Raw genomic sequence first — 55734 nt, forward strand, 5'->3', positions numbered from 1 at the left:
CATGCGGCGGTGTCCGCAATGGACCGGATTTCCGCGCCGCCCAGCCGGTCCTCCGGCACGGCGAGCTGGATGGCGTCGGTGGTGAGCTGCATCCTGTCCAGCCCGGGATACCGCGGTGCCGCATGGCCGGGGTACTGCTCCGCGATCACCAGGTCGAAATCCCGGGCCCAGGTCTCGTACAGGGCAGTTTCCGGTTCGCGCTGGGTCATTTCGATCCGCACCTCGGGATAATCCCGGCCCAGGATGGTGAGTGCGTCCGGCATCAGGGCCAGTGCCGCGGATTGGAAGACTGCGATCCGCACCGTCCCGGCGACCGTGGTCAGGGACTCGGCGAGATCCGCCTCCGCGCGTTCCATCGAATCCAAAATCTGTGCCGCGTGATCCACCAGAATCTCAGCCTGCGGAGTCAGCGTGACCCGCCGCCCGGTCTTCCGCAGCAGCTCCACCCCCACCTCTTTTTCCAGCAGGGCCAGCTGCTGCGAAACCGAGGACGGGCTGAAGTTCAGGGCCGTCGCCACGGACGCCAGGGTGCCCCGGACCTTCAGCTCGCGCAGCAGCCGGAGACGGCGGATATCAAGCATGTGGAACACCCCTCGATTATTCAGAAAAGCTAACCAGTACCCATTGGAAAAGATCGCTTTATCTAATTGAACTACAAGCGGATGATTGGTCAGTACCCCGGGGGGATAGCCACTTGTTAGACGAAAAGAGCAGCAGGAAAATGACCGATACCTTTGAGGACCGCAGCACCGCCGATGCGCTCCCCGACTCCCGGCTGGCAGAGCAGTCCGTAGCCCTTGTCCGCCGCTGGCTGACCGAGGCGGCAGCAGTGCCCGTAGACGCCTCCGCCGCGCAGCTTGCCGGCGTCCTGAAGGACCCGGACGGCCTCGGCTTCACCGTCGGTTTTGTGGACGGCGTGGTCCGCCCGGAAGACATCCGCGTTGCCGCCCGCAACCTCGCCGCCCTGGCTCCCCGCGTGCCCGGCTTCCTGCCCTGGTACATGCGCGCGGCCGTCCGCGCCGGCGGCATCCTCGGCCCGGTGATGCCGCAGGTGGTGATCCCCGCTGCCCGCAAGGTGCTGCGCGAAATGGTGGGCCACCTGATTGTGGACGCCACCGACGCCAAGCTGGGCAAGGCCATCGCCGGTATCCGCAAGGACAACATCCGGCTGAACATGAACCTGCTGGGCGAGGCCGTCCTCGGCCAGCACGAGGCAGCCCGCCGGCTTGAGGGCACCCATGCCCTGCTGGCCCGCGACGACGTCGACTACGTCTCCATCAAGGTTTCCGCCACCGTGGCCCCGCATTCACCGTGGGCCTTCAACGAGGCAGTGGAGCACGTGATCGAGTCCCTCACCCCGCTCTTCCGCCGTGCCGCGCAGTCCCCGGTGAAGAAGTTCATCAACCTGGACATGGAGGAGTACAAGGACCTGGAGATGACCATGGCGGTCTTCACCGGCATCCTCTCCAACCCCGAATTCAAGGACCTGGAAGCCGGCATCGTGCTGCAGGCCTACCTGCCGGACGCCCTCTCGGCCATGGTGCGGCTGCAGGAATTCGCCGCCAATCGGCGGGCCGACGGCGGTGCCGCCATCAAGGTGCGCGTGGTCAAGGGCGCCAACCTGCCCATGGAACAGGTGGAAGCCTCCCTGCACGGCTGGCCGCTGGCCACCTGGCACACCAAGGCGGACAGTGACACCAACTACAAGCGGGTCATCAACTACGCCCTGCACCCGGACCGGATCGGGAACGTGCGCATCGGCGTCGCCGGCCACAACCTGTTCGACGTCGCCTTCGCCTGGCTGCTGGCCGGGGAACGCGGCGTGCGGGACGGCATCGAATTCGAAATGCTGTTGGGCATGGCCGCCGGCCAGGCCGAAGTGGTGCGCCGCGACGTCGGCAGCCTGCTGCTCTACACCCCGGTAGTGCACCCGGCGGAGTTCGACGTCGCCATCGCCTACCTGATCCGCCGCCTCGAAGAGGGCGCCAGCTCCGAGAACTTCATGTCCGCGGTCTTTGAACTGGCCGAGAACGAGGCACTGTTCGAGCGCGAAAAGCTGCGCTTCCTGGCATCGGTGGAGAACCTGGACACCGCGGTGCCGGCCCCGCACCGCGTGCAGGACCGCAGCCTGCCCGCCGCCGCGGCCGCCACGGACAGCTTCGACAACACTCCGGACAGCGATCCCTCGCTTCCCGCCAACCAGGCCTGGGGCCGCGGCATCCTTGCCCGCGTCCCGGGTTCCGACCTGGGCAAGGCCGCCGTGGCGGCCGCCGCCGTCGGCACCGAAGCCGAACTGGAGACCGTCATCAACACCGCGGTCACCCAGGGCAAGGCCTGGGGTGCGCTCAGCGGCGCGGAGCGCGCCGAGGTGCTGCACCGCGCCGGTGAGGTCCTGGAGGCCCGCCGCGCGGATCTGATGGAGGTCATGGCCGCGGAAACCGGCAAGACCCTGGACCAGTCGGACCCCGAGGTGTCCGAGGCCATCGACTTCGCGCACTACTACGCGGAACTGGCCCGCGAGCTCGACGCCGTCGAAGGCGCCACCTTCGTGCCGTCCCGCCTGACCGTGGTTACCCCGCCGTGGAACTTCCCGGTCGCCATCCCCGCCGGCTCCACCCTGGCCGCACTGGCCGCCGGGTCCGCCGTCGTCATTAAGCCCGCCCGCCAGTCCGCCCGCTGCGGTGCCGTCATGGTGGAAGCGCTCTGGGAGGCCGGTGTGCCCCGCGACGTGCTGCAGATGGTCCAGCTGGGCGAGCAGGAGCTGGGCCGCCAGCTGATCTCCAACCCTGCCGTGGACCGCGTGATCCTCACCGGCGGTTACGAGACGGCCGAACTGTTCCGTTCCTTCCGCCCGGACCTGCCGCTGCTGGCGGAAACGTCCGGCAAAAACACGGTGATTGTCACCCCGAGTGCCGACTTTGACCTCGCTGCCCGCGACGTCGCCGCCTCCGCCTTCGGCCACGCCGGACAGAAGTGCTCGGCCGCCTCGCTGGTGATCCTGGTCGGTTCCGTGGCGAAGTCCCCCCGCTTCCGCAACCAGCTGGTGGATGCCGTGCAGTCGCTGAAGGTCGGCTACCCGGAGGATCCCACCACGCAGATGGGCCCGGTGATCGAACCCGCTGCCGGCAAGCTGCTCAAGGGCCTGACCGAGCTCGGTGCGGGGGAGACCTGGCTGCTGCAGCCCGAACAGCTCGATGACAGCGGCCGGCTGTGGAGCCCGGGCATCCGCACCGGCGTACGCCGCGGCTCCGAGTACCACCTCACAGAGTACTTCGGCCCGATCCTGGGCGTGATGACCGCCGAGACGCTGGAAGAGGCCATCGACATGGCCAACGACATTGACTACGGCCTCACCGCCGGGCTGCACTCATTGGATCCCGCGGAGATGGAGATCTGGCTGAACCGCATCCAGGCGGGCAACCTGTACGTGAACCGCGGCATCACCGGCGCCATTGTCCGCCGCCAGCCCTTCGGCGGCTGGAAGAAGTCCGCCGTGGGCGCCGGCACCAAGGCCGGCGGTCCGAACTACCTGATCGGCCTGGGCAACTGGGAAGCCGCGGAAGGTACCGGTGCCCCCGAGCTGGGCACCGATTCCGCTGCCGCACGCCTGGTTTCAGCCGCGGAATCGGCAGGCTCGGTCTTCGGTGCCGACGACGCCGCGTTCCTCCGCCGCGCGGCACACAGTGACGCCGCTGCCTGGGCCGGGGAGTTCGGCACCGCCAAGGACGTTTCGGCCCTCTCCGCCGAGCGCAACGTGTTCCGCTACGTGCCGGTGCCGGTGACGGTCCGCCTCTCCGAGGGGCAGTCCGCCGCCGCGCTGGTCCGGGTCCTGGCTGCTGCCGTGACCGCGGGATCGGCAGTGACGGTCTCCTCGGCACTCGACCTGCCCGCCGGCGTCCGCGCCGTACTCACGGAACTCGGCATCGGGTTTACCGTGGAGAACGACGCCGCATGGCTGGCCTCCGCCGCCGCGCTGACCTCCGGCCGGGTCCGGCTGATCGGTGGATCTACGCTGGCCCTGGCCGAGGCCACCGGCGGCACCCCGGACCTCGCCGTGTACGCCCAGCCGGTCACCGAAGCCGGCCGCGTGGAGCTGCTGCCGTTCCTGCATGAGCAGGCCGTCAGCATCACCGCTCACCGGTTCGGCACGCCGAACCACCTGTCGGACGCGCTGATCTAGCTCCGCCTGACGCCGGCCGGAAGGCCGGATAAAGGGTCAGGAACGGGACGCCGGGTGGGAAGCACGCAGCAAAAAACGCTGCAGCTTTCCGCTCGGCGTTTTTGGCAGTTCGGTGACAAAGTGCACGGTTCGCGGATAGGCATGCGCGGCGTACTGGGTTTTCACCAACTGCTGCAGTTCCGCGGCCAGCTCCGGCGAACCGGAACCGGAACGCAGCACCACATACGCCTCCAGCCGTTCCCCGCGCAGCTCGTCGGGTACGCCGACCACTGCGCTTTCGGCGACCTCGGGATGGGTGGCCAGGACCGATTCCACCTCAAACGGGCCGATCCGGTAGCCGGCCATAATGATCACGTCATCGTCCCGGGCGGAGAAATAGGTGTAGCCCTGCTCATCCCGGGAACCGGTGTCCCCGGTGAAGTACCAGCGCCCGTCACTGCTGTACCGCTCGGCAGTCTTTTCCGGGTTGTCCGTGTAGCCGCTGAACCACATCAGCGGACTGGCGGGCACATCAATGGCCACCCGGCCCTTTTCACCCGCGGCGGCCGCTTCCTCGCTGTCCAGGGCGAGGACCTCGGTGCGGTAGCCCGGCAGTGCGTGGCCCATGGAGCCGGGCCGGATCTCCCGGTTTACGGACTCTTCCCAACCGTTGACAATGCACATGCCCATTTCGGTTTGCCCGTAGTGGTCCCGGATCACGGTGCCCAGGGTGCGGTTGGCCCAGCCGATGGTCTCGGCGTCCAGCGGTTCGCCGGCACTGGAGGCGCGCTGCAGGGACAGCTGCCCGACGCCGTCGGGCGCCTCGGCGCGCAGCGAACGGAAAATGGTGGGCGCGGCGGCGAAGTTGGTGACCGAAAAGCGGCCCAGGATCTCCCAGCAGAGTTTGGCGTTGAAACCTCCGCGCAGCAGCAGGTTGCGGCGCCCTGCCGCCAAAGGCGCCAGGATCCCGTAGTACAGTCCGTAAGCCCAGCCGGGATCCGCGGCGTTCCAAAACACGTCATCTTCACGTACGTCCAGGCCGTAGCGGAAGTAGGCGGAAAAGGCGTCCAGCGCCTTGAGCGGTACGGGGACGCCCTTGGGCGCCCCGGTGGTGCCGGACGTGAAGATTTCCACCAGCAGATCGGCCGGATCCAGTACCGCCGGTGCCAGCCCCGGCTGTTCGGTGCGCAGCAGTTCCTCCCAGGCCCGCGTATCCGCGGCGCCCGCAGGCGTCTCCTGTGTTTCCCGTCCGCCGCCGTCTCCGGACACCAGCACCGTCAGCCCCAGTTCCGAAACCAGTGGCGTCACCTTGTCCAGCTGGCCGGCGTCGGCAAGCACCACGGCGGCTCCGCTGGCGGCCAGCCGGACCTGGATGGCAGGGGTGGCAAAGGCAGTGAACAGCGGCACGTGAACCGCACCCAGCCGCCACAGGCCCAGCAGGGCAGTGACCAGCTCGGCGCTCTTGCCCATCAGCGTGGCCACGCGGTCTCCCCGGCGCACACCGAGCCGGGCGAAGGCGGCGGCGGCCCGTTCGGAGCCCTCCCGCAGCTCACCGTAGGTCAGGTCCACGGAGGTGAGATCAGGGTCAATAACGGTAAAGGCCACCGCGTCGGCGGGGTGGCGATCGCACAGCAGGACGGCAGGTGCCGCCGGTCCCGGGACAGTGAGGGCGAAAGACATAGATGCAGCTCCGTTCCAGCAGGTGTGCCGTGGATCACTCCACGGCCATGGTGTCCATGCTAGGCGAGGGAGCATCCGGGACGGACATTGTGTTTCCTCCGCTGTCCGGTTCATGATGGCTGGTGCAGGCCAACCCCGGGAGGGTCCCCATGCAGCAGCCCATGCTCATCGGCAGGAACGCGGTAATTTACGGCGGCGGAGGGGCCATTGGCGGTGCCGTGGCGCAGGCCTTCGCCCAGGAAGGGGCCCGGGTGTTCCTCGCCGGCCGCACGGCGGAACCGCTCGAGGCCGTGGCGGAGCGCATCCGCCGGGCCGGGGGAGAGGTTCAGACGGCGTTGCTGGATGCCACCAATGAGGGCGCCGTCAACCGGCATGCCGATGATGTGGCGGCCGCGGCAGGCAGTCTGGACATCTCCGTGAACGTCATCCAGCACGGGGACGTGCAGGGCACTCCCATGGCGGAGATGGCCCTGGCGGATTATCTGCGTCCGGTCTCTACCGCCGTGCAAACCCTGTTTCTGACCGCCCAGGCAGCGGCCCGGCACATGATGCGCCAGCGGTCCGGGGTGATCCTGGTGTTTGGCGGCTCGGGGAACCCGGTGCCCGGGCTGTACCTGGGCGGCCTGCAGACGGCGTTCGAAGCCATGGAATCGATGCGCCGCCAGCTCTCCAGTGAGCTGGGCCCGTTCGGCATCAGGGTGGTGACGCTGCGCTCCGGCGGCATTCCGGAAAGCCTGCCCGAAAACATGGAAGGCGCCGGCGAAATCGCCGACGCCATCACCAACGCCACAATGCTGGGCCGCGCCGCCACCCTGGAAGAGGTCGGCTATGCAGCGGCATTTGCCGCCTCCGACCGGGCTGCCAGCATGACAGCGGCAACACTGAACATTAGTGCCGGAAGCCTCATTGACTGATGCTTTTCCGGCGGGCGGGGACTGGAAGGAACCTAGGCAGGGATCTTCCAGAGGGTGAAATCATCCATGCTGAGTGCGGTCCGCAGGCCGCTGGATTCGTCACGGATCCAGACCGTGGACAGGCCGGGGGCCGTGTCCTGGACCTCACCGTGGAAATAGGTTTCGCCACCGCTGCGGGCTTCTATGGTGTCCCCGCGGCGAAGGGTACGGATGCTGCGCACGCGCTTGGCGCGGGCAGTCGTGGGCGGAGTGGGAGCGTTAGCTACCGGCAAAAGGCGCCTCCTGAGATTGTTGATATTTATGCCAACAGACGTATACCCATAAAATATTCCCGATCACGCATAGGACCCTCTCACTCGGGCACCCCCGGCCGGTAAGCTTCGGCCATGGATATCGTGGATTTCCTGGTCACACGCTTCCAGGAGGACATCTCCGAGGCCCGCAAACTACTCGCATCTTCCAACGTTTCCCTCTCCGACCGCTGGTACGAAGAGCGTCTGTTGAAGGAATGCGAAACCAAGCTCATGCTCATCGAGATCATCGGGGGCGCCCGCCGACATGCCCTCGCCCGCATGGTTCTGGAAGAGGATGACGACGAGGATCCACGGTTCCGCGAGGAACTGGAATGGACCCGGCTGGCACTGTCTGCGCTGGCGGCTGTGCACGAGGACCACCCGGACTTCCAGGACGGCTGGCGGCTGACGCAGGAGAGCCCCTAGCCGGGTTTGAATCCGGTGCCGGCGGAGGCCGTGGATGCGGCGGCCGGGCAGGGGCCATAGATTGGTGGCATGAGTGAAACGCCAAACACCCAGCCCGTTCCGGAAGCCGGCGACCTGCTTCACCGGCTTGCCGGCCTGCACAAAGTTGCCACTACGTTTACCGGCTGGGACGGGACCGAGCGGCAGGTTTCGGAGAAGACCCTGCGCAGTGTCCTCACCGCACTCGGGCTCGCCGTGGACACAGAGGAGGACCTGCTCCGGTCCCTTGCCGAGTCGGAGACGGCCGGCTGGAAGCGTCCGCTGCCGCCCACCGCCGTCGTCCGCCGCGGCCGGCCCGGCGCCGTGTCCGTACACCTGCCCCGGGACACCGCAGCGAAGCTGCGCATCCGGCTGGAGGACGGCAGCGAACTCAGCCTGGACTGGCCTGCGGAGGCCGACGCGGAACTCGACGTGGAGGGCGCGGTGCTGGCCCGCACCCAGGTTCCCCTGCCGAGCGGCCTGCCGCTGGGATGGCACCGGCTGGAGCTGGAAGCCGGCGAGACCCGTGCCGCCTCGACCCTGGTAGTGACCCCGGACCGGCTGGACACCGCGGACGCCCTGCAGGAGCAACCGGCGTGGGGGCCACAGGCCCAGCTGTACTCGCTGCGCTCCCGCCGCTCCTGGGGCATTGGCGATCTGACGGATCTGGCGGACCTCGCCGCCGTCGTCGGCGCCGACTACAACGCCGGGTTTGTGCTGATCAACCCGCTGCACGCCGCGGAACCCGTTCCGCCCATTGAACCCTCCCCCTATCTGCCCACCACCCGCCGGTTCTTCAACCCGCTCTACATCCGGGTGGAGGCGGTACCGGAATTCGCCTACCTCGGTGACGCAGAGCATCAGGCGGCTGAGGAAGCGGCACGGGCCCTCTACCCGGCCAACTCCTCCGCCGGGGAGCTCGACCGAGATGCCAGTTACGCGGCGAAGCTGGCGGTCCTTCGGGACGTGTTCGGCGTGGAACGCACGCCGGGCCGGCAGCGTCAGTTCGAGGCCTTCAAGGCCGACGCCGGTCAGGGCCTGGAGAACTTCGCCCGCTGGTGCGCCCTGGCCGAGGACCTGGCGCCCGGCGCCCCGGAATGGAACGAAGCCACCGGGCCCGAGAGCGACTACGTGCTGGCACAGCTGCCGCGGCTGCAGGAGCGGATCGAATTCTTCAAATGGCTGCAGTGGATCTGCGACGAACAGCTGGAGAACGTGCAGCGGGCCGCCAAAAAGGCCGGCATGGGCATCGGCATCATCCACGACCTGGCCGTGGGCGTGCACCCCGGCGGCGCCGATGCGTGGATGCTGCGCGACGTGCTGACGCAGGGAATCTCCGTAGGCGCTCCGCCGGACATGTTCAACCAGCGCGGCCAGGACTGGAGCCAGCCGCCGTGGCACCCGGGCCGGCTGGCCGAATCCGGCTACGCCGCCTACCGGGACATGATCCGCACAATTCTCCGCCACGCCGGCGGCATCCGGGTGGACCACATCCTGGGGCTGTTCCGGCTTTGGTGGATTCCGCAGGACGCGGAGTCTCCCGGTGAGGGGGCATATGTGTACTACGACCACGAGGCGCTCATCGGCATCCTGGCGCTGGAAGCCCAGCGCGCCGGCGCCGTCGTCATCGGCGAGGACCTGGGTGTCTTCGAACCGTGGGTGCAGGAGTACCTGGCCGAGCGCGGGGTGCTGGGCACCTCCATCCTCTGGTTCGAGCAGACCGAGGACGGACCGCGTGCCCCCGAGGAATACCGGGTGGGCGCGCTGACCAGCGTGAATACCCACGACCTGCCGCCCACCGCCGGGTATCTGGCGGGCGAACACGTGAACCTGCGTGAGTCCCTGGGCCTGCTCAACCGGCCGGTCGAAGAAGAGCGTAAGGCCGACAGCGAGGCGCAGGAAGCCGTGCTGGCCGTGCTGCGTGAGCGCGGGCTGCTGCCTGCTGATTCTTCCGGACAGGTGGCCGGGCAGCTTGAAGGGGAGGAAGTGCAGCGGACCGTGGAGGCGCTGCACCGGTTTGTGCTGCAGACCCCGTCGGCCCTGCTCGGGGTGGCGCTGGCGGATCTGGTGGGCGAGAAAAAGACGCAGAACCAGCCGGGGACCGCCGACGAGTATCCGAACTGGCGGATACCCCTCAGCGGCCCCGACGGTGAAGCGGTGCTGCTCGAGGACCTGGAGGGGAACGAACGGTTCCGTTCCCTGGCGGCCCTGATGCGGGACGGTCTCTAGCCTCCTACTGTTCCAGCTTCATGGCCTTGCGCAGCGTCAGCGAACCGCCGCTCTGCATCACGGCCCGGCGGTAGATCCGCTCGCCGAAGCGCAGCAGGCCGTAGGCGGCCACCAGGGCAATGACCAGGGACGCCAGGGTCTGCCAGAGCGGCACCTCGCCGTTGAGCATCCGCACCGGCATGGCGACGGAGGACACCACCGGCACAAAGGACGCGGCGACGAGCAGCTGCCCCTTGGCGAACATGCCGGCGAACAGGGCCACGATGATCACCGTCAGCACCGGCGCGGAGCTGTTGTTCAGATCCTCGCTGCGGCTGGCCATGGAGCCGATCATGGCCCAGGCCGAGGCGAGGATCAGGAACCCGGCCAGGAAGAAGACCAGGAACCAGCCGGACGCCGGGATGATTGCTCCCACGGTCTCTGCGGTGCCGGTGAGGTTCAGTGCCAGCAGTGCGGCACCGGCGTAGAGGGCCAGCTGGACCATGGCCAGGACCGTGTTGCCGGCCACCTTGCCGTAGAGCAGCTGCCGGATGGGAATGGCGGTGGCCAGGATCTCCACCACCCGGTTCTGCTTCTCCTCCAGCACGGAGGTGGCAATGGCCATGCCGAAGATGATGGCGGCCATGTAGAACAGGAAGGCGAAGACAAAGCCGACAATGGTGGCCAGCAGCTGGTTCTCCGCACTGCCTTCCAGCAGCTCGGATTCCAGTTCGGAGCCGGCCAGCAGTTCCGCGGAGGTGGTGCCGGCGGCAGCCGCATTGCTCTCCAGGGCGTAGCTGCGCAGCGCCTCGGCCAGACCGCCCTGCAGGCCGTTGCCGATTTCGGTGAGCCCGGTGAGGGTCCAGGTGCCGTCCTCACGCACCAGGGCTGCGTCCGCCTCATCCTCCCTGACCAGCTGCAGGGCGGCGTCGGGCGAATCCGCGGTCACGGCTTCGAAGGCGGTGTTGCCGCCGTCGGCCTGGCCTGCCTCATCCGCGAGGGCTACCACCGACTGGCCTTCGGTGCCGGTGACAGCAACGGTGTATTCCTCGCCGCGGGTGCTCATGAAGGCGTTGAACAGCACGGTTCCCACAATGATCAGCACGGTGACCAGGGTGGAGATGAGGTAGCTGCGGTCGCGGGCCTTCACCATCACCTCGCGGAGGGTGACGATGGCCCAGGGGGCGGTGGAACGTTCGGTGCTCATGCTGTGACCTCGCGGTAGATCTCGCTCAGGGACGGACGGATGGGGGCGTACTCTTCCACGGACCCACGGGAGAGGGCGGCGGCCAGCAGCCGCTGCCCGGCGGCGTCGTCCTCCAGTTCGACGACGGCGGTGGGGCCGGCGACGTCGATCACCCGCACGCCGGGCTCTTCCCGGATCCAGCCGGCGTCGGGGAGGACAGTGACCCGGTGCCGGTTGGCGGCCCGGGCACGCAGGTCCTCGCCGGTACCGGAGGCAATCATCCGGCCCTGCTGCAGGACCACCAGGTTGTCGCAGAGCCGGTCCACGAGGTCCAGCTGGTGGCTGGAGAAGAGCACCGGCACGCCCTGCGCGGTGTAGTCGCGCAGCAGCTCCACCATGGAATCCACGGCCACCGGGTCCAGGCCGGAGAACGGCTCGTCCAGGATCAGGGCAGTGGGCCGGTGCATCAGGGACGCGATGATCTGCACGCGCTGCTGGTTGCCCAGGGACAGGGATTCAAGTTTGTCCTTGGTCCGGTCCGCCAGCGTGAACCGTTCCAGCATGTCCAGTGCGGAGCTGCGTGCGTCATTCTGGCTCATGCCGTGCAGCTGGCCGAGGTAGACCAGCTGGTCCAGGATGGGCTGCTTGGGATAGAGGCCGCGCTCTTCGGGCATGTACCCGAAGCGCGAGCGCATCTTGGCGGTCAGCGGCACGTCATCCATCAGGACTTCACCGTCGCTGGGGGTGAGCACCCCCATGATCATCCGCATGGTGGTGGTTTTGCCGGCACCGTTGGCGCCCACGAACCCGGTCATCTTGCCGGAGGGGACGTCGAAGCTGACGTTGTCCACGGCGGTCTTGTCTCCGAAACGCCGGGTGAGGCTGCGTACCTGCAGCATGGTGGCCGCTCCTTTTCCCGGCAGGCCGGGCTCAGTGGGTGATCTTCACCATTAAGCCTAGTGAGGGCACTGCGGCGGAGGATCGGCCACCCGGGGGAGGGCCGTGCGGGTTAGTGCGCTGCGGGTTTGTCCCCCGCGAGGATGAGCCCGGATTCATAAGCGAACACCACGGCCTGCACCCGGTCGCGGACCTGGATCTTGGCGAGCAGGTTGGACACGTGCGTTTTGACGGTTGCCTCCGCCACGAACATGCCCGCGGCAATCTCGGCGTTGCTGCGCCCGGCGGCCACGTTCACCAGGACCTCGCGCTCGCGGGAGGTCAGGGAATCGAGGAGTTTCTGCGTCTCCCTGGCGGCCGGGGACGGGACGGGCGCGGCCGGTCCGGCGGGAGCCGTTCCGGCTGTTCCCTCCCGCTGCTGGCTGGCGAATCGTTCAATAACGCGCACCGTCATCTCCGGCGCCAGCAGGGCATGCCCGCAGGCCACGGCGTGCACGGCCGCCACCAGGTCATCGGGGTCCGCGTTCTTGAGCAGGAACCCGCTGGCACCGGCGCGCAGGGCGTCAAAGAGGTAGTCATCGCGCTCAAAGGTGGTGAGGATGATGACCTTCGCGGTACCGGCAGCCACTACCTGTTCCGTGGCCCGGATGCCGTCCAAAACAGGCATCTGTACGTCCATCAGGATGACGTCCACCGGGTTCCTGGCGGCGAAGTCGACGGCGTCACGGCCGTTGGCCACCTGGCCCACCACCTCGATTTCCTCCTCGACGGAGAGCATCATGGCAAAGCCGGCCCGCACCAGTGCCTGATCATCTGCCAGCAGAACCCGGATCGGTTCCATTTTCTCTATCCTCCCTTTCAACGGGATTACCCCCACACATCGCGGATCATGCCTGCACGGCCCGCGTAACACCACGGTAGCGGCATGGGAGGGCATCCCCGGGGAGGACCGGCGGCCGGTGCTGGGATGTGACGGGACTGTGTCCTCGGGCTGTCCTGCGGGCGGCTGTCCTGCGGGCGGCTGTCCTGGCGTCCGGCTGTTCTGGCGTCGGAGGGCGTGGCGTCGGAGGGCGTGGCGTCGGAGGGCGTGGCGTCGGAGGGCGTGGCGCCGGGGCTCAGGTCGGGGCCCGCTCCGGCGGGGTGGCGGCCGGGGTCAGGAGAGCGGGAAACGGACTCGGACCCGCCAGCCGCCGCCTTCCCGCGGACCGATCTCGCTGTGCCCGCGGTGCAGCGCCGCCCGTTCGCGGATGCCGCGGAGGCCGAACCCGGAGCCTGCGGTACTGCCGCTGCGCGGGCGGCCGTCGTCCACGGTTTCCACCTCTACCCAGGTGGCGGAGCCGGTGGAACCGGTACGCAGGGCGACGACGGCACCTCCGGCCGTGGAATGCCGGCGGACATTGGCCAAGGATTCCTGCACCGTGCGGTAAATGGACAGGGCGAGCGGCGCCGGGATGCGGTCCAATGCACCGGGTTCCTCCTCGGACCGGTGGTAGGCAACCCGCAGTCCCAGCTGCTCATGCTCGGCCACCAGGGCGGGCAGATCGGCGAGGCCGGGTTCCGGAGTGCGCCGCGCACCGCCGTCGGACTCCGCAGCCGGTTGCTCTTCGGCACGCAGCACCCCCAGCAGGGCACGCATTTCGGACACCGCTTCACGGGAGGACGCCTCAATGGTCTGCAGGGCACCGGCCGCGGCATCGGGTTTTTTCTCCAGCACCCGGCGGGCCGCGCCGGCCTGGACGCCGATGACGGCGATGTGGTGCGCTACGACGTCGTGCAGTTCCCGGGCGATGCGCAGGCGTTCATCCAGCACCGCCTGGCGGGCCAGTTCCGCGGATTGCGCTTCAAGCTGGGCGGACTGCTTCAGCAGCAGCTCGCGCTGGTGCGCGCTGCGCCAGGAACTCATGCCGAACATGATCGCCCCGCCGAAGTAGGCGGCGTTGACGGCGGTGTTGTAGATGGCCAGGGAGGTGAGCGGCGGAAGGAAGCCGCGGTAGGTCTCATCACCTTCGTTCAACCGTTCGAGCATGCCGTCATAGGAAGAGGACACGGTGAAGGAGAGCAGCACCCACAGGGCCATAACGGCGATGACCACCGTAATACCCAGCCAGAGCGCCCTCCGGTCCCGGGCCCATGCGACCGCGGTGTACAGCGAGGCGAAATAGGCCGCCTGGAACGCCATCTGCCCGGAGACGCTGGGCACCAGCAGGGACAGGGAGAGGAACGCTGCGCTGCTGGCCAGCATCACCAGGACGGGGAACCGGCGCCGGACCAGCAGGGGCAGGATCATCAGTGCCAGGGCCGCGTGCTGCGCCCAGATCGGGCGGGTTTCACCGGCCGCGGCGCCGATTCCGCGGCTGACCTCCAGGATGAAGGCCGCTACGAGCAGCAGGGCCAGGGTGCCGAGCACATCGTTGCGCTGCTGCTCCTCGGTGGGGCCCGGACGCTCCCAGTCCTCCCCGGTGCGCCAGGGCAGCAGTACCCGTAAGCGGGGGCGCGCGGAGCCGCGCTGCGCAGCCGCCGGGCCGGCCGTCTCGAAGGCCAAAGTCTCCATCATGCTGACCAGTCTAGGATCCGGACCCCTGCCGGAGGCTCCGCCGCAGGGATGAACGTCGGGGGGACTCTGGGGCACCCTGCGGCAGTAGGCAGTAGGCAGTAGCAGGCAGCAGCTGGCAGTAGGCAGCGGTTGGCGGTTGGCGACTGGCGGCTGGCGGCTGGCGGTGGTCTGCTCCGGCGGTCTCCGGCCGGCAGGGTTTCCCGCCCAGTGGTGCTGGTGGGGCTGACGGTTCCCCTTAGGGGTACACCAGTACCACTCGGTGGGATTCTGTGCTGGATTGCCGTCCCGGGACGGTGGCGGACCGTCACCAAGGCTGTGCCGGCAGGAAAGGAGTGATTTACTGCGTAAGGAGCGGCAGCACGGAGATCCCGGCGGCCGGGCATCAGCGCGGATGACAGGACTGAAAGCATGTTTGTAGAAGAAGCACAGGCGATCCTCCCGGAGCTCGTGGCGCTGCGGCGGTCCCTGCACCGCGAGCCGGAGACCGGCCTGGACCTGCCGCTGACGCAGGCCAAGGTGCTGGCGGCGCTGGAGGGCCTGGACCTGGAGATCACGCTGGGTGTGAAGTCGACGTCGGTGATCGCCGTGCTGCGGGGCGCGGAGCCCGGGCCGGTAGTACTGCTGCGCGGGGACATGGATGCGCTGCCCGTGGCCGAGCTGACCGATCTGGAGTACGCCTCCGGCAACGGCAATATGCATGCCTGCGGCCATGACTTGCACGTCGCCGGACTGGTGGGTGCCGCCCGGTTGCTGTGCGCGCAGCAGGAGGACCTTTCCGGCAGCGTCATTTTTATGTTCCAGCCCGGGGAGGAAGGCCATGACGGCGCCAGCCTGATGATTGACGAAGGAGTGCTCGACGCCGCCGGCGAACGTCCCGTTGCGGCCTACGGGATCCACGTCCGGCCCGGTCCGCGGGGCGTCTTCCGCACCAAGCCGGGCACCCTGATGGCCGGGGCGAACGAACTGCGGATCACCGTGAAAGGGTCCGGCGGGCACAGTTCCCAGCCGCAGACCGCCGTTGACCCGGTTCCCGCGCTGACCGAGATTGCCACCGCGCTGCAGACCATGGCCACGCGGCGGTTTTCCGCTTTCGATCCGATCGTGCTGACCGTCACCCAGCTCTCCGCCGGCGAGGCCATCAACGTCATCCCGGATTCCGCGCGGCTGGGTGCCTCGGTGCGGACCTTGTCGGAGGAATCCCTGGACCGCGTCATTGTGGAGTCCAAGGCGCTCGCCGAAGGGATCGCTTCTGCCCACGGATGCAGTGTCGAGGTGGACTTCACCATCCGGTATCCGGTCACCACCAACGACGCCGGCCGGACCCGGGAGGCGATCACGGGGCTGCGGGAGATTTTCGGTGAGGACCGGGTGGTCGAATCACGGGACCCGCTGATGGGCTCGGAGGACTTTTCCCTGATCCTGAACGAGGTGCCCGGAACTTTCCTGTTCCTGGGCGCCACCCCGCCGGAGGTCAATCCCGTGACCGCGGCCTGGAACCACTCGCCGCGGGTGGTGTTCGATGATTCGGTGCTGGGGGACCAGGCTGCCGCGCTGGCGCAGCTGGCCTACAACCGGCTGACCTAGGGGTCGCCGGCGGATGAGCCGGACCGGGCAGGCCGCACCCGCCCGGTCCCTGGCAGTGCTAGCGTCGGGGCATGTCTGCACTTTCCAAGCTCCGTGCCGTTGCTGTCCGCCCGGCCCTGCCGACGTCGAAAGCCCGGCGGGTGGGCGCCGTCGCCCTCGGGGCGTTTCTCGCCTTCGCCGGGACCTCGCACCTGACCTTTGCCCGGCAGGAATTCCAGGCCCAGGTTCCGGGCTGGGTGCCGCTGGAAGAGGACGCGGTGGTGCTGCTCTCCGGCGTCGCCGAACTCAGCCTGGGCGCGTCGCTGATCCTGCTGCGCAAACGCCGGGTGCCCGCGGGGCTGGCGGCGGCCGCGTTCTTCATCGCCATTTTCCCGGGCAATATCTCCCAGTACGTGACGCACACTGACGCCTTCGGACTGGATTCAGACCGCGCCCGGCTGGTCCGGCTCTTCTTCCAGCCGCTGCTGGTCATCTGGGCGCTGTGGTCCACCGGGGCGTGGAAGGCGTTGCGGGAGCAGGATGACCGGCGGCGCTGACGCAATCGGTCCCGGATAGGTCCTGCGTACGCTCAGGGCCTTACGGAAAGTCCAGGCATCCCCGCTTCGCGGCCGTCAGCGGGGAGACGACGCCGCTTTTTCCTGCTTTTTCCTGGATGCGTCTTTTTCCTTCCGGCGTTTCTCCCGGCGGCGTTGGCGCCGGGCCCGGCGTCGTTGATCCTCCCGTTCCTCCCGCTCGAACTGGGCTGCTTCCCATTCCCGGTACCAGCTGGGCAGCAGCAGGGGGCGCAGGAACTTCGGCAGGAAATACTGGTGCATCATGGCGATGGGCAGGCCAACGGACCACGACACCCAGGTGATCACCCGGACCAGGGCCTCGGGTGCGCCCATCAGCCCCAGGCCCATCGCCGCCAGGGCACCGGTGAACATCAGTCCGGCCCAAAAGCACACAAACCCCAGACGGGAATGCTTGGCGGTGGAACCTGTTGCCACCCTCAGGGCCAGCCACGAGGTATAGCGCCCGGTGTAGGCCCGGATGCCCATGATGAGGGCCACCGGTCCTAGAGCCACAAGGCCGACGCCGAAGACGATGTAGGCGATCAGCGGCGGGGAGTCCATGGCGGACACTCTAGGGGACACCGGGGCCTCCGCGGGGATTTACGGGGGGCCTTGTGGCGCCAACCAGTGCTGCGGTCCCGGCACAGCGGGCTTCGCAGCCTTCCCGCTCCGGTTTGTGCGTTTCCCTGCCGATTTGGGAAATCCCTCCAACGCGCAGTGGCAGTTATTTCCCACACCGTCGATTTCCGCCGAGGAGGTTTGCGAACCCGCATGTCACGGCATTCATAGTGCAGCAGATGTAGCCAGCGGTCACTCCAGAGTGCAATAACTGCACTATGGACTACGCGGGGTCCGCCGGAAGGCGCGGATTCCCGGTCGGCAGGTGCTTACGGGCGCTGCCCGGACCCATGAACCCCGAATGTCCAACTAGAGCGCCCGAACCGGAAACCAGACCAAACCGGCTGTACCGGCGCCGGGTTGTTCCGGTTCGGGGTAGATCGGCGCTTAATGGGAAGAAGCAGCGGGCCGGCCGCTGCAGGGAAACCGTTGCTGCAGAACCGGAACGGAGCCCAGGGAGCTTTCCCAGCCAGAGCGAAGAGGTCTTGATGTGTGGGATTTCGTGGCGGACCGGTATCAGCAGATCCTGTTCGCCGGATGGCAGCACTTCAGCTTGGTGGTGCAGTGCCTGATCCTGGCCACCGTGATTGCCGTGGTCATCGGAGCCTTGGTCTACCGCAACAAAACCCTCACTGGGGTGGCCAACGCCGTCTCGGCCATCGGCCTGACACTGCCATCCTTCGCCCTGATCGGCCTGCTGATAGCGCCGGTCGGATTCGGCGCCACACCGGCGGTGATTGTGGTGGCGTTCTACGCGACCCTTCCGATCCTGCGCAACGCGGTGGTGGGCCTGTCCGGCATTTCTCCCGCCGTTGTGGAATCCGCACGCGGGATCGGCATGAGCCGGCTGCGTACCCTGCTGCGGATTGAACTGCCCCTGGCCTGGCCGGTCATTCTGGCGGGGGTGCGCGTTTCCGCGCAGATGGTCATGGGCATTGCCGCCATTGCGGCCTACGCCCTGGGCCCGGGCCTGGGCGGCTTTATCTTCTCAGGCCTCTCCCGGCTGGGAGGTGCCAACTCCCTGCAATCGGTGGTGGTCGGCGTCGTCGGCGTCATCCTGCTGGCTCTGATTCTCGACCTGCTCCTAGTCGGCCTCGGCCGGCTCACAACCCCGCGAGGTATCCGTGTCTGAGACTGAATCCCCTGCAAATGATGCCAAGGCCGCAGGTGCCGGCATCCTTCTCGAAGATGTCACCAAGCAATTCCCGGGGCAGGCGAAACCGGCCGTCGGCGGACTGACCATGGAAATCCCGCAGGGCAGCATTGTCATGCTGGTCGGCCCTTCGGGCTGCGGGAAGACCACCACGCTGAAAATGATCAACCGGCTCATTGAACCCACCAGCGGCCGGATCATTCTCAACGGCGAAGACGTCACGGGGATCGACGGCGACCAGCTGCGCCGCGGCATCGGCTACGTGATTCAGGCCGGCGGGCTGTTTCCGCATCTGACCGTGGCGGCGAACATCGCGGTGGTGCCCAAGATGCTGAACTGGGACAAGGACCGGATCCGGGCGCGGGTGGACGAGCTGCTGGAGCTGGTGTCCCTCGATCCGGCCCTGTACCGGGACCGGTATCCCAAGGAGCTTTCCGGCGGCCAGCAGCAGCGGGTGGGCGTGGCCCGTGCCCTGGCGGCGGACCCGCCGGTGCTGCTGATGGATGAACCGTTCGGCGCCGTGGACCCGATCACCCGTCAGCGGCTGCAGGATGAACTGCTGCACATCCAGTCCGAGCTGCACAAGACAATTGTCTGCGTCACCCATGACTTCGACGAGGCGGTGAAGCTGGGTGACTGGATCGCCATTTTCGACGAGGGCGCCCAACTGGTGCAGTACGATTCCCCGGAACGGATCCTGGCGAATCCGGCCAACGAATTCGTGGAGAATTTCATCGGCTCCGGTGCCGGCCTGAAACAGCTGACCCTCACGCGCGTCAACGAGGTGGATCTGGTGACCCCCGTGACGGCGTCTGTCGGGGACCTCGCCAGCGATACCCTCTCGCGCCTGCAGGGCGCCGGCGAACAGAATGCAGTGGTGCTCGATGAACGCGGCCGGCCCATCCAATGGCTTTCCCGCCGCCAGCTCAGCCGCCTGGACCGGCATACCGACGCCGTTGATCCACGCCTTCCGGTGATCGGCAACCAGGCAACCCTGAATGACGCCCTGGACACCATGCTGGTTTCCAGCACCGGCGCGGCCCTGGTCACCGGCCCGCGCGAGAGTTTCCTGGGCATGGTCACGGTGCAGACCGTGATGGAGGCCATCACTGCAGCGAACGACGCCGCGCAGCAGGGTTCGTCGAGCGCACCCGTGGGCGTCAACAGCGGCATGATTCAGCGTGCCGGGGACCCGGTCCCGGTCCAGGACGCTGCCGGCACGGGAGCGACGTCGTGAGCGCGGCGGCTTCGCAGGCAGCGGCCCAGACCCAGGCGCAGAATGGCGCCGTCCCGGCGTCGTGGCGCCCGCTGCTCCTGCAGCTGGCGGGAATCGCGGTGGCCTTTGCGCTGCTGATGCTCTGGCTGAGTACCGCTGAGCTGAGCGCCACCGAGCGCACCACCCTGGCCCCGGCTGCCCTCTGGGACTACACCGTGCAGCACCTGCTCCTCACCGGTGTCGCCGCGGTGATTGTGCTGGTGATCGCGATCCCGCTGGGCATTGTCCTGACGCGTGGCCGGCTGCACCGGATCACCGGACCAGTGATGGCGCTGGCCAATATCGGACAGGCAGCACCGGCGATCGGGCTGCTGGTGCTGCTGGCCTTCTGGCTGGGGTTCGGGTTCCAGGCCGCCGTCAGCGCCCTGGTCGTTTATGCCCTGCTGCCTGTCATGCGCAACACCATGGTGGGCCTGCAGCAGGTGGACCCCCGCATTGTGGAGGCGGGCCGCGGTGTCGGAATGAGCTCATCGGGGGTCCTGTTCAAACTTGAGCTGCCACTGGCCGTGCCGATCATGCTCTCCGGGGTGCGGACCGCGCTGGTGCTGCTGGTGGGCACCGCCACCCTGGCGACCTTCGTGAACGGCGGCGGGCTGGGCATCCTCATCACCACCGGAGTGAACCTGAACCTCACCACCGTGCTGGTGGCCGGCGCCGTGCTGGTGGCGCTGCTGGCCCTGATCGTGGATTGGATCGGACGCGTCGTGGAGCACGTGGCCCGGCCGAAAGGACTCTGATGAAGACGCCGAAACCGGCCCGTATCCGGTTCGCAGCGGCAGGCGCCGCCGTCGTCGGCCTGCTGCTGGCCGGATGCGGACTGCAGCCGGCCGCCTCCTACGTTCCGGAAGCCGACCCCGGGTCCATCCAGCGCATCGACGGCCTGCCTGAGGACGCGAAACTCACCGTCACGGGGAAGAACTTCACCGAACAGCTCATCCTGGGCAAAATCTCCGTGCTGGCAACCAAGGTTGCCGGGTTTGATGTCACTGACCTCACCAACATCCCCGGCAGCCAGCCGGCCCGCGAACTGATGGTGTCCGGACAGGCGGACGTGACGTGGGAATACACCGGCACCGGTTGGATTGCGTACCTGGGTAAGTCTGAAGGAATTGCGGACAAGCAGAAGCAGTGGCAGGCGGTGCATGACGCGGATCTGGCCAATGGCCTGACCTGGGGAGCGCCCGCCCCCATGAACAACACCTACGCGTTCGCCATCCGCAGTGAAGCCGCCGAGGAACTGGGGGTGGGCAGCATCTCCGATATTGCCGCCCTGCCGGTGGAGGAACGCACGTTCTGCCTGGAGGCGGAATTCAACTCCCGCCCCGACGGGATGAACCCGATGCTGGAACGGTACGGCCTGCCACGCGGTTCGCCGGACGGAGTCCCGGAAGGCAACATCGGCATCTATGACACCGGCGCCGTGTATTCGGCCACCGACGCCGGCGAATGCAACTTCGGGGAGGTCTTTGCCACGGACGGGCGGATCGATTCCCTGGGGCTGACCGTGCTCGAGGATGATCTGGCGTACTTCCCGGCGTACAACGCCGCACCGGTTTTCAACACGGAAGCGTTGGAGGAATATCCGGAACTTGAGGCCGTTTTCGCGCAGATCACTCCGTTGCTGACCGATGAGGAGCTGCGCCGGATGAACCTGGCCGTGGACGTCAACGGTGAGGAACCCGCCGACGTCGCCTATGACTGGATGGTTTCGAAGGGCTTGATTACCGCTCCCGAGTGAGGTGGACACCGTGGACCTGCCAGCAATCCTTGACGCCAACCACATCGACGACGCCGCGGACCTGCTGCACCGCTACTACCGGCAAAAGCTGACCTCGGGGCACGTGCGCACCGGCGCGCGGTTCGACACGTGGGCCGGCGGAGGGGACGCTCCGGAGGTCGCGAACCGCATCACCGCCGATGACGTGCTGGCACTTGCCCTGCTCGGGGAGGAGATTACGGGTCCCGGCGTGGTGGGGCTGCTGGAAACCGGGTCGGCGCAGATTGGTGAACTGCTGGAGCGCATCCCCGTGGACCTCGCGATGGAGGATGTCACCGCCGTCGAATACTTCCATGTGCTGGGCAAGGAAAGCCCGGCCTGGCTGCTCTGGGACCTGCTCCGCGGATACAAGGGCGGGCAGTGGAAGGCGGGGTCCGGCAAGGCCAGCAAGCTGCTGGCCCGGAAGAGGCCGAAACTGATCCCGATCTGGGATGCCACGGTGGCTCGAAGTGCCGGTCTGGGTACCTCGCTCACGCAGTGGGAGGAGTGGTATTCGCTGCTGACGGCAGACGGCCGGGATCTCGCCCGCAGGCTCGCCGACATTCAACACCGGGCGGAGCTGCCAGCCCCCGTCTCCACGCTGCGGGCCATGGATGTCATCCTGTGGATGGACTGCCGGAGGCGCGGCTACAAACGTATGGCCGGTGAAGACTGAGGCCTGGCATGCCGCCGGGTGGCTAGCGCCGGTAGGTGAAAACGGTTACGCCGCCGGTGGCGAAGTTGGGAATGTCGGCGTTGGCAAGCTGGCCTTCAGCGGTGGTCATGGCCTCCTGCATGGCGGGCTCGTCATCGAAATCCGCTTCGAACAGGGCGAAGTACGGGGCCGTGCCCTCCGGAGCGGTGAGGTCCCGGGATTCGCGCAGGGCGCGGATCCCCGGAATGTTCCGCACCAGGGGAAGGTGTACCTGGTTGTAATACGTCCGGAAGGCCTGGGGGTCCAGAGGATGTCCATAGAGGACAACGAGGGTATGCATGCCGGGCAGGTTAGCGTGGCTGGCGGCGCCGGGACAGAGTGGCGGGGCAACCTGTGGGAGGACGGGCGTCGGCGTGAAGCCGCGGCGACTCGGGAGGAAAAGAAGGCGGGCGGTCTACCGGTCTAAGTTACTGAGCGGTAATATAGCGGCCATGCACCTGATTCTGCGCACCATCCTGATCCTCTTCCGTGCCCGCCGCCGCCCGAAGCTCGGGTTCTTCGATTCCTCCTCCGTGCCCATGCGGGTGTTGGTGACGGACATCGACGTTGCCAGGCACCTGAACAACGGCATGTACCTCTCACTCATGGACCTGGGCCGGTTTGACCTGCTGGTGCGCAGCGGGATGTGGGACCAGATGAAGAAGAACCGGTGGAACCCGGTGGTGAACAACGAGACCATCAGCTTCCGCAAGTCGCTGCAGCTGCACCAGCGCTACACCATTGAATCCCGGATTGTCGGCTTTGATGACCGTGCGATCTACCTGGAGCAGCGGATGGTTGCCGACGGCGAGATCTACGCCAGTGCGCACATCGGCTGCCGGTTCCTCTCGAAGAACGGTCCGGTGTCCAACGAGGAGATTTTCAAGAAGGTGGGCGCCGTCCCGCCGTCGGACCTCGTACTGCCCGAATGGATCACTGAGTGGCGCGCCAGCGTCGCGCTGCCGAGCACCCGCCGTCCCGCTCCCCACATCTGGTAGGACGACGGCGGTGCCCCGGCCCGGGCGTTGACACCCGCCCTCCCCGGGCCGACGCTGGAACGAGGTGAGAGGGACAGGGGTGCTCGGTGAAACTGACGGTCAATACGTTCCTGTCGCTGGACGGTGTGATGCAGGGCCCGGGAAGTGCCGATGAGGATACCTCCGGCGGATTCACCCGGGGCGGGTGGATGATCCGGCACATGGATGCCGGTGTTTCCCGGATAGCAACGGAATGGTTCGGGTACGGGGACGCGCTGCTGCTTGGCCGCCGCACCTATGAGCTGCTCCGGCCGTTCTGGGAGGCCGATACCGATCCGTTTGATCCGGTGGCCTCGCACATCAATTCGATGCCCAAGTATCTGGTGTCGGCCACGGTGAAGAACGCGGGGTGGAACAACACACGTGTCATCCGCGGTGACGTACGGGCCGGCGTGGAGAAACTCAAATCCCACGGCGGCAGCGAAATCCAGGTCCACGGGAGCTGGCAACTGGCCCGGTTCCTCTATGCGGCGGACCTCGTGGATGCCTACCGCCTGCTGATTCTGCCCGTCACGGTAGGGGAGGGCAAGAGGCTCTTTGACTCCCCGTCGGAGTTGGGTGCCTACACCCTGACACGCAAGGAAACCACGGACTCCGGGGCGCTGGCCGTCACCCTTGTCCGGCGGCAGGAAAACTCCCACTGACGAGAACTATTTTCCGCGATGCGATAAACTCGGCGATGAGCATCGGGAGGGTCAACTATGGCTGAACGGGCCGCCGGATCCGGCGTGCAGTCGGTGGAACGTGTCTTTGAACTGCTGGAACTAATTGCCGATGCCGGCGGGGCAGTCACGCTGAGCGAACTCGCTGCCTCCGCAGGCCTGCCGCTTCCCACCATTCACCGGCTGCTGCGCACCCTTGTGGGGCTGGGCTACGCCCGGCAGCTTCCCAACCGTCGTTATGCGCTGGGTCCGAAGCTGATCCGGCTGGGGGAGGGCGCAAACCAGCAGCTCGGTTCGGTGGCGCTGCCGCACCTGAAGGACCTCGTGGACGAGTTGGGCGAGACCGCCAACATGGCGGTGCTCGACGCCGACATGGTGGTCTACATTGCCCAGGTCCCCTCGCAGCACTCCATGCGGATGTTCACCGAAGTCGGACGCCGCGCGCACACCCATGACACCGGCGTCGGCAAGGCAATCCTGGCGCAGCTGCCCGACGCGAAGGTGCGCAGCATCGTGGAGCGGGCCGGTATGCCCACCCCCACCAGCTACAGCCTGGGGAACATCGAGGCGCTGCTGGCGGACCTGGCGCTGATCCGGGAGCGCGGTTATTCCGTTGACGAGCAGGAGCAGGAACTTGGCGTGCGGTGCTTCGCGATGGCCGTGCCAAACGCGCCCACACCTGCGGCCGTCTCCGTCTCCGGCCCGGTATCCCGCGTGGACGAAGGGTTTGCGGGCCGTGCCATCCCCGCCCTGCGCAGTGCGGCGGAACGCATCTCCGCGGAGCTGAACCTCGCCGCACGCTAGGCACCACATTTCCGGTTAACGGGGAAGGGCAGGAACCGCGGGTGCGGTTCCTGCCCTTCCTTTAGTGATGCGAGGTGATGCGGTGGCGCTCCGAAACGCTAGTGCTGTGCGTTGCGGCGGGTGCCGGCGACCAGCATACCGATCGGAACCAGCAGCAGCAGCAGCGGGATCAGCACGGCGAGGATCTTCGGGGAGGTGAGGATCTCACCCGGAGTCAGTGCCGTGGTGCTGGCCCGCATGGTGTCGGCGCCGTCGGCGATGTCTCCGTTGCCGTTGGCCAGCGTCTCGCTGCCTTCGGCCAGCTTGGCATTGCCGTCAGCCAGATCCGCTGCACCCTTCTTCAGGTCCTTGGTGCCTGCGGTCAGGGTCTTGCCGCCGTCGTCGAGCTTGGTGACGCCCTCGTCCAGGGACTGGGTGCCGGTGTTGAGGCGGCCGGTGCCGTCAGCCAGGCTGATGGTGCCGTCGTAGATCTTGTAGTTGCCGTCGGCCAGCGTGTACGCACCGGTCTCCAGCGTGCTCAGGCCGGTGGCGAGGGTGCCTGCGCCGGTGGACAGCTTCTGTGCGCCGGCGTTGAGCTCGCCAGCGCCGGAGGCGATCTTGCCTGCACCGGCAGTGAGCTCCGGTGACTTGGAAGCGAGTTCGTTGGCGCCGGCGTCGAGCTGGGTGGCACCTGCGGCAATCTTGCCGTTGCCTGCTTCCAGTGCCTTCGCTCCGGTCTTGAGGATGTCGATGCCGGCAGCCAGCTGGCCGACTCCGGTCTTCACCTTCGCGGTCCCGCCAGCAATCTGCTTGGCGCCTGCCTGCAGGTCCTTGGACCCGGCGGACAGCTTCTGGGTTCCGGCATAGAGGTTGTCGGCACCTTCTGCGAGGCCGGGGTTTGTCCCGTCGCCGACGTTGAATCCGACCTGCAGCTGCATGATGCCGCCGTTGACCGTCGCGGCACCGTCGGCGACGTCCTGGCCACCCTGTTTGAGGACCAGCAGGCCAGTGCTGTAGGCGGTAGCACCTGCAGAGTACTCGCTCGCTCCGGCAACAATCGCGTCCAGATTCGGTTTGAAACTCTCATAGTTATTGCTGAAGCCGGTAGCACCGGCAGAGATCCCGTCCACATTTGCCTTGGCGACCTGTGCCTTTCCGAGGGCCTGTGCCAGCGCGGTGTTCAGTTCCTCTGCGGTCATGGATCCTGCCACGCCCTGGAGAGCAGTCAGCGAGTCAACTACTTCCTGGGAAGCGGTAACTGAGCCTGTATTGGACTGAGCCAGCGTGGAGGCGCCGGCCGCGAGTCCGTCGGCAGCCGGACGGAGCAGTCCCCAACCGACAGCGAGCTTGGCGGAACCCTCGGTAAGTGCGGTGGGGGAACCAATGATCGTGTTGAGCCCGTCGGAAAGCTGGCGGCTGCCGGCAGCAAGCTTGGGTGCAGCCTCCGGAGCTGCAAGCTGGTTGACACCGTTCTGCAGCTTTGCTGCACCGTTCTTGAGGCGGAGCGCGCCGGCTTCTAGGTCCTCGGTGCCCTTGACGGCCTCGTCTGTGCCTGCCGCGAGTTGCTTTGCACCGGCATCCAGGAACGGCACGCCGGTCTTCGGATCATTCAGCTGGGCGGCACCAGCGGCGAGCTGGTCAGCTCCCGCGGCGATGTCTCCGGCGCCGGCCTTGGCGTCTCCGGCCCCCTTCTTCAGTTCACCCGTACCGGCGGCGAGCTGCTTGGTGCCGCCCTCAATACGGAGAGCGCCGTCCTGCAGTGCTGCACCGCCGGCCGAGAGCTCGCCCGCGCCTGCACCCAGTGCGGCGCCGCCCGTGGCCAGCTGCTGGGCACCGCTGTTGGCAGTGGTGGCACCGGCAGCAAGCTTGTTGGCGCCGGTGTTGGCAGCCTCGGCACCGGTGAGGAGCTTCAGTGCACCCTCATCGAGGGTGGTGGCTCCTTCCTTCAGCGTGGTCACGCCGGCCTTGGCGGAGGAGATGCCGTTGGCCAGGGTGTTTGCGCCGTCGTCGACCTTCTTGGAGCCGGCAGCAACTTTGTCTGCACCGTCCTTGGCCTTGGCTGCGCCTTCCTTTAGGTCCCCTGCACCGGTGGAGGCACGCTCAGCGCCATCGCTCAGCTGCACCGCGCCGTCGGCCACCTTGCCGGTAAACAGCACAAAGAAGGCCAGCAGGAGGATCAGGAACAACGCCAAAAGGGCGGTTAAAAGTGTGTGCGGGCGGGATGATGCGCGCCCGGACGTGGAACTCGTCATTGAATATCCTTTTTCTGCTTCATACGGGTCGAGACTGACTGAGCTGCGTGCAGCACGCCGGTGGGCGCAGCCTTCGCGGATGCAAGGTGCCCGGTCCGTTTCCGCAGATGACGAATCCGACCCGGGTCAGTGTGATGTCTGTTACATCTAAGCTACCCAGCGGTAACAAAGCAAGGGTTTTGGGAAATTAGTTACCGGTGAGTAGGTTGCGCGGTATGTTTCCGTGCGATACGGCAAAAACGCGTGTCACACCGGGACACGGCGCACTTCAAGGCGCATCCTGACTCCTGACACACAGTCTGAGAACGACGCAGTCTGACAAGGGAGTCCGCATGAGTTGGCTGGATCGCAACCGCACCATCGCCCCGCCCGGTTTCAACCGCTGGCTCATTCCACCGGCAGCCCTCGCCGTACATCTGTGCATCGGACAGGTGTATGCAACAAGCGTCTATAAGACGGCGCTGGTGGATTATTTCGACGCCAGCCTCACCCAGATCGGCGTGATCTTCTCCATTGCCATTGTGATGCTGGGGCTTTCCGCCGCGGTGATGGGCACATGGGTGGACGCCAACGGGCCCCGGAAGGCCATGTTTGTCTCGGCGATGTTCTGGGTGGGCGGCTTTGTGGTGGGAGCCGTGGGTATCTTTACGCACCAGCTCTGGCTGCTGTACCTGGGGTACGGGGTGATCGGCGGCATCGGCCTGGGCATCGGCTACATCTCCCCGGTGTCCACCCTGATCAAGTGGTTCCCGGACCGGCCCGGGCTCGCCACGGGCATGGCGATCATGGGATTCGGCGGTGGTGCACTGATTGCCAGCCCGCTGTCCTCGGCGCTGCTGGCCTTCTACGATCCGGCCTCGGGTACCCCGGGATGGGTGGCCAGCGGGGACGCGGTGGGCAAGCTGTTCCTGACCCTGGCGGCCATTTATCTGATCTACATGCTGTACGGCGCCGCGACCATCCGGGTTCCGGCCGCGGACTGGAAACCGGCGGGCTTTGATCCCTCCGCCGTCGCCGCCAAATCCCTGGTCACCACCAACCACGTCTCGGCAGCCAACGCCATCAAGACCAGGCAGTTCTGGCTCGTCTGGATTGTGCTCTTCTGCAACGTGACGGCCGGTATCGGCATCCTGGAACAGGCCGCGCCGATGATCCAGGACTTCTTCCGCCAGCCCGACGGCGCTTCCCTGGTCACAGCCGCCGTTGCCGGCGGATTCGTGGGCCTGCTCTCGATCGGCAACATGGGCGGCCGCTTTGTCTGGTCCGCCACCTCGGACCTGATCGGCCGCAAACGCATCTACATGCTCTACCTCGGCGGCGGCGCCATCCTGTACGCCCTGCTCTCCTTCTTCGGAGACACCTCCACCATCCTCTACGTAGCGCTGGCCTTCGTGATCCTGTCCTTCTACGGCGGCGGATTCGCCACGGTTCCGGCCTATCTGCGGGACCTGTTCGGCACCTTCCAAGTGGGCGCCATCCACGGCCGGCTGCTCACCGCCTGGTCCGCGGCCGGGATTGCCGGACCGCTCATCGTCAATTCATTCCTGGACGCGCAAGGCACTCCCGGCGAGCTGACCGCGGGGGCCTACTATCCCGCCCTGCTGACCATGGTGGGCCTGCTGATTGTCGGGTTCATCGCGAATCTGCTGGTGACACCGGTCCACTCCCGCCACCACGAACCGAAGTCCGGGCCGGAGGCTCCGGCGCAGACACCAACCCCGGACGGAGAGCACGCATGAGCAACAAAGCGATGGTCACAGTGAGCTGGCTGCTGGTGGGAATTCCGCTGGCGTACGGCGTCTTTCAGACCCTCAGCCGGGCAGCGGCACTGTTCGGCTGACGGCTGTCCGGTGTACGGATAGGGGGGTGGGCTGGTCAGCCCTTGGACTTCCCGGAGTCCCCGGAGTCCGTTGCCCCGTCCAAGGCATAGTCCAGAAGCAGGGAAGAGGCGGCGGCGGCCGCCGCCATCACCCACCGGGGACGGGCCACCCCGCGCCGGACCAACCATTTCTCAACCTGTTCATCCAGTGCCAGGGTCAGTGCCAAAACGCCGCTGACGGTGACCCCCACGAGCGCAGCCATGCCGGCCAGTGCGATGGCCGGGGTTCGCGGCGCGGAACCGGCTGCACGCAGATAGGAAGGCGCGGTTGCCTCACCCGCAGCGCCGTCCTGAGCCGCGGCCGTGAACGGGGTAACCAGGTCAACCGTTGAGGCGGCCGCCAGTTCCCTGCCCTTCCGGGTGCCCTTCTGCACTGCCACAACGCTGATGGCGCCGATGGCTGCGCCAGGTGCCAGGATGAAAAGGCGGCGCAGGGACGGGGACCAGTCGGCGGGCCGGCTGAGCGTACCGGCAGCAGACACAGCGGCAAGGGCAAGGGAAAGCGGCGGATTCTTCATGCCCCTCACGGTACCGGGGCCGCGCAGGGGCTGTGCAACCGGAGCCCGGGTGCAACGATTAAGGTGCTAAAGCCATCCACCCGTACCTGCGGCGGAGCTTCGCCGGTGCGGAGAGTAGGAGCACGCCATGAAGGCTCTTCAATACCGCACCCTGGGCGCGCCGCCCGAAGTGGTGGAGATTGAAACTCCCGAACCGGGTCCGGGGCAGGTGCGGCTGAAGGTCACCGCCGCAGGCGTCTGCCACTCGGATGAATTCATCATGAGCCTGCCGGAGGGTGAGTACATTTACGGCCTTCCCCTGACACTGGGACACGAGGCCGCCGGCGTGGTGGACCGGATCGGCGAGGGGGTACGGAACATCGAGGTCGGCACCTCCATGGCCGTCTACGGGCCCTGGGGCTGCGGGATGTGTTACGAGTGTGCCAGCGGCAAGGAAAACTACTGCCGGAATGCTGCAAAACTCGGCATCGCCCCGCCCGGACTGGGCGCGCCCGGTGCCATGGCGGAATACCTGATCGTGGACAGTCCGAGGCACCTTGTGCCGCTGGGGGACTTGGATCCGGTGCAGAATGTTTCCCTGACAGATGCCGGCCTTACCCCGTACCACGCGATCAAAGGCTCACTGGATAAGCTGCCCTCCGGCGCCACTGCCGTAGTGATCGGGGTGGGCGGCCTGGGGCATGTGGGCGTGCAGATCCTGCGGGCACTGACGGCTGCCACCGTGGTAGCCCTGGACATTGACGAGACCAAGCTGAACCTGGCCACCGACGTCGGAGCGCACTACACCTTCCCCTCCGAGCCCGGGGCGGTGCCCATGATCCGGGATCTGACCGGCGGCCGCGGCGTGGATGCCGTCTTCGATTTCGTGACCAACCAGGCCACCTTGGACCTGGGCCAGGCGCTGGTGGCGGCGCAGGGGGACCAGGTTCTGGTAGGCGTCGGATCCGGCACCCTGCCGGTGGGTATGGCCGCGACTACTGCCTGGGAAGCGTCCATCCGGGCCCCGTACTGGGGATCCCGATCGGAACTGTTCGAAGTGCTGGACCTGGCCCGGAGCGAAGGAATCAATGTGCACACCCAGACCTTCAGCCTGGACGAGGCACCGGCGGCCTACGAGAAACTGAAGAACAATCAGCTGCTCGGCCGCGCCGTCGTCGTCCCCTAGCAACACCCGCGGCAGGGCGGCAGCGGAGAATTACAGAGCGGCGCGCTCCAGCCCGGCGAACCGGGCCGCGGCGCGCAGCAGCTGCGGCACGCCTTCCTCCAGCGAGGGGCCGAACACCGTGTCATGCGGACGCTCGCCCTTGAGCCAGCGGGTGTAGATGGCCTCGCAGAAAATGGACGCCTTCCACAGCGCCAGGGTCTGGTACCAGGGCAGTGCGGTCAGATCCAGGTCCATCCGCTCCCGGTAGGCACTAATGACGTCCTCCCGGCTGAAATACCCCGGGTGCCGGGTCACGCCGGTCAGCTCCAGCGGCGTGGATTCGCTGCCGGGCTCGGAATACGTGGCAGTGAGGTAGCCAAGATCCGCCAGCGGATCCCCGATGGCGGACATCTCCCAGTCCAGGATGGCGATGACGCGGGCGGGGGACTGCGGGGCGAACATCAGGTTTCCCGGCCGGAAGTCGCCATGCAGCACTGCGGCGGCCTGGCTGTCCGGCACGTTCTCCGCCAGCCAGCCGCCGATCCGCGCCACGGCAGGCAGGTTGCGCATGGTGTTGATCTCCCACAGCGAACCGAACCGTGACACCTGGCGGCTGAGGTACCCCTCCGGCTTGCCGAAACCGGCCAGATCCCCGCTGCTGACGTCCACGGAGTGGATGCGGACCAGCGCATCGACGACGGCGGCGCTGGTGGCCCGGCGGTCCTCCGGCGAGGAGAGGGCGGGCGGAATGGTGTTGGTGATGACCAGCCCGTCGAGGTAGTTCATCACGTAGAACGGCACACCGAGCACGGACTCATCCTCGCAGACCGCCAGAATTTCCGGAACGGGCACCCCCTGCACGCGCAGCAACTGCTGGATCCGTGCTTCGCGGACCATGTCATGGGTGGAGCGCGGCAGCGGCGGCCGCGGGCCGCGGCGCAGCACAAAGTCTTCGGTGCCGCGACGGATCCGGTAGGTGACGTTGGATTGTCCGTCGCCAATGGAGGCCCAGGCCAGCGGCCCGGCGCCGAGCCCGTGCGCGTCGAAGAACGCGGTGACTTCGTCCAGGATCAGCAGCGGCGGGGAAGCCAGGGCTTCGGCGTCGGCGCGGGTGGCTACTACTTCGTGGCCGTCAGGGGTGGTGTGCATGGGTTCAGGCTTTCGCATCGGCGGAAAACACGGCGTCGTTGGCCGTCCGGGTGCCGGCCGCGGGCCCGGCCTCCGCGACATCGGCAAGATAGGGGGCGCCGTGCTCCACCTCGCGGCGGCGGCCGGCCGAAGCCCGGCGGGCAATCGCCCACTTGTGGGTTTCGTTGGACCCGTCGTAGATGCGGAACGCCCGCACCTCGTTGAGGTAGGAGGCCAGCGGCAGCCGGTCGGTGACGCCGTCTCCGCCGCAGAGCTGCAGGCTGCGGTCAATGACGCGGTAGACGGCCTCGGAGGTGTGTGCCTTGGCCACGGAGGAGAGGGCGGACCCGGCCTTCACGTCGGTCTCCAGCAGGGCTGCGGTCTTGGTGATGATGGCGTCGGAGGTTTCCATGTCGATCACTGACTGGGCGATCATTTCCTGCGCCAGTCCAAGCTCGTTCATCACGGAGCCGAAGATTTCCCGCCGGTTGGTGCGGTCCAGTGCTATGTCCAGGGACCGGCGGGCAAGGCCCAGCCAGCGCATGCAGTGGGTAAGCCGTGCCGGGCCCAGGCGCACCTGTGCGTAGCGGAAGCCTTCGCCCGGCGCGCCGAGGACGGCACCGTCGGGCACAAAGACGTCCTCGAAATGCACGTGCGGATGTCCGCCGCCGATGGCCCGGTCCATGGTGTGCAGCTGCTCGCCGATCCGTACTCCGGGGGCGTCCATGTCCACCAGCAGCATGGTGGCTCCGGCCGGTGCGCCGTCCACGGCATCGGTGCGGACCATGGCGATGCAGAAGGTGGCGTTGTTGGCCCCGCTGGTAAAGCGTTTGTGGCCGGTGATCCGCCAGCCGCCGTCGACTTTCTCGGCACGGGAGCGCAGGGCCGCCGGATCGGACCCGGCGCCGGGATGGGGCTCGGTCATGCCGAAGCAGGAGCGGGCATCCCCGGCGACCAGCGGGGCGAGATAGCGCCGCTTCTGCTCCTCGCTGCCGATCAGGTGCAGCATGTGCGTGTTGCCCTCGTCCGGGGCCATGCAGTTCAGGGCGGAGGGCCCGATCAGGGAATATCCGGCCTCCTGGAAGATGGGGGACCAGTGTTCCAGCGGCACCCCCTGGCCGCCGTATTCCTTCGGTGCGTGCGGGGCGAAGACCCCGGCGGCCCGGGCGGCGGAGCGCAGCTCGGCAAGCAGCTCTTCGGGGAGGACGTCGCCCGGACGCGGCTCTGCGGGCATGACGGTGCCGCGGATGAAGTCACGGGTGCGCAGGCGCAGGTCTTCGATCTCCGGCGGCAGGGATACGGTGCTCATAGCTGGTCCTTTGGATGGGCTGGAACTCGGTGGGAGAAGCGGGGAGGAAGCGAAACCTGCAGCGCCTATGCCGATCCGCCGGCCACGAGCAGGCCGCCGTCGAGGTTCAGGACCTGCCCGGTGACCCAATCGGCGTCGTCCGACACCAGGAAGGCGGCCGCACCGGCAACGTCTTCGGGCGTGCCGAGCCGCTTCAGGGGATAGGCGGAGCTGACCTTTTCCTCACGGCCCTCGTACAGTGCCCGGGCGAACTGCGTCTTGACGACGGCGGGGGCCAGCGCGTTCACGCGTACCGAGGGTGCCAGTTCCACCGCCAGGGTCCGGGTCAGCTGTTCCACCGCCGCCTTGCTGATGCCGTAGAAGCCGATGCCGTGCGCCGGTGTCTGCGCGGATACGGAGGACAGGTTCAGCACGGATCCGCCGCGGCCGGTGAAATCCAGTGCCTCGTGCGCGCAGACCGCCTGCACCCACGCCAGCGTGCCGAGCAGATTGACGTCCAGGATGCGGCGGGCGGCTTCCGGGTCCAGATCGGTGAGGGGACCGTAGACCGGGTTGATGCCGGCGTTGTTGACCAGGATGTCCAGCCGGCCCCAGGTTCTGGCCACGGTATCCAGGACCTCGGCCCGGTGGTCCGGGTCATCCGATTTTCCGGCCAGGAACAGCACGCTGCCCTCGGGGAACTCCGCGGCGGCCTCCTTCAGCGGGCCGATGTTGCGGGCGGTAATGCAGACCTTTGCCCCTTCGGCTACCAGCCGGCGGGCAATGGCCAGGCCGATGCCGCGGCTCGCGCCGGTGACGACGGCGGTCCGGCCGGTCAGCCGGGGCAGGGCTTCCGTGGTGGTTCCGGTGTCCTGCTGCTGCGCTGCGTGGTCCGTCATCTGCTCCGCCGTCTTTGTCGGGACTACCGAGCGACCGCTCGGTATGGTTAGTCTGGTGCAGGCCCTCGATCTGTGTCAAGGGTCACAATCCGAGTGAAAAACCGACCGAAGGATGCCATGGCCGCCCCGATCCAGTCCGACTGGCGGGATTTCTCCGTCCCCGTGCTGCCGCCTCTGCTGCACTGTGCGCTGGAGTGTTTCCTGGAGCACGGCTACCACGGCACCGCCATCCGCACCGTTGCCGGCCGGGCCGGGCTTTCGGTGCCCGGGCTCTATCATCACTACCCCTCCAAGCAGGCACTGCTGGTGGCCATCGCCGAATCCGCCATGGCGGACCTTTATGCGCGCAGCACTGCCGCCCTGACGGAGGCCGGAGCGGATGTGGAGGACAGGTTTGCCCGGCTGATCGAGTGCCTCGTGCTGGTGCATGCCTACCGCGGGGAGCACGCCTTCATCGCCGCCAGTGAGATCCGCAGCCTGGAGGGCGCCGCACGGGAAGCCCACATTGCGGCCCGTGACCGGCAGCAGAAACTGCTCGATGACGTGGTGGCCGAAGCGGTCCGGCTCGGCCGCTTCGGCACTTCACACCCCAAGGAGGCCAGCCGGGCGGTCACCACCATGTGCACCGGCGTGGCCCAGTGGTACCGCGCCGGCGGACCGCTCAGCCCCGAAGAGTTGGCGGTCCGCTATGTGCAGATCTGCCGGGGCGCCGTCGGCGCACGCCCGCCGGCCGGATAACCTCAGCGGTACCAGCGGTGCAGGTTTTCCTTGGGCTCGGATCCGAGCGCCGTTTCGGAGATCCACGGTCCGGTGCCCTCGGAGGCGTCCAGCACGCCGTCCTCCAGCCAGGTGTACCGGCCGGCCAGGATGCCCTTGGAGAGCTGCCGGTCGGCGTCGTCCGAGTTCCTCCACAATTCATCGAACAGTGATTCAATGCGTACCCGGGATTCAGTGCTGAACGTATCCGCCAGCTCGAAGGCGCCCTGACCCTCCGCCGGATCCTCTGCGCGGATGGTCCTGGCCCGGACACAGGAGGCGGAAATCGCGAAGATCTCCGCACCGATGTCTACGATCCGGCCCAGAAACACCTGATGCTGCTCCAGCCCCGCCTGCCAGCGCGCCATCCCGTAGAACGTTGACCGGGCGAGCCGGCGCGAGGCCCGCTCGGCGTAGCGCAGGTGCTTGGCGAGGATGCCGAATTCAGCGTACGACGTCGGCACGGTGCCCTTTCCTACGGCCAGCGTGGGCAGCCACTTGCCGTAGAAGCCGCTGGCCTTCACGGCGGCGCGGCCCTTGGCGCCGAGCGGGGCATCGGCCACCGCCAGATCCCCGGCGGCGGTGAGGTGGGCGTCCACCGCTTCGCGGGCGATGAACAGGTGCATGATCTCCGTTGAGCCTTCGAAAACCCGGTTAATGCGCAGGTCCCGCAACTGCTGTTCCGCCGGCACGGCACGCTCGCCGCGGGCCTCGAGGGAATCCGCGGTCTCAAAACCGCGGCCGCCGCGCACCTGCACCAGCTCGTCGGCAACGTTGTAGGCCATCTCGCTGGCCCAGAGCTTGGCCAGGGCAGCTTCGATGCGGATGTCCTTGGTGCCGGCGTCCGCCAGCTCGGCGGAAAGTTCGAAGACCGCTTCAAGCGCGAAGGTGGTGGACGCGATGTAGGCAAGCTTCTTGGCTACGGCCTCGTGCCGGCCGATGGGCCGGCCCCACTGCTCGCGGGCCCCGGCCCAACCGCGGGCAATCTTCAGCGACCATTTGCCGGCCGCGGCACACATGGCCGGAATCGACAGCCGGCCGGTGTTCAGCGTGGTCAGGGCAATCTTCAGGCCCTGGCCCTCGCGGCCCAACCGGTTCGCCGCCGGGACACGCACCTTGGTAAACCGGGTGACCCCGTTCTCGATGCCCCGAAGCCCCATGAAGTTATTGCGGTTCTCCACTGTGATGCCCGGGGATGACATCTCCACCACAAATGCACTGATGCCGCCCTTGTTCCCGCCGTGCGGCGGGACGGCGGCCATCACCACCACCAGTTCGGCGATCACGCCATTGGTGGTCCACAGCTTCACGCCGTCAATGACGTACTCGCTCCCGTCCTCTGACGGGACGGCAGTGGTCCGCAGCCGTGCCGGGTCGGAGCCAACGTCCGGCTCGGTGAGGAGGAAGGCGGTCACCGCTCCGGCCGCGCAGCGGGGCAGGTACTCCTCCTTCTGCGCCTCATTGCCAAACACCTTCACCGGTTCCGGCACACCGATGGACTGATGGGCGGAGACCAGGGCACCCATGCTGGGGTGCACCGTGCCGAGAATCATCAGCGCCCGCCCGTAGTGCAGCAGGGACAGGCCGAGCCCGCCGTAGTGCTGGGGAATCTTGATGCCGAACACGCCCAGGTCTGCCAGGCCGCGCAGGTATTCGTCAGGGATGACACCCGTGCGCTCAATCAGCCGGCCGTCCAGGGTCCGGCAGTACTCTGTCAGCGCCTCAAGGAACAGCCCGGCACGCGCTTCCTCATCCGGATCGGCGCCGGGCAGGGACTGGATGAGGTCCAGATTGAAGCTGCCCAGGTAGATGCCCTTGGCGAAACTCGGGCGGGATTCGCTGGTGTCCCGGGCCGCTTCGGTGGCATTGCGTGCGTCCTGTTCGGTGACTACGCGGTCCTTGATTTTGCGGGCACTGCCGTTTCGGCCGGCGTCCTGGGCATCCTGGATGTCAGTGGCACTCATGGGATTTCTCCTCGTTCAGGGCCGCTCCGTGGTCGCAGCCTCGGCTCGCTGTGGGGACCATGCTACGCCGCGGTAGGTAGGGGTAAAGAGGGTTCGGCGCTAATGTGGGGCGCAGACCGAATCGCCGTGCAGATCTGCTGGAGCGGGTGGGAATATCGGCGGCAATCCAATCCGAAGGAGATCGTCATGGCATGGGTGGAAACGGAACGCGCGCAGCTGGTCCGGACACTGCGGGAGGCCGATCCCTTCGCGCCGACACTGTGTGACGGATGGGATGTGCGCAGGCTGCTGGCACATCTGGTGCTCCGGGAACATGCTCCGTGGCGGATTGCCTCCGACGTGGTCCGCCGGTCCAAGCCCGGGCAGGAGAAAAACCTGGGTGCCGAGGCGGCGGCCGCCGGCACACCGCAGGGCTACGCGGCGCTGGTGGACAGGTTTGCCGCCGGTCCGGGCCGGTTTTCACCGTTCCGGGCGGATGCCGCCAACCTGGTGGAATACGTCATCCACCACGAGGACATCCGGCGCGGCGCCGGGGCTGCTGCCGCGCGGGAACTGCCCGCCGGGCAGCAGCAGGCACTCTGGAAACAGCTCGGCATGATGGCGCGCATGGGCTACCGCAGCAGCCCCGTCGGTGTCGAGCTTGCCTTGCCGGGGACCGGCCGGCGCCGGGTCAAGGCCGGCTCGCCCTCGGTCCTTGTCTCCGCCGACGTGGTGGAGCTGGCGCTTCATGCCATGGGCAGGCGTGCTGCGGCCAACGTGAGCATCGAAGGCGGCGGTGACGCCGTCCGCGCCTTCCGTGCCTGGGCGGCCCGGTAATACCTCCCGGCTTGACAAGTACACCCCCTGACGCGTTGAAATAGTAAGCACGCTGATTATTTCAGCGGGGCCGGATCGCTTACCAACGACGTATCAGGGAAGCAGGATGATGCAGAACGAGGGGGACTGGGAACCCGTGCGGCTGCTCTCGACTGCCGCACGGCTGGTAAGGCGCCAAGTGGACAACAAGCTCAGATCGGTGGGCCTGACGCAGGAGCGGGTGACCATCCTCAGGGTCCTGCTGGCGGACGGGCCCATACGGCGGGCGGAACTGGCCCGGCGGCTGCGCGTCACCGCGCAGACCCTGGGGACGGCGCTGGTGAGTATGGCGGGGCAGGGCCTCGTGGAGGAGGTGGCCGGCGCCGAGGGCAGAAAAGGCCGGCTGATGGCCATTTCCGAGCGGGGCCAGAAGCTGCTTGCCGACGCGGAAAACCTCGAACAGGACCATTCCACTGCCGGGATCGGTCCGGAACTGAGGACTGAACTCATCGCGCTGATCCGGAGCCTTGAGCCGGGCGCAAAAGGACAGGGTGCCATCCTGCTGCGGCCCGACGGCATCGAAAGCGGCCCCTCGCCGGCAGTAGCCGCCAGGGAGTAGGCCGGGCCGCGGTAACGTGTTGAGGTAAGAGCAGCACGTTAGTGGCCTGGCGCCGGGGAAGGAAATGGCATGAGCGAGGGTATCCGCGTAGCCGAAGTCGATGAAATCAGTGAGGGCGAGGCCCTGGTGGTGGATGCCGAAACAGCCGGCACTGCTGATGACATTGCGGTGTTCCACAGTGACAACGGGCGCTTCTATGCCCTCAATGACACGTGCACGCACGAGGAAGCTTCCCTGGCCGAAGGCTGGATCGAAGGTGACGAGGTGGAATGCCCCATACACTCGGCCCGGTTTTGCCTGCGCACCGGTGAGGCGCTCTGCCTGCCCGCAATGGTGAACGCCAAGGCCCACCGTGTGGAGGTGCGGGAAGACCAGGTATGGCTGTACCCCAACGAGACGCCGCAGAACGCTTGAGCGAGCCGGCGCATCCCGCCTCGGTGGCGGTGGTTGGCGGCGGCATAGCCGGGTTCAGCGCGGTTCGCGAGCTTCGCCGCCGAGGCTACACCGGCACCCTGCACCTGGTGGATCCGGGCGGGCTGCCCTATGACCGCCCGCCGCTGAGCAAGGCCTTCCTGGCCGGCGGCCTGGACCGTGAGCGGCTGCAGCTGGCACCGTCACGGTGGTATGCGGACAACGGCGTGGAGCTGATCGCTGACAGCGTCTGCAAGCTCAACCCCGGAGGCGCGGCACCGGTCCTCACCCTGTCCTCCGGGCCGGAGGTGGTAGCCGACATGGTTCTGCTGGCCACCGGTGCACGTGCCCGCCGGTTGCCCGTGCCCGGGATGGACCTGCCGGGCGTCCTGACACTTCGCACGGCCGACGATGCCGCGCAGCTGCGCGCACATCTGGGGCCGGGAGCCCGGCTGGTCATCCTCGGTGCGGGGCTGGTTGGCGCCGAAACCGCCGCGACGGCGCGCAGCCTGGGCGCCGAAGTGACGCTGGTGGACCCGTCGGAGCTGCCCTTTGAGGCCGCCGTGGGTCCGGACATGGCCGCATACCTGCACGGCCTGCACGCCGCGCACGGCACCGGATATGTCCGGGGCCGGGCGGCGGGAATCACGGCCGGTGCCGGTTCCCTTTCCGTGGACCTGGAAGGCGGCGGCGGCCTGACGGCGACGGCGGTCCTGGTGGCCGTGGGTGGCGAGCCGGTCACCGCACTCGCCGAGGATGCCGGCCTGGCCGTTGACGGCGGCGTTCTGGCGGACCGGGCCGGCCGCACCTCTCATCCCCGGATCTTCGCTGCCGGGGATTCGGCGCGCCGCGACGGCGTGTCCGGGCGGCGCTTTGAACACTGGGACGCCGCCAGGCGGACCGGCGAAGCGGCGGCGGCCGGAATGCTCGCAGACGCAGCCCCCGCTGCCGGCGCGGACTGGTTCTGGTCCGACCGCTACGGCGTGCACCTTGAAGTTGCCGGCAGCTTCAAGGTGCCCGGAACAACGGTCCTTCGCGGTGCACCCGGGCCGGGATTTATGTCGTTCCGTGTCGCCGTTGACGGGACGCTGGCGGGAGTGGCCGCCGTAGACGCCGGAACCAGCGTCCGCGCGGCCCGGAAACTGATCGAGTCAGGGCGGGCAGTGGATGCCGCGGCGCTGGGGGATGCCGGAGTGGATCTGCGGCGGATGGCACGCGCGAAGTCCTGAAACCGGGGTTCTTGGAGTGCGTGGCTATTACGCAAGGTTAGCGTTGCGTAATTGGCTTCAACCTAGGCTAACCTTACTTTTGGGTCCACACCTGAGCGGATCCGTTTCGTCCGTTAATAGTGATTTCTCATTCCAAGGAGCCCCCATGGCCCTCTCCCGGATGCGCCGCGCCGCCGCCGCGGCCGCCGTCGCCGTCCTGTCCCTTTCCGCCTGCTCAACGGGCGCCTCCGGGGAAAATGAATCAACCGGCAGCGCCGCCGCCGATCAGTTCCCCGTCACCATTGAACATGCCTTCGGTGAGACCGTCATTGAAGAAGCCCCGGAACGGGTCGCGGCTGTTTCCTGGGCGAACGCCGAAACCGCCCTGGCGCTCGGCGTGGTTCCCGTGGGCATGCCGCTCATCGAGTTCGGCGGCAACGAACAGGGCACCACGCCCTGGATCGACGAGGCACTGGAGGATCTGGACGCACCGATCGGCTCGGACAATGCCCCGGCCCAGTACTCCGAGGCTGACGGCATTGCCTTCGACGACGTCGCCGCCACCAATCCGGATGTCATCCTCGCTGCGTATTCCGGTCTCTCGCAGGAGGATTACGACAAGCTGGCCAAGATCGCTCCCGTGGTCGCCTACCCGGAAGTCGCCTGGGGCACCTCCTGGCAGGACACCGCCCGGATGACCGGCAAGGCGCTGGGCCTCAGCGGGAAGGCTGACGAGCTGGTGGCTGAGACCGAGCAGAGCATCACGGACCGGGCCGCTGAGTTCCCGCAGCTGGAAGGTAAGACCTTCATCTACGGCAACCTGGCCCCGGGGGCAGAGAACGGTGTCTACACCGCACTCGACAACCGGCCCCGTTTCATGGAATCGCTGGGCCTGACGCAGGCACCCGTAGTGGCGGAGAACAGCAAGGGCGACGAGTTCTATATCCCCTGGTCCGACGAGAACCTGAACCAGCTGGATTCGGACATCTTCGTCAGCTGGGTGGCCAGCGAAGAAGTGGCGGAGAGTATCGCCTCGGATCCGCTGCTCAGCCAGATCCCCGCTGCCAAGAAGGGCAGCCTGGTGGCCGATGCCGAGGCAACCCGTGTCTTCTCCACCTCGGCGATCAACGTCCTGAGCATTCCCTACGCCCTGGACAACGTGGTGCCGATGATTGCCGACGCCGCCACCGCCGCGGACAACGCCAAGTAAGAGCGCAGCAGCTGCAGAAACGGACGCCCCGGGAACCCCCGGGGCGTCCGTTTGTTTTCCGCCGGCAACGAACAGCCGATTGGACAGCCCCCCAAGGAGGTTTGCAATCATCGAAAGCATGGAAGACCTGCTTGAGCTTGCTGTTCGACTGAAACCGCTCTTCGCCGTACTAGTGGCGGTAGGTATCTCCCTGATCATTGCCTTTGCCGTCCGAGTGGCGGCCAACAAGGCATTCCGGAAGGTGCCCGGCATCCGGGAGGTGTCGGTCCGGGCTCGCAATCCGCTGCGGCTGGTGCTGAGCCTCATCGGCATCCGTATCGCCCTCGGCGCCACGGCCCCGAATGCGGACTGGCTGGCCACCTTGGACTACCTGCTGGTGGTGGGGCTGATCGGTGCCGTGGCCTGGTTCGGTGTCGTGATGCTGCTGATCATCGAGGCGATGATCCTGACGAAGTACAGCACGGATACTCGCGACAACCGCAGGCTGCGCCGGCTGAAAACCCAGGTGATCCTGGGCCGGCGGATCAGTATTGCCGTGCTGGTCACCATTGCGGTGGCTTTTGTGCTGCTGACCATCCCCGAGGTCCGAGCGCTGGGCGCCGGTATCCTGGCCTCCGCCGGTCTGCTGTCCATTGTGGCCGGCCTCGCCGTGCAGGGAACGCTGAGCAATGTTTTCGCCGGCTTGCAGCTGGCCTTCACCGATGCCATCCGTGCTGATGACGTGGTGGTGGTGGAAGGTGAGTGGGGCACCATCGAGGAAATCACCATGACCTACGTGGTGGTGCATATCTGGGACGACCGGCGGCTGATCCTGCCCTCGACCTACTTCACCACCACTCCCTTCCAGAACTGGACCCGCCGCCAGTCGGCGATTCTGGGCACCGTGGAACTGGACCTCGACTGGCGGGTGCCGGTGGGGGACCTGCGCGCCAAGCTGAAGGAGACCCTGGCCGGCACCGAGCTGTGGGACCAGCGCACCAGCGTGCTGCAGGTGACCGAAGCCGTGAACGGGTTGGTGCGCGTCCGTATCCTGGTCAGCGCAGTGGACAGCGGCACGCTGTTTGACCTGCGCTGCCTGATCCGGGAAACCATGGTGACCTACCTGCAGGAACGGCACCCGGACGCGCTGCCGCGCCAGCGCTGGGAAGAGGTCAGCCTGCCCGCTGCGGAAGCTGCTGCCCCCCGCCGGGAGGAACCGCTGCCGCGCAGCTCGGATACCAGCGATTCGCAGCTGTTTACCGGCAGTATTGACGCGGTGGAACGGCGGCAGGTTTTCTCCGGGCCCGGCGAGGACGTGTTCGCCGAGCGGGAGGAAAGCGCCGCAGAGGACCCGCGCTGATCCCGATTTCCACTGCCGGAGACCGGCAGATCCCATCCGCTGTTGACAGCAGCCGGTGCGGCGCGCGCCAATGGGAGAGCCCGGCATCCCTGCCGGGCCGGGGAAGGGAGGGGTTATGACGGATGCCTACGTGCTCCACCAGATCCAAGGCTCCAATGTCTGGGCGAACGACGGCGAGCGGCTGGGGCTCGTGGGTGAAGTCCACGTGGACCGAGCCACCGGCCAGCCGGCCTGGATCACCGTAGACCTGGGGCTTTTCGACACCGGCGAACACTACGTTCCCCTGGCCGCGGCCCGACGCAACGGCCAGGACATCTTCGTGAACTACTCCAAGGACCAGATTTCCGATTCCCCCGGCGCGAACCCGGAAAACCCGCTGAGCGCGGAAGAGGAAGCTGTCCTGATGGACTACTACGGCCTGCGCACGGACCGGTAGCCTTCCCGGCGCAGGGGTCCCTTGTTGTTGCTAAGGACGCTTACTAATACGATGGGAAGCTGAAGACCGATTCCCGCAGGAGGCCGTAGTGGCGCAGGACAGCAACAGCAAGGCCGAGACGGCACCCAGTCCCGATGATGCGAGCAAGCCGGATAATCCCACTGAGGTCTCCAAACCCAGTTGGAAGTACATTCTCAAGAAGACCATCCGTGAGTTCTCCAAGGACCAGTGCACCGACCTTGCCGCTGCGCTGACCTACTACACGGTCCTCGCGATCTTCCCGGCCCTGCTGGCCATGGTTTCCATCCTGGGCCTGGTGGGTCAGGCGGAAGCCACCACCCAGGTCATGCTGGACTTCGTGAAGCAGTTTGCCCCGCCCGAAGCTGCGGACCAGCTGACCGGACCCATTGAGCAGCTGACCACCTCCGGGGGTGCCGGACTCGCGCTGATTGTCGGTATTCTCGGTGCCCTCTGGTCCGCCTCCGGCTTCGTGGGTGCCTTCGGCCGGGCCATGAACCGGATCTACGAGGTGGATGAAGGCCGACCCATCTGGAAGCTGCGTCCCATCCAGCTGCTGGTCACCCTCATCATGATCCTGCTGGCAGCCTCGCTGCTGCTCATGCTGGTCATCAGCGGCCCCATCGCCGAAGCCATCGGCAACGTGGTTGGCCTGGGCAGCCAGGCGGTCACCATTTGGAACATCGCCAAGTGGCCGGTCATGGTGCTGTTCGCGGTGCTGATCATCGCCATCCTTTACTACGCCACCCCCAACGTGAAACAGCCCAAGTTCCGCTGGATGAGCATGGGCTCCCTGATCGCCCTGGTGATCCTGGCCGTGGCGACGCTGGGCTTCAGCTTCTACGTTGGCAACTTCGGCAACTACAACGCCACGTACGGTGCCATCGGCGGTGTGATTGTGCTGCTGCTGTGGATCTGGCTGGCCAACCTGTCACTGCTCTTCGGCGCGGAGTTCGACGCCGAGGTGGAGCGTGGCCGGGAACTGCAGGCCGGCATCCAGGCCGAGGAATCCGTGCAGCTGCCCCCGCGGGACACCCGCCAGAGCGAGAAGCGCCAGGAACAGGAAGAAAAGGACATCGCCGAGGGCCGGAAGCTGCGCCAGCAGCACGCCGGCAAGGACTACGACGACGATCTGCACGAGTAGCCTGCCACAACAACTGCCGCCCCGGACCGTGTGGTCCGGGGCGGCTTTTTTTGCCTCGACGTGCGGCTGCTGTTCTCCGCCGGCATGGCATCGTCTGACCATCCGCCGCAGGCGGGCAGGGCACGGACGCCATGGCCTAGTTGTCGGCGGTCTCCGCTGCGGCGTCCGTGCTGCGGTGCCCCTTGCTGCCCAGTGTCTTGCCTTTGGTCAGCCTGCGCGCCGCGAACAGCACCAGGCCGACACCCATCAGGATGCCCGCCCGCAGCCAAACCGCGGCGTCCTGCTGGGTGAGCAGCAGGATGCAGGAGGCAATGGCGAGGTAGGGAACCACAAGAGGGGTGCGGAAGTGCTTTTCCTCCACCTTGTCCCTGCGCAGCACAATCACTGCAATGTTGGTGCTCAGGAAGACGAAAAGCAGCAGCAGCACCACTGTTTCCGCCAGGGAAGCCAGACCGCCGGTCATGGTCAGGATCATGGCCACCGCGGTGGTGGCGGCAATGGCCACCCACGGGGTTTTCCGGTTGGGCAGAACCTTGCCGAACACGCCGGGCAACAGGCCCTGCTCGGACATCCCGTAGGCCAGACGGGAGGACATGATCATGGTCAGCAGGGCGCCGTTGGCCACCGCCACCAGGGCGATGAGGCTGAAGGTCCAGTCCGGAACGCCGAATCCGGTGGCGCTGACCACGTCAAGGAGCGGTCCGGAGGACCCGGCGAGATCCTCGGTGGGCAACGCCACGGAGGCAGCCAGTCCGATCAGGACGTACACCAGGCCAGCGGTGAGCATGGCGCCGAAAATGGCCTTCGGGTACACCCGCCGGACATCTCGAACCTCCTCGGCGATATTGGCCGAGACTTCGAAGCCCACAAACGAGTAATAGGCAATGACGGAGGCGGCCAGGACCGCGGTGCCCGGGTTCGCACCGGCGGGGAACTGCGTGATCTGGTCGGTGTACCCTTCCCCCTTACCCAGCATGAGGCCCACCAGCACAATCACCAGCACCAGGCCGGAGACCTCGATGACGGTCATCACGACGTTGCTGCGCACGGATTCCGAGATGCCGCGTGCGTTCAACAATGCCACGAGCAGCAGGAACACGATGGCGGCCGGAACCGCCGGCACGTCCAGGAAAGGCGCAAGGTAATCGCCGGTGAACGCCAATGCGAGACCGGCCGCGCTGGTGACGCCGGCGGCCAGCATTGCGAAGCCCACCAGGAAGGATATGGCGGGCACCTTGAAGGCCCGCTCGGCAAAAACAGCCGCACCTCCGGCGCGCGGATACTTGGTTACCAGCTCTGCGTAGGAGGCAGCAGTGAGCAATGCCAGGACCAGGGCAACGATGAGGGGCACCCAGATGGCGCCGCCGACTTCGCCCGAGACCTCCCCCACCAGCGCATAGATGCCTGCGCCGAGAACGTCGCCGAGGATGAACAGATACAGCATGGGGCCGGTGATGCCCTGCTTGAGTTTGGATGCAGGCTTTTCCTGCGTGGTTTCTCCCATGGGGGAAAGTCTAGACAACATACTAAGAATGCTGATGATCTACTGCCGGTCCTGTAAGAATTAGGTATGGCAACTTCGCACATCCCGGCCGAGGAATACGACGTCGTTATTGTCGGTGGAGGCATGGCGGGCCTGACCGCCGCACTGGTCCTGGCCCGTGCCCTTCGCCGCGTGGCGGTTATCGACGCGGGCAGCCCGCGCAACGCCCCGGCCGGACACGTCCACGGGTTCCCGACCCGGGACGGGATTCCTCCGGCCGAACTGGTGGCGCTGGGCCGGGCCGAGGTGGCCGGCTACGGTGTGGACCTGGTGGACGCCACGGTCACCTGCGTGGAACCGACCGGCACGGTGCTGACGGCAGACGGGCGCAGTTTCCGGGGGCGGCAGCTGATTCTGGCGACCGGGCTGCGTGACGTGCTGCCGGATATTGAAGGACTGGGGGAGCGGTGGGGTGAGGACGTGCTGCAGTGTCCCTACTGCCACGGCTACGAGAGCGCGGACAAGGTGCTGGCCGTGCTGGGCACGGCCCAGACCTCCATCCAGCAGGCGCAGCTCGTGCGCACGTTTTCCGAAGATGTGACGCTGGTGCTGCCCGGGCGTATTGAACTGGGGCAGGAGGATGCCCGGGGCCTGGCGGCCATGGGCATCCGGGTGCTTGAGGGTGAGGTTGCCGGCCTGAGGGTGGACAACGGCAAGCTGGCCGGGCTGACACTGGCCGACGGGCGCACGGTTCCGTGTGAGGCGCTCTTCCTGGAACCCCAAGCCGAACTGGAGCCCGGCCTGACACAGCATCTGAAGCTGGACGACGACGGCTGTATTGTCACCGATGAACTCGGACGCACCAGCCAGGAGCGGGTGTGGGCCGTGGGCAACGCCACCGACCCCTCCGCTCAGGTGGTGGCTGTGGCTGGAGATGCATACCGCCTGGCCGTGGTGGTTAACGCCAAGCTGCTCGAAGAGGATCTGGGACTTGCCGTGGCATCGGCGGATGGAACAGGCGCGGAAGGCCCGGTTCAGGAAGCGGCGCAGAAAGCCGTCTGACGCCGCTGCCGCTAGTTCCGTTGCTGGCTGCGGGGCGCCAGCAACGGGGAACCGGCCACCCCATCCCCGGCGCTCATCCCGTCCAGGACATATTTGAGGGATTCCAGCGAGGTCCGGCGCGGTTCCCAGCCCAGGACTTCGCGGGCCCGGGAGGTGTCCATCACCGGCGCGCCGGCCGCCATGTCCACCCAGCCGGGATCGGTGGCCTGCAGCCCGGCGGCCCAGGTGAGGCCGACGACGGCGCGGATGAACTTCACGGGTACGTCAAGAACCCGCTTTGCCCCCAGGACGCCCGCCAGCAGGTCCGGGGTGATGATCGGATCGGCGGCGATGTTGAAGGCACCCTCAGCGCGCTGGTCCACCACCCGCCAGTAGGCATCCGCAATATCGTCGGCGTGAACCGCCTGGAAAATGAACGAAGACGGCAGCGGTATCAGCGGCAGTGAAAGCTTGTTCAGGAAGAACTTCGGGATCAGGCGGCCGAGGAAGTAATGGCCGATTTCGCTGCCGGCATCCGAGGAAAAGATCAGCCCGGGCCGCAGCCGCGCCACGGGGATCTCCGGATATTCCACTTCAAACCGGTCCAGCAGCGCTTCCTGCTCACCCTTGTGCCTGCTGTAGTGCGAGCTGGCAATACCCCGGGCCGGCCAGGACTCATCAGTGAGCCGGTCCTTCGGGGCGGGGCTGTACGCACCCACCGAGGAGGCGCAGACAAACTGCCGCACCCCTGCCGATGCGGCGGCCGCGAGGACGTTTTCCGTTCCCCCGACGTTGACCCGGTGCAGCTCTGCCTCGTCGCGGTTGGGCTGGATCAGCCAGGCCAGATGAATCACTGCATCGGCGCCGCTCAGTGCTTCGGCCAGGGCGGCCGCGTTCCCCCGGTCGCCGACGTCGATGCTGTGCCACTCCACGTCGTCGTAGGGCGGCTGCTCCGTGTCCGGGATGCGGCGGGCAATTCCCACCACCTCCAGATCTCCGCCGCGTTCCCGGCGGGCACCCGCCAGCCGGCGCAGAACCGCAGTCCCCACATTTCCGGTTGCTCCGATAACGGCTACTCGCATGGTGAAGGTCCTTCCGTTGCAGTGCTGCCGGCGTTGAAACCGACTCTACCGGTGCCCCCGGTTTCCGGCAGCCTCTTCAGCCTCCGGGCCTGCAGCGGAAGGGTGGGAAGCGTAGTCTGAATGCCATGACTTCCCACAGCACCAAGGGTGCCTATGTGACCGGCGGAACCGAATACACCCGGGATACCAACTACATCGAAACCCGGATCACCCGCGACGGCCGGGACGGCTATCCGGTGGAAGCCGGCCGCTACCGGCTGATCGCCGCCCGCGCCTGCCCCTGGGCCAACCGGACCATCATTGTCCGCCGCCTGCTGGGGCTGGAGGACGCCATCTCGCTGGGGACGCCCGGTCCCACCCATGACGCGCGCAGCTGGACGTTTGATCTGGATCCGGACGGCAGGGACCCGGTACTGGGCATCGAACGGCTGCAGGAAGCCTTCTTCAAGCGGGTCCCTGACTATCAGCGCGGCATCACCGTCCCTGCGGTGGTGGATGTTCCCACCGGTGCGGTGGTTACCAACAACTTCCCCCAGATCACCCTGGACTTCTCCACGGAGTGGAAGGATTTCCACCGCGAGGGTGCGCCGGACCTGCTGCCCGCCGAACACATGGAGGAGATGGAGGCGGTGAACAAGCGGATCTTCACCGAGGTCAACAACGGGGTGTACCGGTGCGGGTTCGCCGGGTCGCAGGAAGCCTACGACACCGCGTATGACCGGCTGTGGGCCGCCATGGACTGGCTGGAGGACAGGCTCTCAACGCAGCGCTACCTCATCGGGGACACCATCACCGAGGCGGATGTCCGGCTCTTCACCACCCTGGTTCGCTTTGACGCCGTCTACCACGGCCACTTCAAATGCAACCGTAACAAGCTCACCGAGATGCCCGCCCTGTGGGGCTACGCCAGGGACCTGTTCCAGACGCCCGGCTTCGGTGACACGGTGGACTTCGAGCAGATCAAGGCGCACTACTACGTGGTGCATGAGGACATCAATCCCACCGGCATCATCCCCAAGGGGCCGGACACGTCCAACTGGGTCTCGGAGCACGGCCGCGAGGCACTGGGCGGAAGGCCGTTCGGGGACGGAACAGCGCCTGGGCCGGTGCGGGAATCCGAGCGTGTGGCGGCCGGACACGGAGCCGGCGGGAAGTAGCACGGCCCCGCCGGACGGACCCGGACGGAGAAGGAATCCGTCCGAGTCCTAATACGCAACATAAACGTTTCTTAAAGTCCCCGAGCGTAGGCTAGCCTTACTTAAGCACAGCATTGCTACTGCCCGGGGAGGTGCCTACGTGAGCGTTGCCGCACGCCCAACCGGCGTTCCCTCCCGCGCACCCGGACACGCCGAATCAAGGGCCGGACAGCCGGCACTTGCAGGCCGAAGGCGTCCCGGCACCCGCATGGCGCTGCTGCTGCTCACCGTCGCCGTTCTGACCCTGGCCTGCGCAGCATCCGTGGCCGTGGGTGCAAGGCCGGTAGCCCCCGGCACGGTCTGGGATGCCTTTACCGCCTTTGACCCCGCCAACGGCGACCATGCCGTGGTGATGTCCCGGGTGCCCCGCACCGTCCTGGGGCTGGTAACCGGGGCGGCCCTGGGCCTGGCCGGTGCCGCCATGCAGGGTGTGGCACGCAATCCGCTGGCCGACCCCGGCATCCTGGGCGTCAACGCCGGAGCGGCCTTTGCCGTGGTGCTGGGCATCTACATTTTTGGCATCACAAACCTCACCGGTTACATCTGGTTTGCCCTGGCCGGCGCCGCCCTCGCCGCCGTCGTCGTGTATGTGGTGGCCAGCATCGGACGCGAAGGCGCCACCCCGGTGAAGCTGGCGCTGGCCGGCGCCGCCCTGAGCGCCGGGCTGACCTCGATGCTCGGCGCCGTGTTGGTCTCCAGCCAGCAGACCCTGGACACCTTCCGGTTCTGGCGGGTGGGCAGCGTTTCCGGCCGGGACTGGGACACCATCCTCGCCGTGCTGCCGTTCCTGGCCGCCGGCGCCCTGATCGCACTGCTGTCCGGACGTGCGCTCAACGGGCTGAGCCTGGGGGACGACGTCGCCCGCGGGCTGGGGCAGCGCGTGGGACTCAGCCGCGGCCTCACCGCCCTGGGCGTGGTGCTGCTGTGTGGAGCCGCCACGGCGGCCGCCGGCCCCATCGCCTTCGTCGGCCTGGTCATTCCGCATGTGGTGCGCAGCTTCACCGGTCCCGACTACCGCTGGATCCTGCCCTTCTCCATGCTCCTGGCTCCGGCCCTGCTGGTGATCGCGGACGTGATTGGGCGGGTGCTGCTGCCTCCGGGCGAGATCCCGGTTGGCATCACCACCGCCGTCATCGGCGCTCCTGTTTTCATCTGGCTGGTCCGTCGGCGGAAGCTGGCTGAACTGTGAGCCCCGCCGTCGTCACCCGGTCCGTCCGCACCGCACCCGCCGGAGCAGCCGAGTCCGTCCGCGCCGCCCGCAAGCAGGGACGCCGGCGCCGCATCCTGGTGCCGTCGCTGCTGGGCGCAGCCGTGGTGGTCCTCTTCGCGGTGTACGTGCTGCTGGGCACCTATACCTTCACCATCCCGGACTTCTTCCGCATCCTCTTCGGTGAGCAGATTCCCGGCGCCACGTACATCCTGATGGAGAGCAAACTGCCGCGGGCAGTGATCGGCACGCTCATCGGGGTGGGCTTCGGCATAGCCGGGACCGTCTTCCAGACACTGCTGCGCAACCCGCTGGCCAGTCCCGATGTGATCGGCATCAGCTACGGAGCGAGCGCCAGTGCCGTAGCCGCCATTGTGCTGTTCGGCGCCGCCGGCACCACGGTGTCCGCCGTGGCACTGGTCGGGGCGCTGGCGGTGGCCCTGGCCATCTACCTGCTGGCACGCCGCGGGGGAGTGGCCGGCTACCGGCTCATCCTGGTGGGCATCGGTTTCGCCGCCGTGATGCAGGCACTGGTCAGCTTCCTGCTCACCCGTACCGATATCCGCACCGCGTCCGAGGCGCTGGTCTGGCTCAACGGTTCACTGAACAACAGCAGCTGGGACCGCGCCGGGGTGCTCGCCGGGTCCCTGCTGGTGCTGCTGCCGGCCGCGGCCGTGCTTTCGCGCAGCCTGCGCGGGCTGGAACTGGGTGACGACGCCGCCGCCGGCCTGGGCATCCGGGTGGAAACGGCGCGGCTGGCACTGATCATCGTGGCCGTGGGGCTGGCAGCCGTCGCCACGGCCGCCGCCGGGCCGGTGGCCTTTGTCGCTTTCCTCTCCGGGCCCATCGCACGCCGGCTGATGCGCGGGGAAACCACGCTGCTGACCGCCGGGCTGGTGGGTGCCTGCATTGTCCTGGCCGCCGATTTTGCCGGCGCGAACCTCATCCCGGGAGTCACCCTGCCCGTGGGCGTAGTGACCGGCGCCCTGGGCGCACCTTTTCTTCTGTGGCTGCTGGTCACGTCAAACCGCGTAGGCCAAGGAGGCTGACATGGAAAACCTTCTTTCCGCACAGAAACTGGAGCTCGGCTATGACGAGCGCAAGGTGGTGGAATCGCTCTCGCTGGAGCTGCCCGCGGGAAAGATCACCATCATTGTCGGGGCCAATGCCTGCGGCAAGTCCACCCTGCTGCGCGGCCTGGCCCGGCTGCTGAAGCCCTCCGGCGGTACCGTGTACCTCAACGGCAAGGACATTCACAGTATGCCCAGCCGTCAGGTGGCCCGCACTTTGGGCCTGCTGCCGCAGACCCCCACGGCCCCCGAGGGCATCACCGTGGCAGATCTGGTGGGACGCGGCCGCTATCCCCACCAGGGCTGGTTCCGGCAGTGGACGCCGGAGGATGACAACGCCGTCGCCGCCGCCCTTGCCGCCACACAGACCGCCGAGCTGGCGGGCCGGAACGTGGACGAGCTGTCCGGCGGCCAGCGCCAGCGGGTCTGGATTGCCATGGCACTGGCACAGGAAACTGACATCCTGCTGCTGGATGAGCCCACCACGTTCCTGGACGTGACGCACCAGATTGAGGTGCTGGATCTGATCACGGACCTGAACCGGCGCGCCGGCACCACGGTCGCCATTGTGCTGCACGACCTGAACCTCGCCGCCCGCTATGCGGACCACCTGGTAGCCATGAAGGACGGCCGGATCGCTGCGGAAGGCGCCCCCGCCGACGTCGTCACCGAGGACCTGGTCAGCACGGTCTTCGGCCTGGCATCCCGGGTCATCCCCGACCCGGTCTCCGGTACGCCCATGGTGATCCCGCTGGGCCGCCACCACAGCACGGCGCCGGAACCGGAACCGGACACGAAGTACGGATACCTGCCCAACCCCGGTGACCGCCGTATGAACCTCAATGAGTCCATGGAGGCAGCATCATGAGCCACGTGTCCGTCAACAGGGCTGCGGCTGCGTCCGTCAGCGCCCCCGCCCGGCCCACGCGTGCCAGGACAGCCGGCGCCGTGATGTCCTTCGACGTTGAGGTCAAACGGACCAAGGAAGTGGGAGCCAACTTCCGGCGCATCACGTTTGCCGGGGAATGCCTGGCGGATTTTGGGATCCAGGGCGATACCCATGATCTGCGGATCAAGGTCATTGTGCCCTGCGTGGACGCGGACGGGACATCCCTGCCGCTGCCGGACCTGTCCACCCTGGAAGCGGGCTGGTACCAGGACTGGCTCAGGCTGGACCCGGCCACCCGCGGCTGCATGCGTACCTATACCGTGCGCGGCGCCCGCTGCTCGGGACCGGAACCGGAGATCGACGTGGACTTTGTGCTCCATTTCGATGAGGACGGCAACGGCGGCCCGGCGTCGAGCTGGGCCGCGGCCGCGCAGCCCGGAGACCGGGTCTGCATCATTGGACCCAACAGCGCCCACTGCGTGACTGCGGAGTCCTACGGCGGCATTGAATGGCGGCCGGGCCTGGCCCGGCACGTGCTGCTGGCAGGTGACGAAACGGCCGTCCCGGCGATCACTTCGATCCTGGAGTCCCTTCCCGCAGACGTCACCGGGCACGCCCTGATGGAGATCCCCTCCTCGGCGGACCGGCAGCCGGTCACCACCCACTCCGGAGTGCAGATCATTTGGCTGGCGCGCGGATCCCGCCCGCACGGGGAACTGCTCGATGCCGCGGTACGGCAGTCCGTGGCGCTGCCCGGCTGGGCCTCCGTGGAAACGGCGGACGGCCGCCCGTTCAGAAGCCGGACGCTGACCGAGCCCGAGGAAATCAACGTGGATGAAACCATCCTCTGGGAAACCCCGCAGCGCCTGGACCAGGCCGCCGTTCAGGCTTCGCCAAACCCGCAGGCCCCTTCCGGTGCCCTGCCGTTCTACGCATGGATTGCCGGTGAAGCAGCCGTGGTGCGCGGGCTGCGCCGGTACCTGGTCCGCGACGTCGGAATCGACCGCAAGCAGGTGGCCTTTATGGGCTACTGGCGCAAGGGACGCGCCGAATCCTAGCCGCATCCGCGGAACCCGTTCCGCGCCTGCCTTCCCGCCCCACCGTTTTGTGTTTCATCACCGGCCCGCCACTAGGCGGGCCGGACTTCTGAGAGGAAAAATCCATGCACCGTGCCCCGAAAGCCGCCGCCCTGCTGGCGGTACCCGCTCTCCTGCTGGCGTTGAGCGGCTGCGGCGCCGACGCAGCCGGGGACACAGCGCAGGAGGACTCCGGCCCGGCTTCGGGTCAGTTCCCGGTAACCGTCGAATCCGCGCTGGGCGAGGCCGTTATCGACGCCAAACCCGAACGGGTAGTAACCATCGGCTGGGGCTCCGCTGACACCGCCGTGGCGCTGGGCACCACTCCCGTGGGCGTGGAGGAGGTCAGCTGGGGCAACGATGAGCACGGGAACTACCCCTGGGTCACGGAAGCAATCCAGGAGCGCGGCGATGACCTCCCGGCCACCTTTACCGGCGGCACCGACATTGACATTGATGCCATTGTCGCGCTGGAACCGGACCTGATCCTGGCCCCGAACTCAGGCATCACGCAGGAGGACTTCGACATCCTCAATGACCTGGCGCCCACCGTGGCCTACCCGGAGAAGGCCTGGAACATTGACTGGGATGAGCAGATCACCGTGATCGGCAAGGCCCTGGGCGAGCCGGAGGCGGCCAAGGACGCAGTGGCCGGCATTGAACAGTCCCTGGCGGACAGTGCCGCGGAGCACCCCGAATTCGCCGGAAAAAGCTTCGCATACGTCTGGGGCGGCGGCGCTCCGGGATCACTGGTGCTCTACAACGAGGGAGACGCACGGGTGGACCTGCTCACGGCACTGGGAATGACCGTGGCACCGGAAGTAAAGGACATCCCCTCCTCCGAAGGAAGCTTCACCTCGGAACTGGGGCTGGAGAACGCCGGAAAGCTCAACAACGTGGATGTGCTGTTCACCTGGTACAACGACGAAGCCGAACAGCAGCGCACCGAGGAGCAGCGGCTCTTCGCCCAGATTCCCGCCGTCGAACGCGGCTCCGTGGTACGCAGCCTGGACCGCCAGGTGGGAATGGCCTCCAGCTTCCTCACCCCGCTGAGTGTTCCGTGGGTCCTTGATCGGTTCGAGCCGATGATTGAAGAAGCTGTTGCCAAGGTCGGCTAATACCAGCCCCGTGCAGGTTCCGGCGGAAACCCCGCTGGCGGCCGGTGCAACTGCGCCGGCCGCCAACGGGCGCAGCGTGCGGCGCAGTCCCGTGGGCCCCGCCCGCGGGACAGTGCTGCTCGCCGCCGGAACAGCGCTGCTGGCAGCGGCCGTACTGACCAGCCTGGCGGTCGGCGCCCATCAGCTGGGACCCGCCGAAGTGGCGGCATCCCTCTGGGCCGAGCTCAACGGCACAGGCAGCTCCTACGCCGACGACGTCGTCGCCAGCCGCATTCCGCGCACCGTTCTCGGCATCATGGCCGGGGCAGCCCTGGCCCTTGCCGGGGTGATCATGCAGGGACTGACCCGCAACCCGCTGTCCGATCCCGGCATCCTGGGCATCAACGCCGGCGCTGCCGCCGCCGTGGTGACCGGAATGGCGTTCTTCGGTGCGGGCGCCGCCGGCGCCAATGTGTGGATCGCCCTGCCCGGTGCAGTGCTTACCGTGCTGGCGGTGTACGGGCTGGCCTCCGGCCGGCGCGGTTCCTCACCGGTACGGCTGGTCCTGGCCGGAACCGTGATGTCCGCGGTGCTGATGTCCTATATCCAGGCCGTCGCCCTCACCCGCCCGGATGTCTTCTCCCTCTACCGGTTCTGGGCGGTGGGCTCCCTGGGCGGCCGCACCCTGGAACAGGCACGCGACATTCTTCCGTTTTTCCTGGTCGGCCTTGTGGCTGCCCTTGCCACGGGCCGGTCCCTGAACGCCCTGGCGCTCGGGGAACAGGCAGCTGCCTCGCTGGGCGTACGTCCGCAGGCAGCCAAGATCACCGGAGCCCTGGCCGCCACCCTGCTGTGCGCGTCCGCCACCGCCGCCGTCGGTCCCATCGGTTTCGTAGGACTCGCGGTGCCGCACATCGTACGCGGCCTCACCGGTCCGGACCACCGCTGGCTGCTGATCCTCAGCGCTCTCGCCGGACCGTCCCTGCTGTTGTTCGCCGATGTCCTGGGGCGCCTTGTTGCCCGGCCGGGCGAGGTGCTCACGGGCGTGGTGACCGCCCTGCTGGGTGCGCCGCTCCTGATCCTGGCCGTGCGCCGGATGCGGGCCGTCGCATGAGCCCGGTCCGGAATCCGCCGTCGGTATCCACGCTCCGGTGGGGGCGGAAGGTGAGCTTCAGGTACCGCCGGCGCAGCCTCGTCCTTTCCGTCCTCCTGGCCGCTGCCGTTGCCCTGGTCGGAGCGTTGACGCTGACTGCCGGACGGCTGGGACTGGACTGGCAGGAACTGTTTGCCCTGCCCGTCTCACCGCCGGAGGGGAGCGCGGCCTTTGTCCTTGAACGTCTGCGCGGACCCCGGTTCCTCACCGCCGTCGGCGCCGGCATGGCCCTGGGCGTGGCCGGTTCGCTTTTCCAGACGGTGACCCGCAATCCGTTGGGCAGCCCGGAAGTGGTGGGCCTGACCAGCGGTGCTGCTGCCGGAGCCGCGGCCACCGCACTCTGGCCCGGATACGTGCCGGTCCCGGTTGCTGCCATTCTCGGTGCCGGCCTGGCGGTGGCATTGGTCTGGCTGAGCACCGGCCGCGGGTTCGCCCGGCCCGGAAGGATGATCGTGGCCGGCATCGGCATCTCGGCCGTGGCTTCCGCACTGACCTCCCTGGCCATGACAACTTTGGGGGAACAACAGGCCCAGACGCTGGCGTTCTACCTCAACGGTTCGCTGGCCTCCCGTTCCTGGTCCCACGTGGCCACCATCGGCCTTGCGCTGCTGGTGGTGCTTCCCCTGGCAGCGGCGCTGCAAAGGCGGCTGAACCTTGTCGCCATGGGGGATGAGCTGGCCGAGTCCCTCGGCGTCCGTGTGAACCGCACCCGAACCTGGGCCGTGCTCCTGGCCGTGGTTTTGGCCGCCACGGCCGTCAGTGTCTGCGGGCCGGTAGCCTTCGTGGCACTGGTGGCTCCGCAGATTGCCCTGCGGCTGCTGAAGACATCTGCGCCCGGTGTGGTGGCTCCGGCACTGGTGGGCGCGCTGGTGCTGGCACTCTCGGACTTCGCCGTCCAGCAGATCGAATTCGGTGCGGCGTCGCTGCCCGTCGGCATCTTCACCGCCGCACTGGGCGGCGCCTATCTCGGGTATCTCCTG

The 55734-nt window shown here is 67.3% G+C and carries 52 protein-coding genes (2 of these 52 running past the window's edge); 35 read left to right on the forward strand and 17 right to left on the reverse strand.

Annotated features, from left to right (window positions below; translation table 11 throughout):
• On the reverse strand, nucleotides 1-581 hold the 5' portion of the coding sequence (locus AC5RTS_RS13065; protein ID WP_493992563.1) for a LysR substrate-binding domain-containing protein. The gene continues 319 nt to the left of window position 1, outside the view; only the first 581 of its 900 coding nucleotides appear in the window; the start codon lies at nucleotides 579-581; its stop codon lies beyond the left edge, outside the window.
• Between the two features lie 140 nt (nucleotides 582-721).
• On the opposite strand from AC5RTS_RS13065, the gene AC5RTS_RS13070 reads away from it, so the two are divergent.
• Nucleotides 722-4180 carry a bifunctional proline dehydrogenase/L-glutamate gamma-semialdehyde dehydrogenase gene (locus AC5RTS_RS13070; protein WP_493992448.1) on the forward strand — a complete coding sequence of 1153 codons (3459 nt, stop codon included), beginning with the start codon at nucleotides 722-724 and terminating at the stop codon, nucleotides 4178-4180.
• A 36-nt stretch (nucleotides 4181-4216) separates the two neighbouring features.
• Here AC5RTS_RS13070 and AC5RTS_RS13075 read toward each other — a convergent pair whose 3' ends face one another.
• The gene (locus tag AC5RTS_RS13075) at nucleotides 4217-5839 is read right to left on the reverse strand and encodes an AMP-binding protein (protein ID WP_493992449.1); all 1623 of its coding nucleotides are present in this window, start codon (nucleotides 5837-5839) and stop codon (nucleotides 4217-4219) included.
• 149 nt (nucleotides 5840-5988) lie between these two features.
• Between AC5RTS_RS13075 and AC5RTS_RS13080 the strand changes: the two genes are divergently transcribed.
• Nucleotides 5989-6753, forward strand: coding sequence for an SDR family NAD(P)-dependent oxidoreductase (locus AC5RTS_RS13080; RefSeq protein ID WP_493992450.1), 765 nt, complete (start codon nucleotides 5989-5991; stop codon nucleotides 6751-6753).
• Between the two features lie 32 nt (nucleotides 6754-6785).
• Here AC5RTS_RS13080 and AC5RTS_RS13085 read toward each other — a convergent pair whose 3' ends face one another.
• A complete protein-coding gene (locus AC5RTS_RS13085; protein WP_227902784.1) occupies nucleotides 6786-7025 on the reverse strand; it encodes a hypothetical protein in 240 nt (79 codons plus the stop codon).
• A 114-nt stretch (nucleotides 7026-7139) separates the two neighbouring features.
• On the opposite strand from AC5RTS_RS13085, the gene AC5RTS_RS13090 reads away from it, so the two are divergent.
• Together AC5RTS_RS13090 and malQ are read left to right on the forward strand one after the other, a co-directional pair.
• The gene (locus AC5RTS_RS13090) at nucleotides 7140-7472 is read left to right on the forward strand and encodes a DUF6221 family protein (protein WP_493992451.1); all 333 of its coding nucleotides are present in this window, start codon (nucleotides 7140-7142) and stop codon (nucleotides 7470-7472) included.
• A gap of 69 nt (nucleotides 7473-7541) precedes the next feature.
• Entirely contained in the window at nucleotides 7542-9719 is a 2178-nt protein-coding gene (gene malQ, locus AC5RTS_RS13095; protein ID WP_493992452.1) for a 4-alpha-glucanotransferase, read from the forward strand.
• Between the two features lie 4 nt (nucleotides 9720-9723).
• Here the strand turns inward: malQ and AC5RTS_RS13100 are convergent, their stop codons facing one another.
• The 4 genes from AC5RTS_RS13100 to AC5RTS_RS13115 all read right to left on the reverse strand — a co-directional run bounded on the left by AC5RTS_RS13100 (nucleotide 9724) and on the right by AC5RTS_RS13115 (nucleotide 14335).
• Nucleotides 9724-10905 carry an ABC transporter permease gene (locus AC5RTS_RS13100; protein WP_493992453.1) on the reverse strand — a complete coding sequence of 394 codons (1182 nt, stop codon included), beginning with the start codon at nucleotides 10903-10905 and terminating at the stop codon, nucleotides 9724-9726.
• Nucleotides 10902-11783, reverse strand: coding sequence for an ABC transporter ATP-binding protein (locus AC5RTS_RS13105; RefSeq protein ID WP_493992454.1), 882 nt, complete (start codon nucleotides 11781-11783; stop codon nucleotides 10902-10904). The genes AC5RTS_RS13100 and AC5RTS_RS13105 overlap by 4 nt, the downstream gene beginning before the upstream one ends.
• Before the next feature lie 110 nt (nucleotides 11784-11893).
• Nucleotides 11894-12622, reverse strand: a complete 729-nt coding sequence (locus AC5RTS_RS13110; RefSeq protein ID WP_493992455.1) for a response regulator — start codon at nucleotides 12620-12622, stop codon at nucleotides 11894-11896.
• A 312-nt stretch (nucleotides 12623-12934) separates the two neighbouring features.
• Complete coding sequence (locus tag AC5RTS_RS13115; protein WP_493992456.1) at nucleotides 12935-14335, reverse strand: sensor histidine kinase; 1401 nt, start codon at nucleotides 14333-14335, stop codon at nucleotides 12935-12937.
• Between the two features lie 408 nt (nucleotides 14336-14743).
• On the opposite strand from AC5RTS_RS13115, the gene AC5RTS_RS13120 reads away from it, so the two are divergent.
• Nucleotides 14744-15919 carry a M20 metallopeptidase family protein gene (locus tag AC5RTS_RS13120; RefSeq protein WP_493992457.1) on the forward strand — a complete coding sequence of 392 codons (1176 nt, stop codon included), beginning with the start codon at nucleotides 14744-14746 and terminating at the stop codon, nucleotides 15917-15919.
• A gap of 71 nt (nucleotides 15920-15990) precedes the next feature.
• Nucleotides 15991-16455, forward strand: coding sequence for a DoxX family protein (locus AC5RTS_RS13125; protein WP_493992458.1), 465 nt, complete (start codon nucleotides 15991-15993; stop codon nucleotides 16453-16455).
• A gap of 75 nt (nucleotides 16456-16530) precedes the next feature.
• Here the strand turns inward: AC5RTS_RS13125 and AC5RTS_RS13130 are convergent, their stop codons facing one another.
• Nucleotides 16531-17034 (reverse strand): hypothetical protein, encoded by a 504-nt coding sequence (locus tag AC5RTS_RS13130; RefSeq protein ID WP_493992459.1) that lies wholly within the window; start codon nucleotides 17032-17034, stop codon nucleotides 16531-16533.
• Nucleotides 17035-17581: 547 nt separating this feature from the next.
• Between AC5RTS_RS13130 and AC5RTS_RS13135 the strand changes: the two genes are divergently transcribed.
• From AC5RTS_RS13135 to AC5RTS_RS13155, 5 genes are all read left to right on the forward strand, one after another.
• Nucleotides 17582-18223 carry an ABC transporter permease gene (locus AC5RTS_RS13135; protein WP_493992460.1) on the forward strand — a complete coding sequence of 214 codons (642 nt, stop codon included), beginning with the start codon at nucleotides 17582-17584 and terminating at the stop codon, nucleotides 18221-18223.
• Entirely contained in the window at nucleotides 18216-19481 is a 1266-nt protein-coding gene (locus tag AC5RTS_RS13140) for an ABC transporter ATP-binding protein (RefSeq protein ID WP_493992461.1), read from the forward strand. Before AC5RTS_RS13135 ends, AC5RTS_RS13140 begins: the two co-directional genes overlap by 8 nt.
• 116 nt (nucleotides 19482-19597) lie before the next feature.
• Nucleotides 19598-20257, forward strand: a complete 660-nt coding sequence (locus AC5RTS_RS13145) for an ABC transporter permease (protein ID WP_493992564.1) — start codon at nucleotides 19598-19600, stop codon at nucleotides 20255-20257.
• Nucleotides 20257-21258, forward strand: a complete 1002-nt coding sequence (locus AC5RTS_RS13150) for a glycine betaine ABC transporter substrate-binding protein (RefSeq protein WP_493992462.1) — start codon at nucleotides 20257-20259, stop codon at nucleotides 21256-21258. The genes AC5RTS_RS13145 and AC5RTS_RS13150 overlap by 1 nt, the downstream gene beginning before the upstream one ends.
• A gap of 10 nt (nucleotides 21259-21268) precedes the next feature.
• Complete coding sequence (locus tag AC5RTS_RS13155) at nucleotides 21269-21952, forward strand: DUF6308 family protein (protein ID WP_493992463.1); 684 nt, start codon at nucleotides 21269-21271, stop codon at nucleotides 21950-21952.
• Nucleotides 21953-21974: 22 nt separating this feature from the next.
• On the opposite strand, the gene AC5RTS_RS13160 is transcribed toward AC5RTS_RS13155, so the two are convergent.
• On the reverse strand, nucleotides 21975-22271 hold the full coding sequence (locus AC5RTS_RS13160; RefSeq protein ID WP_493992464.1) for an EthD family reductase: 297 nt from the start codon (nucleotides 22269-22271) through the stop codon (nucleotides 21975-21977).
• 151 nt (nucleotides 22272-22422) lie between these two features.
• On the opposite strand from AC5RTS_RS13160, the gene AC5RTS_RS13165 reads away from it, so the two are divergent.
• The 3 genes from AC5RTS_RS13165 (at nucleotide 22423) to AC5RTS_RS13175 (ending at nucleotide 24473) form a co-directional block, all read left to right on the forward strand.
• On the forward strand, nucleotides 22423-22968 hold the full coding sequence (locus tag AC5RTS_RS13165; protein ID WP_493992465.1) for a thioesterase family protein: 546 nt from the start codon (nucleotides 22423-22425) through the stop codon (nucleotides 22966-22968).
• 86 nt (nucleotides 22969-23054) lie between these two features.
• Entirely contained in the window at nucleotides 23055-23651 is a 597-nt protein-coding gene (locus AC5RTS_RS13170) for a dihydrofolate reductase family protein (RefSeq protein ID WP_493992466.1), read from the forward strand.
• Between the two features lie 57 nt (nucleotides 23652-23708).
• Nucleotides 23709-24473 (forward strand): IclR family transcriptional regulator, encoded by a 765-nt coding sequence (locus AC5RTS_RS13175; protein ID WP_493992467.1) that lies wholly within the window; start codon nucleotides 23709-23711, stop codon nucleotides 24471-24473.
• Nucleotides 24474-24571: 98 nt separating this feature from the next.
• On the opposite strand, the gene AC5RTS_RS13180 is transcribed toward AC5RTS_RS13175, so the two are convergent.
• Nucleotides 24572-26704, reverse strand: a complete 2133-nt coding sequence (locus tag AC5RTS_RS13180) for a hypothetical protein (RefSeq protein WP_493992468.1) — start codon at nucleotides 26702-26704, stop codon at nucleotides 24572-24574.
• A 332-nt stretch (nucleotides 26705-27036) separates the two neighbouring features.
• Between AC5RTS_RS13180 and AC5RTS_RS13185 the strand changes: the two genes are divergently transcribed.
• Nucleotides 27037-28443, forward strand: a complete 1407-nt coding sequence (locus AC5RTS_RS13185; protein WP_493992469.1) for an OFA family MFS transporter — start codon at nucleotides 27037-27039, stop codon at nucleotides 28441-28443.
• Nucleotides 28440-28544, forward strand: coding sequence for an MFS transporter small subunit (locus AC5RTS_RS13190; protein WP_423723643.1), 105 nt, complete (start codon nucleotides 28440-28442; stop codon nucleotides 28542-28544). Before AC5RTS_RS13185 ends, AC5RTS_RS13190 begins: the two co-directional genes overlap by 4 nt.
• A 35-nt stretch (nucleotides 28545-28579) precedes the next feature.
• Here AC5RTS_RS13190 and AC5RTS_RS13195 read toward each other — a convergent pair whose 3' ends face one another.
• Complete coding sequence (locus tag AC5RTS_RS13195) at nucleotides 28580-29101, reverse strand: hypothetical protein (protein ID WP_493992470.1); 522 nt, start codon at nucleotides 29099-29101, stop codon at nucleotides 28580-28582.
• A 127-nt stretch (nucleotides 29102-29228) separates the two neighbouring features.
• Here AC5RTS_RS13195 and AC5RTS_RS13200 point away from each other — a divergent pair, with 127 nt between their 5' ends.
• Nucleotides 29229-30266: an NAD(P)-dependent alcohol dehydrogenase gene (locus tag AC5RTS_RS13200; RefSeq protein WP_493992471.1), complete on the forward strand. Its 1038-nt coding sequence runs from the start codon at nucleotides 29229-29231 to the stop codon at nucleotides 30264-30266.
• Nucleotides 30267-30296: 30 nt separating this feature from the next.
• Here the strand turns inward: AC5RTS_RS13200 and AC5RTS_RS13205 are convergent, their stop codons facing one another.
• The 3 genes from AC5RTS_RS13205 to AC5RTS_RS13215 form a co-directional block, all read right to left on the reverse strand.
• Entirely contained in the window at nucleotides 30297-31394 is a 1098-nt protein-coding gene (locus AC5RTS_RS13205) for a phosphotransferase family protein (RefSeq protein ID WP_493992472.1), read from the reverse strand.
• Nucleotides 31395-31398: 4 nt separating this feature from the next.
• A complete protein-coding gene (locus AC5RTS_RS13210; protein ID WP_493992473.1) occupies nucleotides 31399-32682 on the reverse strand; it encodes an acyl-CoA dehydrogenase family protein in 1284 nt (427 codons plus the stop codon).
• 65 nt (nucleotides 32683-32747) lie between these two features.
• A complete protein-coding gene (locus AC5RTS_RS13215; protein WP_493992474.1) occupies nucleotides 32748-33560 on the reverse strand; it encodes an SDR family oxidoreductase in 813 nt (270 codons plus the stop codon).
• 117 nt (nucleotides 33561-33677) lie between these two features.
• On the opposite strand from AC5RTS_RS13215, the gene AC5RTS_RS13220 reads away from it, so the two are divergent.
• Entirely contained in the window at nucleotides 33678-34298 is a 621-nt protein-coding gene (locus tag AC5RTS_RS13220) for a TetR/AcrR family transcriptional regulator (protein WP_493992475.1), read from the forward strand.
• A 2-nt stretch (nucleotides 34299-34300) separates the two neighbouring features.
• On the opposite strand, the gene AC5RTS_RS13225 is transcribed toward AC5RTS_RS13220, so the two are convergent.
• Complete coding sequence (locus tag AC5RTS_RS13225) at nucleotides 34301-36280, reverse strand: acyl-CoA dehydrogenase family protein (RefSeq protein WP_493992476.1); 1980 nt, start codon at nucleotides 36278-36280, stop codon at nucleotides 34301-34303.
• Between the two features lie 186 nt (nucleotides 36281-36466).
• Between AC5RTS_RS13225 and AC5RTS_RS13230 the strand changes: the two genes are divergently transcribed.
• The 8 genes from AC5RTS_RS13230 to AC5RTS_RS13265 all read left to right on the forward strand — a co-directional run bounded on the left by AC5RTS_RS13230 (nucleotide 36467) and on the right by AC5RTS_RS13265 (nucleotide 43460).
• Nucleotides 36467-37096, forward strand: a complete 630-nt coding sequence (locus tag AC5RTS_RS13230) for a TIGR03085 family metal-binding protein (protein WP_493992477.1) — start codon at nucleotides 36467-36469, stop codon at nucleotides 37094-37096.
• Between the two features lie 106 nt (nucleotides 37097-37202).
• The gene (locus AC5RTS_RS13235) at nucleotides 37203-37694 is read left to right on the forward strand and encodes a MarR family winged helix-turn-helix transcriptional regulator (RefSeq protein WP_493992478.1); all 492 of its coding nucleotides are present in this window, start codon (nucleotides 37203-37205) and stop codon (nucleotides 37692-37694) included.
• Between the two features lie 69 nt (nucleotides 37695-37763).
• Nucleotides 37764-38108: a bifunctional 3-phenylpropionate/cinnamic acid dioxygenase ferredoxin subunit gene (locus AC5RTS_RS13240; RefSeq protein WP_493992479.1), complete on the forward strand. Its 345-nt coding sequence runs from the start codon at nucleotides 37764-37766 to the stop codon at nucleotides 38106-38108.
• Complete coding sequence (locus AC5RTS_RS13245) at nucleotides 38072-39334, forward strand: NAD(P)/FAD-dependent oxidoreductase (protein WP_493992480.1); 1263 nt, start codon at nucleotides 38072-38074, stop codon at nucleotides 39332-39334. The genes AC5RTS_RS13240 and AC5RTS_RS13245 overlap by 37 nt, the downstream gene beginning before the upstream one ends.
• Before the next feature lie 145 nt (nucleotides 39335-39479).
• Nucleotides 39480-40523, forward strand: a complete 1044-nt coding sequence (locus AC5RTS_RS13250) for an iron-siderophore ABC transporter substrate-binding protein (RefSeq protein ID WP_493992481.1) — start codon at nucleotides 39480-39482, stop codon at nucleotides 40521-40523.
• A 118-nt stretch (nucleotides 40524-40641) separates the two neighbouring features.
• Entirely contained in the window at nucleotides 40642-41862 is a 1221-nt protein-coding gene (locus AC5RTS_RS13255; protein ID WP_493992482.1) for a mechanosensitive ion channel family protein, read from the forward strand.
• A 115-nt stretch (nucleotides 41863-41977) separates the two neighbouring features.
• Nucleotides 41978-42298: a PRC-barrel domain-containing protein gene (locus AC5RTS_RS13260; RefSeq protein WP_493992483.1), complete on the forward strand. Its 321-nt coding sequence runs from the start codon at nucleotides 41978-41980 to the stop codon at nucleotides 42296-42298.
• An 88-nt stretch (nucleotides 42299-42386) separates the two neighbouring features.
• Nucleotides 42387-43460, forward strand: a complete 1074-nt coding sequence (locus AC5RTS_RS13265; RefSeq protein WP_493992484.1) for a YihY/virulence factor BrkB family protein — start codon at nucleotides 42387-42389, stop codon at nucleotides 43458-43460.
• 136 nt (nucleotides 43461-43596) lie between these two features.
• On the opposite strand, the gene AC5RTS_RS13270 is transcribed toward AC5RTS_RS13265, so the two are convergent.
• Nucleotides 43597-44964, reverse strand: a complete 1368-nt coding sequence (locus AC5RTS_RS13270; RefSeq protein WP_493992485.1) for an APC family permease — start codon at nucleotides 44962-44964, stop codon at nucleotides 43597-43599.
• 66 nt (nucleotides 44965-45030) lie between these two features.
• On the opposite strand from AC5RTS_RS13270, the gene AC5RTS_RS13275 reads away from it, so the two are divergent.
• Entirely contained in the window at nucleotides 45031-46005 is a 975-nt protein-coding gene (locus AC5RTS_RS13275) for an NAD(P)/FAD-dependent oxidoreductase (protein ID WP_493992486.1), read from the forward strand.
• A gap of 11 nt (nucleotides 46006-46016) precedes the next feature.
• Here AC5RTS_RS13275 and AC5RTS_RS13280 read toward each other — a convergent pair whose 3' ends face one another.
• A complete protein-coding gene (locus AC5RTS_RS13280) occupies nucleotides 46017-47066 on the reverse strand; it encodes an NAD-dependent epimerase/dehydratase family protein (protein ID WP_493992487.1) in 1050 nt (349 codons plus the stop codon).
• Nucleotides 47067-47191: 125 nt separating this feature from the next.
• Here AC5RTS_RS13280 and AC5RTS_RS13285 point away from each other — a divergent pair, with 125 nt between their 5' ends.
• From AC5RTS_RS13285 to AC5RTS_RS13320, 8 genes are all read left to right on the forward strand, one after another.
• Nucleotides 47192-48223 (forward strand): glutathione S-transferase family protein, encoded by a 1032-nt coding sequence (locus AC5RTS_RS13285; RefSeq protein ID WP_493992488.1) that lies wholly within the window; start codon nucleotides 47192-47194, stop codon nucleotides 48221-48223.
• Between the two features lie 139 nt (nucleotides 48224-48362).
• Entirely contained in the window at nucleotides 48363-49451 is a 1089-nt protein-coding gene (locus AC5RTS_RS13290) for a FecCD family ABC transporter permease (RefSeq protein WP_493992489.1), read from the forward strand.
• Nucleotides 49448-50518 (forward strand): FecCD family ABC transporter permease, encoded by a 1071-nt coding sequence (locus AC5RTS_RS13295; protein ID WP_493992490.1) that lies wholly within the window; start codon nucleotides 49448-49450, stop codon nucleotides 50516-50518. Before AC5RTS_RS13290 ends, AC5RTS_RS13295 begins: the two co-directional genes overlap by 4 nt.
• A 1-nt stretch (nucleotide 50519) precedes the next feature.
• Nucleotides 50520-51407, forward strand: coding sequence for an ABC transporter ATP-binding protein (locus tag AC5RTS_RS13300; RefSeq protein ID WP_493992491.1), 888 nt, complete (start codon nucleotides 50520-50522; stop codon nucleotides 51405-51407).
• Nucleotides 51404-52486: a siderophore-interacting protein gene (locus AC5RTS_RS13305; protein WP_493992492.1), complete on the forward strand. Its 1083-nt coding sequence runs from the start codon at nucleotides 51404-51406 to the stop codon at nucleotides 52484-52486. The genes AC5RTS_RS13300 and AC5RTS_RS13305 overlap by 4 nt, the downstream gene beginning before the upstream one ends.
• Before the next feature lie 104 nt (nucleotides 52487-52590).
• Nucleotides 52591-53622: an iron-siderophore ABC transporter substrate-binding protein gene (locus AC5RTS_RS13310; RefSeq protein ID WP_493992493.1), complete on the forward strand. Its 1032-nt coding sequence runs from the start codon at nucleotides 52591-52593 to the stop codon at nucleotides 53620-53622.
• 10 nt (nucleotides 53623-53632) lie between these two features.
• A complete protein-coding gene (locus AC5RTS_RS13315; RefSeq protein WP_493992494.1) occupies nucleotides 53633-54715 on the forward strand; it encodes a FecCD family ABC transporter permease in 1083 nt (360 codons plus the stop codon).
• A gap of 50 nt (nucleotides 54716-54765) precedes the next feature.
• Nucleotides 54766-55734, forward strand: the 5' portion of a protein-coding gene (locus tag AC5RTS_RS13320) for a FecCD family ABC transporter permease (protein WP_493992495.1). The gene runs 30 nt beyond the window's last position; 969 of the gene's 999 nt are visible here — the first part of the coding sequence; its start codon is at nucleotides 54766-54768; its stop codon lies off the right edge, out of view.

This window comes from Arthrobacter sp. MDT1-49-2 (assembly GCF_059090185.1).

Excerpts from the sequence above, each read along its gene's own strand:
- AC5RTS_RS13070 (WP_493992448.1), top strand. The coding sequence starts at position 722 with ATGACCGATACCTTTGAGGACCGCAGCACCGCCGATGCGCTCCCCGAC.
- AC5RTS_RS13075 (WP_493992449.1), bottom strand. The coding sequence starts at position 5,839 with ATGTCTTTCGCCCTCACTGTCCCGGGACCGGCGGCACCTGCCGTCCTG.
- AC5RTS_RS13080 (WP_493992450.1), top strand. The coding sequence starts at position 5,989 with ATGCAGCAGCCCATGCTCATCGGCAGGAACGCGGTAATTTACGGCGGC.
- AC5RTS_RS13090 (WP_493992451.1), top strand. The coding sequence starts at position 7,140 with ATGGATATCGTGGATTTCCTGGTCACACGCTTCCAGGAGGACATCTCC.
- malQ (WP_493992452.1), top strand. The coding sequence starts at position 7,542 with ATGAGTGAAACGCCAAACACCCAGCCCGTTCCGGAAGCCGGCGACCTG.
- AC5RTS_RS13100 (WP_493992453.1), bottom strand. The coding sequence starts at position 10,905 with ATGAGCACCGAACGTTCCACCGCCCCCTGGGCCATCGTCACCCTCCGC.
- AC5RTS_RS13105 (WP_493992454.1), bottom strand. The coding sequence starts at position 11,783 with ATGCTGCAGGTACGCAGCCTCACCCGGCGTTTCGGAGACAAGACCGCC.
- AC5RTS_RS13110 (WP_493992455.1), bottom strand. The coding sequence starts at position 12,622 with ATGGAACCGATCCGGGTTCTGCTGGCAGATGATCAGGCACTGGTGCGG.
- AC5RTS_RS13115 (WP_493992456.1), bottom strand. The coding sequence starts at position 14,335 with ATGATGGAGACTTTGGCCTTCGAGACGGCCGGCCCGGCGGCTGCGCAG.
- AC5RTS_RS13120 (WP_493992457.1), top strand. The coding sequence starts at position 14,744 with ATGTTTGTAGAAGAAGCACAGGCGATCCTCCCGGAGCTCGTGGCGCTG.
- AC5RTS_RS13125 (WP_493992458.1), top strand. The coding sequence starts at position 15,991 with ATGTCTGCACTTTCCAAGCTCCGTGCCGTTGCTGTCCGCCCGGCCCTG.
- AC5RTS_RS13130 (WP_493992459.1), bottom strand. The coding sequence starts at position 17,034 with ATGGACTCCCCGCCGCTGATCGCCTACATCGTCTTCGGCGTCGGCCTT.
- AC5RTS_RS13145 (WP_493992564.1), top strand. The coding sequence starts at position 19,598 with ATGCTCTGGCTGAGTACCGCTGAGCTGAGCGCCACCGAGCGCACCACC.
- AC5RTS_RS13150 (WP_493992462.1), top strand. The coding sequence starts at position 20,257 with ATGAAGACGCCGAAACCGGCCCGTATCCGGTTCGCAGCGGCAGGCGCC.
- AC5RTS_RS13160 (WP_493992464.1), bottom strand. The coding sequence starts at position 22,271 with ATGCATACCCTCGTTGTCCTCTATGGACATCCTCTGGACCCCCAGGCC.
- AC5RTS_RS13165 (WP_493992465.1), top strand. The coding sequence starts at position 22,423 with ATGCACCTGATTCTGCGCACCATCCTGATCCTCTTCCGTGCCCGCCGC.
- AC5RTS_RS13175 (WP_493992467.1), top strand. The coding sequence starts at position 23,709 with ATGGCTGAACGGGCCGCCGGATCCGGCGTGCAGTCGGTGGAACGTGTC.
- AC5RTS_RS13180 (WP_493992468.1), bottom strand. The coding sequence starts at position 26,704 with ATGACGAGTTCCACGTCCGGGCGCGCATCATCCCGCCCGCACACACTT.
- AC5RTS_RS13185 (WP_493992469.1), top strand. The coding sequence starts at position 27,037 with ATGAGTTGGCTGGATCGCAACCGCACCATCGCCCCGCCCGGTTTCAAC.
- AC5RTS_RS13190 (WP_423723643.1), top strand. The coding sequence starts at position 28,440 with ATGAGCAACAAAGCGATGGTCACAGTGAGCTGGCTGCTGGTGGGAATT.
- AC5RTS_RS13195 (WP_493992470.1), bottom strand. The coding sequence starts at position 29,101 with ATGAAGAATCCGCCGCTTTCCCTTGCCCTTGCCGCTGTGTCTGCTGCC.
- AC5RTS_RS13200 (WP_493992471.1), top strand. The coding sequence starts at position 29,229 with ATGAAGGCTCTTCAATACCGCACCCTGGGCGCGCCGCCCGAAGTGGTG.
- AC5RTS_RS13205 (WP_493992472.1), bottom strand. The coding sequence starts at position 31,394 with ATGCACACCACCCCTGACGGCCACGAAGTAGTAGCCACCCGCGCCGAC.
- AC5RTS_RS13210 (WP_493992473.1), bottom strand. The coding sequence starts at position 32,682 with ATGAGCACCGTATCCCTGCCGCCGGAGATCGAAGACCTGCGCCTGCGC.
- AC5RTS_RS13215 (WP_493992474.1), bottom strand. The coding sequence starts at position 33,560 with ATGACGGACCACGCAGCGCAGCAGCAGGACACCGGAACCACCACGGAA.
- AC5RTS_RS13220 (WP_493992475.1), top strand. The coding sequence starts at position 33,678 with ATGGCCGCCCCGATCCAGTCCGACTGGCGGGATTTCTCCGTCCCCGTG.
- AC5RTS_RS13225 (WP_493992476.1), bottom strand. The coding sequence starts at position 36,280 with ATGAGTGCCACTGACATCCAGGATGCCCAGGACGCCGGCCGAAACGGC.
- AC5RTS_RS13230 (WP_493992477.1), top strand. The coding sequence starts at position 36,467 with ATGGCATGGGTGGAAACGGAACGCGCGCAGCTGGTCCGGACACTGCGG.
- AC5RTS_RS13235 (WP_493992478.1), top strand. The coding sequence starts at position 37,203 with ATGATGCAGAACGAGGGGGACTGGGAACCCGTGCGGCTGCTCTCGACT.
- AC5RTS_RS13240 (WP_493992479.1), top strand. The coding sequence starts at position 37,764 with ATGAGCGAGGGTATCCGCGTAGCCGAAGTCGATGAAATCAGTGAGGGC.
- AC5RTS_RS13245 (WP_493992480.1), top strand. The coding sequence starts at position 38,072 with ATGGCTGTACCCCAACGAGACGCCGCAGAACGCTTGAGCGAGCCGGCG.
- AC5RTS_RS13250 (WP_493992481.1), top strand. The coding sequence starts at position 39,480 with ATGGCCCTCTCCCGGATGCGCCGCGCCGCCGCCGCGGCCGCCGTCGCC.
- AC5RTS_RS13255 (WP_493992482.1), top strand. The coding sequence starts at position 40,642 with ATGGAAGACCTGCTTGAGCTTGCTGTTCGACTGAAACCGCTCTTCGCC.
- AC5RTS_RS13260 (WP_493992483.1), top strand. The coding sequence starts at position 41,978 with ATGACGGATGCCTACGTGCTCCACCAGATCCAAGGCTCCAATGTCTGG.
- AC5RTS_RS13270 (WP_493992485.1), bottom strand. The coding sequence starts at position 44,964 with ATGGGAGAAACCACGCAGGAAAAGCCTGCATCCAAACTCAAGCAGGGC.
- AC5RTS_RS13275 (WP_493992486.1), top strand. The coding sequence starts at position 45,031 with ATGGCAACTTCGCACATCCCGGCCGAGGAATACGACGTCGTTATTGTC.
- AC5RTS_RS13280 (WP_493992487.1), bottom strand. The coding sequence starts at position 47,066 with ATGCGAGTAGCCGTTATCGGAGCAACCGGAAATGTGGGGACTGCGGTT.
- AC5RTS_RS13285 (WP_493992488.1), top strand. The coding sequence starts at position 47,192 with ATGACTTCCCACAGCACCAAGGGTGCCTATGTGACCGGCGGAACCGAA.
- AC5RTS_RS13300 (WP_493992491.1), top strand. The coding sequence starts at position 50,520 with ATGGAAAACCTTCTTTCCGCACAGAAACTGGAGCTCGGCTATGACGAG.
- AC5RTS_RS13305 (WP_493992492.1), top strand. The coding sequence starts at position 51,404 with ATGAGCCACGTGTCCGTCAACAGGGCTGCGGCTGCGTCCGTCAGCGCC.
- AC5RTS_RS13310 (WP_493992493.1), top strand. The coding sequence starts at position 52,591 with ATGCACCGTGCCCCGAAAGCCGCCGCCCTGCTGGCGGTACCCGCTCTC.